This is a genomic window from Methylobacterium sp. A54F (genome assembly GCF_053346035.1).
This window is the reverse complement of record NZ_JBKFBF010000019.1, coordinates 1-54,612: the sequence shown is the minus strand read 5'-3', so window position 1 is coordinate 54,612 and position 54,612 is coordinate 1. Positions and strand designations below refer to the sequence as shown.

Below are 54,612 nucleotides of genomic sequence, written 5' to 3'. Positions count from 1 at the left end.
TGGCGAGGGCGGCGGCGCTGTCCATCGCGGCACCATAGTCCAGCACGACGGCCTTTCACAGGGACGCTACCCCGCGAGCTCCCGCCCCAGCGCCTCCACGCGCCGCAGGTCGTCGACGAAGGCGCCGTAGGCCTCGGCCTTCGCCTCGTCGGGCAGGCGCAGCAGGTAGGAGGGGTGGACCGTGATGAAGCCCTGGAAGCGGTTGTCGAGGCGCTCGAAGCGGAAGGGCCCGCGGGCGCGGGTGATCGGCACGGCCTTGCCGGTGAGCGCCAGGACGGCGGTCGCGCCCAGCGCCACCACGAGCTTCGGCGCCACGAAATCCAGCTCGCGGTCGAGCCACCAGCGGTAGTGGCTCACTTCGCCGGCCGTCGGCTTCTGGTGGATGCGGCGCTTGCCGCGCTCCTCGAACTTGAAATGCTTGACGGCGTTCGTGAGGTAGCTCGCGCTCCGGTCGATGCCGGCCTCCGCCATGGCCCGCGACAGGAGCTGGCCGGCGGGCCCGACGAAGGGGCGGCCCTGTCGGTCCTCCTGGTCGCCGGGCTGCTCGCCGACGAAGACGATCGCGGCGCCGAGGGGTCCCTCGCCGACGACCGCCTGGGTAGCGCCGGGCACCAGCGGCTCGGAGCGGCGGATGATGGCGTTCAGCGCGTCGAGGCTGTCGGGCGCCTGATCCGCCATGGCGGCGACGGCGCGGGCGGGGTTGCGCTTCACGGGCATGGCGGGCTCGCTCTCGATCATCTCGGTGGTCCGGCCCGCGGCCGCCCGCACGAGGGCGGGGATCGCGGCGGTCTCCGGCATGTTGCGCCAGTACTTCTTGGGCATCTCGGCGCGCATGGCGCGCAGGTTCGTGCGGGCCGGGTTGAACGTGCTCTCGTAGTAGTCGCGCCAGCCCGCCTCGAAGCCGTCCCCGGGGGGCAGGTCCGTGCGCTGCCCCGGCGGCCCGAACCGGAGCGCCGTCCGGTCCCAGTGGGCGGACCCGTCCGGCGTCAGGATGGACCAGTGCAGGGCGCGGAAGCGGTCGACGAAGAAGGGCGCGGCCGACGCCAGGATGTGGTGGTCCGGCTCGAACCACGCGACGAAACGCTCGGTTCCGGCCTCCAGGGTCCGGCGGAAGCGCAGGAAGGCGTGCATCTTGTGCAGGTCGCGGCCGATCGCCTTCCGCATCCGGCCGAGGCGATGCACCAGCGGGTCGCTCGCCACCTCCATCAGCGCGCGCTCGCCCGCGAGCACCCGCCAGACCAGAGCGTAGAGCAGCGCGTAGCGCTCGGGGTCGCGGTGGGGCACCACCATGGGGACGAGGTCGGCCACCGCCCGCGGGAGCCGCAAGGGGGCGCCGTCCGCGGGCGCATCCGCCGCGCCGAACAGGCCCGGTGCCTCGCCGATCGACCAGGCGACCGCCTCGGGCGGCACCGCGTGCGCGATGAGGCGGCGCGCGGCGGCACGGAAGCCGTCGAGGTCGGCGCCGGGGCGGAGGGCGACGGTGTGGAGCGCCACCCTCAGAACAGGCTCAGCTGACGCGCCGGCTCGGCGAGGCGGGCGCGCAGGTCCAGGCGGTCGGTCAGCTGCGCCGGGCTGTAATCGGCCGCGATCAGGAAGGGCCGGGCGCGCTTCAGGGCCGAGGTTAGGCGCGCCACGTCGTCGAGGCGCAGGCTCGCGTGGCGGCGCGCCTTGACGATCCGGTCGACGGCGCGGGCACCGAGGCCCGGCACCCGCAGCAGCATCTCCCGGTCGGCGCGGTTCACGTCGACGGGGAAGCGATGGCGGTTCTTGAGGGCCCAGGCGAGCTTCGGGTCGACGTCGAGGGCGAGCATGCCGTCCTCGGCCGCCTCCGCGACCTCGTCGGGCGAGAACGCGTAGTACCGGAGCAGCCAGTCGGCCTGGTAGAGGCGGTGCTCCCGCTGCAGGGGCGGCGCCTGCGGCGGCAGGATCGCGGAGCCGTGGGGGATCGGGCTGTAGGCCGAGTAGTAGACCCGCTTAAGGCCGAAATGGTCGTAGAGGTGCGCGCTCTTCGCGATCAGCGCCGCGTCCGTGGTCGCGTCCGCCCCGACGATCACCTGAGTGGACTGGCCGGCCGGCGAAAACCGGCGCCGCTCGGCCTTCGCCTCGATGATCCGCTCGCCGATCTGGCTCATGGCGCCCTGGATGGCGGCGCCGTCCTTCTCGGGGGCGAGACGCTCCAGGCTCGCCTCGGTGGGCAATTCGAGGTTGATCGACAGCCGGTCGGCGTAGAGGCCGGCCTCCTCGATCAGCCAGGGGCTCGCCTCCGGGATCGACTTGAGGTGGATGTAGCCGCGGAAGCCGTGGTCGCGCCGCAGCGACTTCGCCACGCGCATCATCAGCTCCATGGTGTGGTCGGGCGACTTGATGATGCCCGAGGAGAGGAACAGGCCCTCGATGTAGTTCCGCTTGTAGAATTCCACCGTGAGGGTCACGACCTCCTCGACGGAGAACTTGGCGCGCCGCACGTTCGAGGAGCGCCGGTTGATGCAGTAGGCGCAGTCGAACAGGCAGTAGTTCGTCAGCAGGATCTTCAGGAGCGAGATGCAGCGCCCGTCCGGCGTGTAGGCGTGGCAGATTCCCGCCCCCGTGGTCGAGCCGAGCCCGTCCTTGCCGGCCGCGCGCTTTGGGGCGCCCGATGATGCGCAGGACGCATCGTACTTGGCGGCATCGGCAAGGATGCGCAGCTTCTTGGCCAGCGTCTCGTCCATGAACGGACGATGGGCTTCGTTCGCGGTTCGTTCAAGGCGCGACGGTGCCGCGCCCGGCCACTCCCGGTGCGCTTTCCCGTGTCGCGGCGCCGCACCCCGGGGGGATGCGCGCCGCGGTCCGGGTCAGGCCGGGTTCAGCGTGGCGTTGAGGGTGATCTCGGCGTTCAGCACCTTCGAGATCGGGCAGCCGGTCTCGGCCGCGTGCGCGAGCTCATCGAACTTGGCCTGGTCGATCCCGGGAATCGTGGCCGTGAGCGTCAGGGCCGACTTCGTCACCTTGAAGCCCGCGCCGTCCTTCTCCAGCGTCACCACCGACTCGGTGCGCATCTCGGTGGCGGCGAGGCCGGCCTCCTGAAGCTGGAAGGCGAGCGCCATGGTGAAGCAGCCGGCGTGGGCGGCCGCGATCAGCTCCTCCGGATTCGTGCCGGGCTTGTCCTCGAAGCGGGTGTTGAAGCCGTAGGGCTGGTCCGAGAGGACGCCCGAGCCCGTCGTGATGCGGCCCTTGCCCTCCTTGCCGTTGCCCTGCCACACGGCATGCGCCTTGCGGTTGATCATCGATTCCATCCTCGCTCCGCGTGCGACGGGCCGGGCGGGATGCCCGGTCGCCGCGACGCCCTGCGCAGGTGGAGCGGGGGCCCGCGAAGTCCAGCGAGGCGACGAACGGGTCAGGTCTCGCTGTCGACGACGCGCCTGGCGAGGTCGTAGGGAAAGCCAGCGCGCGCCATCGCGGCGAGGTCGCGGTCGCGGTTTGCCGCCCTGCGGTCGGGGTGGCGATGCGGACCGAGCCGGCGCCGGCGCGCATAGGCTTCCGCCGCCTGCGCCTCCACGCCCGCCGCCTCCTCCGGATCGGCGGCGTCCCGCTCGGCCGCCATCGCCGCCGCCACCACGTCGCGCGGCACGCCCTTCGCCGCGAGCTTCGCGGTGACGCCGCGGGCGGAGGTGCCGCGGCGGCGCAGCGTCGCGAGCCGGGCCGCAGCGAAGCGGGCATCGTCCACGAGGCCGGCGGTGATGGCCCGCTGCACCACGGTCTCGATCATCGGCGCGAACGCCGTCGCGTCCTCCCCGCGGGCGCGGGCGCGCTTCTCGACGCGGCGGCGCAGCGTCCGGCGCAGCATCTCCTGCGAGGCGCTGTAGCGCTCGAGATAGTGAAGGGCCGCCCGCTCCAGGTAGGCCGCGGTGATGGGCGGCGTGGGTCTTGCCGGCGTAAGTCTTGCGTCACGCTCGGCGCGGTCGGTCTGCCTGGTCTCGGCCATCTCTCGTCCAACCTCGGGACACGCAACGTTTCGCCGCCTTACCGGTTCTTCACGATCTGAACAGGTTTGTCGTCCATGAGTCGTCCATGGAACGCACGCAACGTGGAGGGCTCGGGCATGGCCTGCCGGCAATCCTCTTGAGACGCGAGTGGCTTCTGGTGCTGCTGGCGCTCGGCCTCGCGGCCGTGGCCGGCGCCGTCGTCTACCTGTCGCGGCCGACGATCCTGACGGTGGCGGTCGGCCCGCGGGACGGGGCCGAAGCGACGCTGATGGAGGCCTACGCGCATGCGCTCTCGCGCGGGCGGGAGGACGTCCGCCTCAAGATCGCGCCCTTCGACGACGTCCGCGACAGCGCCGCGGCGCTCCAGGCCGGCAAGGCCGACCTCGCGGTGGTGCGGCCGGACGTGCTCCTGCCCGAGAACGGGCTGACCCTCGCCATCCTGCACGACGAGGCCCTGGTCATCGCCGCCCCGGAGGCGAGCGGCATCGACGATTTCCCGGATCTCGCGCGCAAGCGCATCGGCCTCGTGGTGCGGCACGCCGCGGACCTGCCCTTCCTGACGAACCTCCTCGCCTTCTACGATTTCGCGGCGGCGGGACCCGACGAGGCCGAGCCCGCGGCCGGCCACGTGGCCATCATCCCCCTCAAGCCCGCGGAGGTCGCGGCCGCCATCGCCGAGAAGCGGGTCGACGCGGCCGCCGTGATCGCCAATCCCTCCTCCAAGCTCGCGATCGCCACGGTGCGGGCGGTGGAGCTCGGGGCGCCGGACCACAAGATCGGCCTCGTGGCCGTGCCGGACGGCGACGCGATCCTCCAGCGGATGCCCGAGCTGCAGGCGGTGACGATCGCCGCCGGCACGTTCGGGGGCCGGCCGAAGCGGCCGGAGGAGGAGGTCAAGACGGTGGGCGTCTCCTACCGCCTGATGGCCCGGGGCGCGGTGAGCCGCGTGGCGGTGGCCTCGGCGACCCAACACCTGTTCGAGTGGCGCTCGAAGCTCGCGGCCTCCGCGCCGATCGCCAAGCTGATGAAGGCCCCGGACTTCGACACCACCGTCGCGGCGACCTCGGCGCGGCTGCCGAACCACCCCGGCGCGGTGGACTATTTCGAGCGGGAGCAGCAGACCTTCCTCGATCGCTACGAGGATTACATCTACCTGTTCGCCTTCTTCGGCGGCACCATCGGCTCCGGCATCGCCTGGCTCGGTCAGCGCCTCGCCCGCAAGCGCCGCGAGCGCATCGACATCGTGCTCGACCGCCTGCTTGAGATGCTGCGGGAGGTGCGCAGCGCGACCCACAAGGCGGAGCTCGACGCGCTGGCGCTGGAGACCGACGGCCTCGTGGCCGACGTGGTCAGCCATGCCCGCGAACGCACCATCGACACCCGCACCGTCAGCGCCCTGATCCTCGCGGTCGACGCCGTGCACGCGGCGATCTGCGACGGGCGCCGCCAGCTCGGGGCCGAGCCCGAGACCGAGACGCGGGCCGGCGCGCGGGTGCGCACCGCGCGCCTCCTCGCCCTCACGCCGCCGGCCGCCGAGTAGACAACCGTCCGCCGAGGCCGGACGATCATCGACGGACCCGGTGTTCGTGCGTGCATCCGATGCTGCGCAGCGCCTAGAGTTGCGGCCCTGCGGCATCCGTCCGCCGCGTCCATGTGATCAGCATGCATCGCGAGGGAATGGGCGAGCCGGAACGGGCCGCGATACAGGGCGCGGCGCGGGCAAGCGTCGCACGAGGATGTTCGCCCGCGCGACTTGTTGGCACCCGGCCGATCCAATACTGCCATCCCCCGGAGAACGGGGGCACATGACGGACTGGCTCCAGAACGACGGCGAGATGGCCACGCGCATCCGCGCGCATGACTGGGCCGCGACGCCGCTCGGTCCGATGGCGGCGTGGCCCGACGTCCTGCGCACGACCGTCGCGCTCATGCTCGGCTCGCGGTTCCCGAAGGCCATCGTTTGGGGGCCGGAGCTCATCACGCTCCACAACGACGCCTTCCTGCCGATCCTCGGCGGCAAGCCCCCTGCTCTGGGCCGGCCGTTCGACGCGGTCTGGCACGAGGCCTGGGACGACATCCGACCCATCGTGGAGGCGGCGTTCGCGGGCACGCCCACCTTCATCGAGGACTTCCCGCTCGTGATCACGCGCGGCGACGACCCCGAGCAGGTGTACTTCACCTTCTGCTACAGCCCGATCCGGGATCCGCAGGGCCGCGTCGTCGGCATGCTCGACACCGTGACGGAGACCACCGCGACGGTGGTGGCGAACCGGCGCCTCGCCTTCCTGGACGGTCTGGGGCGGGCCGTGGCGCCCGCCAGCGACGCGGACGGCGTGATGGCGACGACCACGCGGATGCTCGCCCAGCACCTCCAGCTCTCGAACTGCGCCTACGCCGACATGGACGCTGACGCGGACGGCTTCACGATCCGCGGGGACTGGGCGGCGGACGGTTCACCGAGCATCGTCGGACATTACAGCCTCGCGGATTTCGGCCGGCTCGCCGTGCGCAACCTGAGCGCGGGCGAGCCGCTGATCATCAACGACAACCTGGCGGAGCTCGCCCCCGAGGAGGCCGCGACCTTCCAGGCGATCGGCATCGCGGCGACGATCTGCATGCCGCTCGTCAAAGACGGGCGCCTCACGGCCCTGATGGCGATCCACGACCGGGTGCCGCGCCTCTGGTCCGGCTACGACCTCGCCCTGCTGCGCGAGGTCACGGAGCGATCCTGGGCGCATATCGAGCGGGTGCGGGCGGATGCGGCCGTGCGCGAGGCGGTGGACGCGCTGGAGGCCCTGAACGCGAACCTGGAGGTGCGGGTCGAGGAGCGGACCGCCCGGCTCTTCGAGGCAGAGGAGGCGCTGCGGCAATCGCAGAAGATGGAGGCGGTGGGCCAGCTGACGGGCGGCGTCGCGCACGACTTCAACAACCTGCTCACCATCATCCGCTCGTCGGTGGACTTCCTGCGCCGGCCCGACCTCCCCGAGGAGCGTCGCCGTCGCTACATGGACGCGGTCTCGGACACCGTGGACCGCGCCGCCAAGCTGACCAGCCAGCTCCTCGCCTTCGCGCGGCGCCAGGCCCTCAAGCCCGAGACCTTCGACGTGGCGGAGCGCCTGTCGGCCCTCGCCGACATGCTCGATACGGTGACGGGCGCCCGCATCCGCGTGGTGCGGGACCTGCCGGCGCAAACCTGCTTCGTGCACGCCGATCTCAGCCAGTTCGAGACGGCGCTCGTGAACATGGCGGTGAACGCGCGGGACGCGATGGACGGCGAGGGCACGCTGAGCGTCGGCCTCGTCTGCGGCGTGCCGATGCCGGTCATCCGCGGCCACGCCGGCGCGCCGGGCCCCTTCGCGGCCGTATCCCTCACCGACACCGGCGCGGGCATACGCCCCGAGCACCTCGCCCGGATCTTCGAGCCGTTCTTCACCACGAAGGAGGTCGGCAAGGGCACCGGCCTCGGCCTGTCCCAGGTGTTCGGCTTCACCAAGCAGTCCGGCGGCGACGTCGAGGTCACGAGCGCGCCGGGGCACGGCACCACCTTCACCCTCTACCTGCCCGCGGTCGAGGCGGAGCCGGGCACCGGGCGCGGCCCGGACGAGGCTGCGGCGGTACCGAGCGACGGCGGCGGACGCCACGTCCTCGTGGTGGAGGACAACCTGGAGGTCGGGCGCTTCGCCACGCAGATCCTGCAGGACCTCGGCTACGAGACGACCTGGGCGACGAATGCCGAGGACGCGCTGGAGCGGCTCGACACCGGGGCTTCCGGCTTCGACGCCGTGTTCTCGGACGTGGTGATGCCCGGCATGGGCGGCGTCGCCCTGGCGCGCGAGCTGCAGCAGCGCCGGCCCGGCCTGCCGGTGGTGCTGACCTCCGGCTACAGCCACGTGCTGGCCCGCGAGGGCGGCCACGGCTTCGAGCTGCTGCAGAAGCCCTACTCGGCCGCGCAGCTCGGCAGCGTCCTGCGAAGGGTCATGCGGCGCGAGGCGGCGGAGATCCGCCCGAACTGAGGCCCGCGCCCAAAACCGGGGTAGGTGAGCCCGGTCACCGGCTCATCAGGCAGCAGATCGGCGCGTTCCGCAGCATCGCGCGGGTGAGCCGGTCGAAGGGCCTGCCGGGCAACCAGGCAGGGCCCGTCGCGCCGAGCACCACGAGGTCGGCCCGCCGCCCGGCGATGAGGTCGAGGAGCGCGTCGGGGTCGCCGGCCGGTCCCCGCAGGAGGTCGGTGGTGGCGGCGGCCCCGTGGCCCGCGAGGTAGGCGGCGACCTCCTCGGCCGCGCCGGCATCGCGTTCCCGGTCCCGGGCGGCGACGAAGACGCGGTCGGCCCGCTGGAGCAGCGGCATCGCCCCCGTGACAGCCCGGCGGGCCTGGGGCCCGTCCCCGAAGGCCACCACGACGCGCGCGGCGGCCAGGCGCTCGAAGCCCGGGGGCGCCAGCAGGACGGGCCGCCCGGCCCCGCACAGCACGCGGCCCGGCTCCACCGCGAGGTCGGCCGCGAGATCCCCCGCCCGCCCGAGCACGACGAGGTCGGCGGACCGGGCTTGGTCCACCAGGAAGACGGCCGCGTTCGCCGCCCGCGCGCGCCAGGCCGTGCGGGCGACCTGCCCGGCATTGCCCTCGAAGAGCAGCCGGGCCCGCTCGATGTCGTGCAGGCGAAGCGCCGTGCCGGCCGTCGCGGCCCCGCGCGGGCGGGCCGGGCCCCGGGTCGCGGCGATGCCGGTCAGCCCGGCGCCGAGGCGGTGCGCGAGGTCGGCCGCGAGGCGCACGCGGGCGGCGGCCGCGGGCCCGAGGTCCACCGACACCATCATCCTGGCGTAGCTCAAGACCGCCTCCCGCCGGCCCGGCTGATCGGATGCGGGTCAGGCCGGCAGGCCGGCCCGGCGGATCGGCACGGCGTCGAGGGCCCCGGTCAGGAAGGCGCGGGCGCGGCTGACGCGGCTCTTCACCGTGCCGACCTGGCAGCCGAGCCGCTGGGCGGCCTCCTCGTAAGTGCAGCCCTCCGCCCCGACGAGGAGCAGGGCCTGCCGCTGCGAGACCGGCAGGGTCCCGATCAGGTCCATCACCGAGCGCAGGCCCGCGACGTGCTCCTGATCCGCCTCGCGGCAGAGCCGCGCCGCCTGGGCTCCATCGACGTCCTCGACCTCCCGGCGGGACTTGCGCAGCTCCGTGTAGAACTGGTTGCGCAGGATCGTGAACAGCCACGCCGTGAAGTTGCTGCCGGCCGCGAACCGCATCCGGTTCGCCCAGGCCTTGGCCATGGTCTCCTGCACGAGGTCGTCCGCCCGCGTCACGTTGCCGGAGAGCGAGAGCGCGAAGGTGCGCAGCGCCGGCAGCGCCGCGACGAGATCGCTGCGGAAGGCGGCCGCCACGTCGACGCCGCTCTCCGCGAGCGCCTGCTCGAAACGCAGGAGGAGGTCGGCCAGGTGCCGCGGAAGCGGCACGTCCCGGGCGGCCTCGAAGTAGTCGCGCAGCGCCGGCGACAGCTGGGATGGCAGCGCTCTTGCCACTTCCTCCCGCACGGACTCGGGACGATCTGCCGGGTTGGCCTGCATCAACGCCTCGGTCATCCTGATGGGGCCCTCCGGCTCACGGTCTAGCTCTTTGGAATACCTCTAATTTCGATATCAATCGAAAAATGAACCGATGCTAAACGAATTCGATGCCCTCACGATGCTCATCGCCTTGGCACAGGAAAGCCGGCTCCACATCGTGCGCACGCTCCTGCACGAAAGCCCGGAAGGCATGGCGGCCGGCCGCATCGCGGAGGTCTCGGCCTGCGCGGCCTCGACCGTCTCGTTCCACCTTCAGCACCTGGAGAAGGCCGGCCTGATCCGTTCGCTGCGGCAGGGCCAGTCGATCATCTACTTCGCGGTCCCGAATTCGGTCGCGGCGCTGTCCGTTTTCCTGAACGAGGCGGGCAGCGGCGGTGCCCCCCTGCCGCGGGCCGTGCCCGGGCCGAAGCGCGCCCGGGCAGCGGGCAGAGCCTACCGCGAGCCGGCCGGGCGCACCGGCGAGGGCTGAGGCGATCGGCCTGGACGGCACTCAACTTCTGCGGGAACGGTCCGGTGAACCTCTACGTTTCGATGGCTCTCGAAACATGGAGGATTTCATGAACGGTCCCATCCCCGCCCGCCTCGCCCTCGCGGCGGCCTGCGCCATGGTGATCGCGGGTTCGGCCCTCGTCGCCCCGACCGTCGCGTCGGCGGAGGAGACCACGGTCATCCGCCGCGACGGGCCGGGCCCCGTCGTCGGCGAGACCACCGGCACCGTCGAGCGAAAGACCGTGACGCGCTCCTCCGACGGCATGGGCTGCGGCTCCAAGACCGTCCACAAGGAGAACGATGCCGGCGAGTCGAAGACCGTCCACAAGGAAGGCTGCGACTGAGCCGAGCGACGCGGCCGCGACCCGGATCGGAGCGCGCTCCGATCCGGGCCGGCAGGCGTCCCTAGCGCCCCATCGCGAGGCGCAGGGGCGGGAGCGTCAGGGGCGAGGGGCCGGCCGCGGCCGGAGCGGCGTTGCGGGCGCCCGTCGGGTGGCCGTAGAGCCCGCGATGCTCCGGGTTGGGCGCCAGGGCCTCGGTGAGGCCGATCACGGTCTCGGCGGCCCCGAGGAGCATGGCGCCCTCCGGGGCGAGGCTCGCGGCGAGCCGGCCGAGCACGTCGGCCTTGGTCTGGGCGTCGAAGTAGATCAGCACGTTGCGGCAGTAGATGATGTCGAACTGCCCTAGCATCTCGAAGCCGTTCAGCAGGTTCAGCTGCCGGAAATCCACCATGCTGCGGATCGTCGGCGCGAGGTGCCACTGCTCGCCAACCTGGCTGAAGTACTTCAGCAGCATCTGCACCGGCAGGCCGCGCTGCACCTCGAAGTGGCTGTAGAGCCCGAGGCGCGCCTTCTCGATCACCTCGGTCGAGAGGTCGGTCGCCACGATGTCGACGCTCCAGCCGACGAGGCGCGGGGCTGCCTCCTGCAGGAGGATCGCCAGCGAGTAGGGCTCCTGACCCGTGGACGAGGCCGCGCACCAGATGCGCAGCTTGCGCTGGGCCGCCTTGCGCACGAGCGCCTGCGGCAGCAGCACGTCCCGGAACAGGTCGAAGGGCACCCGGTCGCGGAAGAAGAACGTCTCGTTCGTGGTCATGGCCTCGACCACGGCCCGCTCCATGGCGCCGTCGCGCGAGAGCTTCAGGGCACCGCAGAGGTCGCGCAGGCTCGCGAGGCCGAAGCGGCGGCAGACCGGCGCGAGGCGGCTCTCGACGAGGTAGCGCTTCTCGGGCGTGAGCGCGAGGCCGGAGCGTTGCTTGAGGTAGGCGCGCAGAAAATCGAAATCGAGGTCGGTCATGCGCCCTGTCCCGCGATCATCGTGCGCAGTGCCGGGCCGATCTCGGCGAGCGGCAGGACCGCCTGGGCGAGGCCGGCCTTGGCCACGCTCCCAGGCATGCCCCAGACGGTGCTGGTGGCCTCGTCCTGCGCGAGGACCGCGCCGCCGGCCTCCACTAGGGCGCGGGCGCCGTGGGTGCCGTCCGAGCCCATGCCGGTGAGGATCACCGAGAGGGTGGCGGCGCCGAACACGGTGGCCGCGTCCTTCCACAGGACGTCCACCGCCGGCCGGCAGAAATTCACCGCCGGCCCGTCGTCGAGGCGGATCACGGGGTCGCGGCCGCCGCTCGCCGCGAGGCCCATGTGGCGCCCGCCGGGCGCCACGTAGATCCGGCCGGGCAGCAGCGGCTCGTCGGCTTTCCCCTCCGCAGCGGCGAGGCCGGTGCGGCCCGAGAGGTGCTCGGCGAACACCGCCGTGAAGACCGGCGGCATGTGCTGCACGATGAGCGTCGGGAGACGCTTGAGGGTGGCCTGCCCGATCTTCTCGAGCACCTCGCCCACCGCGCGGGGGCCGCCGGTCGAGGAACCGATCAGGAGCACCCGGGGCGCCATCGCTGTCCGGGCCTTCGGCCGCAGAGTCACGGGCGCGGCCGGGCGTGCCGCCGGCGGGGCGAACGACGGCGCTGCCGGGGCCGGCCCCGGGGATGTCGGACTCGGCGGCCGGCGCCGGGCGCGGGCGGAGCCGAACAGCCGCACCCGCTCCACGAGGTCCGCCCGGAAGGCATCCGAGGTCGTGACGCCGCGGTTGCTCTCGGGCTTGGCGAGGTAGTCGACGGCGCCGAGCGCCAGGCACTTCAGCGAGATGTCGGCGTTGCGGGTCGTCAGCGTCGACATCATCACGACCTGGATGCCGGGGCTAGCGGCGAGGATCCGCGGAAGCGCCTCGGTGCCGTCGAGCTCGGGCATGTCGATGTCGAGGAGCACCACGTCCGGGTCGTGCCGGGCGAGCATCTCCAGGGCGATGCGCCCGTTCGCGGCCGTGCCGACCACGTTGAAGCCGGCCTCCCCGATCCACCGGGCCACCAGCCCGCGGACGACGGCGGAATCGTCCGCGATGAGGACGCGGATCTGCGCCGCCGCGGAGGGGAGCGTCCGGGGGTTGGCCGTAAGGGGTGCCGTGGCAGCCAGCATCGTTTACGCCTCGATCACGCGTCGTTTCGGGGACCGGCTGGGTCCATCAGGCGGCGTCGGCGGCGAGGCCGACCTGGGCGAGCTTCGCTGTCAGGATGTCGCGGTCGAAGGGCTTCATGATGTACTCGTCGGCCCCGGCCCGGAGCGCCCGGGCGATCGCGCCGACATCGTTCTCAGTCGTGCAGAACAGCACCTTGGGGTGGTGCCCGCCCTCCGATTGGCGGAGTTCCCGCAGGAAGGCGTAGCCGTCGAGGTTCGGCATGTTCCAGTCGAGCAGGATGACGTCCGGCATCTCGGACGCGCATTTCCGGAGGGCGAGGACGCCGTCCTCGGCCTCGCCGACGGTCAGGCCGAGGGCTTCGACGATTCGGCGCGCCACCTTGCGGATCACCGCGGAATCGTCGACCACCAGACAGGTCTTCATCGCACGCACTCTCGGGAGGTCAGGCCGCGGCGGCGCCGAGGCGCCCGGCCCCGAAGGCCAGCAGCGCGTCGACGTCGAGGATGATCAGGAGGCGCCCGTCCAGGCGGTGGACGCCCAGCGCCAGGGCCCGCCAGGCCCCGTCGAGGTTGATCGGGACCGGCTCGTGGGTCTCGGCGCCGAGCTTCAGCACCTCGCCGACCCCGTCGACCACGAGCGCGAAGGTCTCGCCCCCCTGCTCCAGGCCGATGGCCATCTTGGTCGCGTCCCGGTTCTCGGCGGGCGCGAGCCCCAGGCGGCGGCGCAGGCACAGGGCGGTGACCACCCGGCCGCGCAGGTTGAGCAGGCCGACGATCTCCGGAGGCGCGAGGGGCACCGGCGTGATTCCCGAGGGAATGAACACGTCGTGCACCCGGTTGATGGCGAGACCGAACATGGTCTCGCCGACGAAGACGGTGACGAACTCTTCCGTCGCGCCGGCTTCCGCGGCGTTGGTGTTGGCGGCCTGCATCATCGCTGGTCTCCGAAAATCCTGGCTCAGGCGGCGTGCGCGAGGGTGACGGTTTCGACCTCGGCGAGCGCCGCGATCAGGCCGCTGCGGTCGAACTTCGCCACGAGGTCCGTCATGGCGAGCGCGCGGGCGCGCTCGATGGCGTCCGGCGCCACGGAGGCCGAGAGGCCGATCACCGGGATCGCCGCGAGGCGGCGGTCGGCTCCGCGCATCGCGGCCACGAGGTCGAAGCCGCTGCGGCCGGGCATCTCGAGGTCCGTCACCACGACGTCGATGCGGGCGCTCCCCTGGAGGGCCGCAAGGGCCTGCTCGGCGCTCGCGGCAGCGACCACGTTGTAGCCGGCGGCCTTGAGGACCGGGGTCAGCATGTCGCGGAAGAAGGCCGAGTCGTCGACGAGGAGCAGCGTGGCGCTGCGCTTCTCCGCCTTGCGGGGGCCCCGCGCCCAGTCGTCGTAGGCGAGCGGCAGGAAGTGGGCGATGTTGATGATGTCGGTCGCCCGGCCCCGCAGCACCGCCGAGCCGATGAGGTCGGAGCGCTCGGCGGTGATCTCGATGTCGAGCTTGTCCTCGACGATGTCGACGATCTCGTCGACCACGAGGCCCATCGCGCGCTCGCCGTCGGAGAAGACCACGAGGGCCTGCGTGCCGGAGGCGCGGATGCTGATCGCCTCGTCGGCGGGGACGAGCGGCATCAGGCGGCCGCGGTACTGGATGAGCGGACGCCCGCCGAGCCACTCGACCTTGGCGGCGTCGATCTCTTCGAGCCGGGTGACGAGGGAGAGGGGGACCGCCTTGTAGGTGTTGTTGCCGCCCTTGAAGACGAGGAGCGTCGCCTTCGCGTCGCCGGCCTCGGCCTCCTCGGCCTCGGCCTCGCTCGGCATCCCAGCGCCCTGGGAAGTCTGGCTGACCTGGCGAGCGACGCCGTTCGGGTCGACGATGAGCACCACCGCGCCGTCGCCCAGGATGGTGTTGCCGGCAAACAGCGGGATGTGGCGGAGCTTGGAGGACATCGGCTTCACGACGATCTCCTCCGTGTGGAAGACCTCGTCGACGAGGATGCCGAAGCGCTGGCGGCCGACCTGGGCCACCACCACGAAGCCGCTCTGGACCTCGCTGCCCTCCGCCTGGCCGAGGAGGCCGGAGAGGGTCACCACCGGCAGGAGCCGCTCGCGCAGGCGCAGCACCGGCGAGCCGTTGATGCGCTCGATCTTCTGGGCGGAGGCCGCATCGACCCGCACCAGCTCCAGCACCGCGACCTGCGGCACCGCGAAGCGATGCTCGCCCGACCGGACGATCAGGGCCGCCACGATCGCGAGGGTGAGCGGGATCTTGATCGTGAAGGTGGTGCCCTTGCCGAGCTGGGTGTTGATGTCGACGACGCCGCCGATGGTCTCGATGTTCGTCTTGACGACGTCCATGCCGACGCCGCGGCCCGAAACCGAGGTCACCGCCTTGGCGGTGGAGAAGCCGGCGTGGAAGATGAACTTCGCGACCTGCGCGTCCGTCATCTTCTCGATGTCGGCCTGGCTGCCGAGGCCGCGCTCGGCCGCCTTCCGGCGGATCGCGGCGAGGTCGAGGCCCTTGCCGTCGTCGGCGATCTCGATCGTGATCGTGCCGCCCTCGTGATAGGCGGCGAGCCGGATGGTGCCGCGGGCGGGCTTGCCGGCGGCGACGCGCTCGGCGGTCGATTCCAGGCCGTGGTCCGCGGAGTTGCGGACCATGTGGGTCAGCGGATCCTTAATCACGTCGAGGACCTGCCGGTCGAGCTCGGTCTCGGCCCCGAGCATCACCAGCTCGATCTGCTTTCCGAGTTCGGCCGAGAGGTCGCGCACCACGCGGGGCAGCTTCTGCCAGGCATTGCCGATCGGCTGCATGCGCGTCTTCATGACGCCCTCCTGCAGCTCGGCGGTGACGTGGGAGAGCCGCTGCAGCGGCACCTTGTAGCTGGTGTCCTCGTGGCGCCGGGCGATCTCGAGGAGCTGGTTGCGGGTCAGCACCAGCTCGGACACCATCGTCATCAGGTGCTCGAGGGTGTCGACGTTCACGCGGATCGTCTGCACCTTGGCGATGCCGGCCTCGCCCTCGGCGGGGGCCTCGGGAGCCCGCGCGGGCGGCGCCTCGGCGACCGGCGCGGGCGGCGCGACGGGGGCCGGCGGCGGGGCGGCCTGGATCGGGGCGGGCACGGGGAGCGCGGGCTCCGGCTCCTCGTCGGGGCCAGGCGCGGCCAGGAAGGCGGCCTCCAGATCGTCGAGGGAAACCTCGCCGGGCTTCAGCTCCCGCATCACCGGCTCCGGCAGCGCGATCTCGGGCAGCATGGGCGGGGGTGCGGGCATCGCCGGGGCGGGAGCGGCCTCGGGGGGCGCCTCAGCCATGCGCTCCAGGGCGCCGATCAGGTCGTCGTCGGCGCCGGCCGGCTCGGTGCCGGTGGTCTCGAGGTCGGCCAGGATGGCCTTGAGGCGGTCGAGGGTCGCGAGGATCAGGGTGACGGAGGCCGAGGTCGCCGGCAGGCCGTCGCGGAACTTGCCCATCAGGGTCTCGGCGGCGTGCGCCAGGGCTTCGAGGCGCGGCAGGCCGAGGAAGCCGCAGGTGCCCTTGATAGTGTGCACCAGGCGGAAGATGTTGCGCAGGATCGTTTCGTTGTTCGGGTCCTGCTCGAACCGGACGAGCTCGGTATCGACGGTATCGAGATGCTCACTGCTCTCGGTCAGGAATTCACGCAGCAAGTCGTCCATCGGCGGTCTCGATTCACGTCTGCATTGGGGTCCGATCTGTCAGGATTGTGAGGGGGATGGGTTAGGGAAGCGTTGCGGGCGCCGAGGGGCCCGCAGGCTTTCATTCGCCGACGTTGAACATTTTCGACCAACGAGCGCGGGCTTTTGGAGCAGCGCGGCCGGCGAGCCGGCGCGGGAGACCGCCGGCCAAGCGGTCGGCCCCGATTGCGGCGCCGAACCGGTGATCAAAAATTGGTCTTCGGACTCGTCGGAACCTAGGCGAGGGCCGTGTCGGGCGCCTCGCTGTCGCTCGGGCGCGTGCCCTCGACCGGGTCGGCCTGCGCGGGCGCCTCGGGCTCGGCCTTCGCGGCGGTCGGCTCGGCGAGCACCGTCACGGTGGCGTCGTCGATCGTGAGGCGCACGTCCATGGCGGCCGCGCGGGCGACGAGCCCGGCGTAGAAGGCCAGGATCCCGTGGGCGTCCACGGTGCCGCTCTCCGAGGCGCCGGCGAGGAGATCCTCCACGTGGGGCGGGATGCGCGCGTGGGACCCCGTCGCGGTGAGGAGCAGCTGCGGCGCCTCGCCGGTGCCCGTCACCTTCACGTCGATGCTGCCGCCGCGCGGGATCGCCATCTGGGCGATCATCACGAGGTTGAGGAGGAGCTTGACCTTGTTCTTCGGGAACAGGGCCTGCGGGGCGCTCCAGGTGAGCTGCGTCTTGTCGTCCGCGAACATCCCGCGCGAGACCTTCTCGGCGTCGGCGAGGTCGATCGACGCCCCCGCGGAGCCCGCGGCCCCGAAGGCGATGCGGGCGAACTGCAGGCGCGCGGAGGCCTGGCGGGCGCTCTTGCGGATCAGGTCGAGGGCGAATTCGCGCATCGACGGGTCGCTGTCGTCCTCCAGAACCTCCAGGCCGTTCACGATCGCCCCGACCGGGCTGATGACGTCGTGGCAGACGCGGGAGCACAGGAGGGCCGAGAGATCGAGGGCGTCGAGGTTCACGGTGGTCATGGCGCGCTCCGCGCAAGGTTCATCGGAGTCGGGACGGCGGTTCGAGCCGCGGCGCGGCGGCTCAAACCTGTTCGTCGTCGGGCACGGATAGACGCCACGTCAGTCTTTGAAAAGCGTTACGACCGCCACGTGTGCCGGCTCGACAAGCCCGGACGCCTCGGGCAAGACCGCTCGATGACGACCCTTTCGGACCCCGAGCGCGGCCGCGTCGCGGCGGCCCTCGCCGAGATCGCCTGCGCGGCCGGCGAGGTGCTGCGCGCCCATCACGGCGGTTCCTGCCCCCACGTCTTCAAGGATGACGGCTCACCCTCCAGCATCGCCGACCTGGAGGCCGAGCGGCTGATCCTCGCGGCCCTCGGCGAGCGCTTCCCGGAGATCCCCGTGATCGCCGAGGAGACCTGCCACGACGTGCCGCCGGGGCCGCTCTTCTTCCTCGTCGATCCCCTCGACGGCACCCGCGAGTTCCTGGCCGGCACGCCCGAGTACACGGTCAACATCGCGCTCGTCGCCGGCACGCGTCCGGTCGCCGCGGCGCTCGCCGCCCCCGCCCTCGGCCGCGTCTGGATCGCCGGTACCGAGACCCGCGAGGCGGCGATCCGGGAGGGCCGCCCTGAGGGCGGGCGGCCGGTGCGCGCCCGGACGGCGCCCTCGGATGGCCTCACCGCCCTCGTCAGCCGGCGTCACGGGGACCCGGAGACGGAGGCCTGCCTGTCGGGCCTCCCCATCGCCGCCCGTCGCGGGGCCGGCTCGGCCCTCAAGTTCGGGCTGATCGCCTCGGGGGAAGCCGACATCTACCTGCGGTTCGGGCCCACCATGGAGTGGGACACCGCCGCGGGCGATCACGTGGTCGCCATGGCGGGCGGTTGCGTCCTCACCGCCGCGGGCCCCATGACCTACGCCCATCAGGCCCGGGCCTACCGGAACGGCCCCTTCGCGGCGCTCGGCGACCCCGCCGCGGCGCAGGGAATCCAGATCCCTGCCGTCGCGATCGACCGGCGCCGGGCGGCCGCCTCCGTCAGTCCGACGGATGCGCCGCGCTGAGGCGAACGAGGCCCGGCCAGCGGGCCTCGGTCTCTGCCGCGAGAGCCGGCCTAGCCCGGCGCTCCGCCTCGCCGAACGGGTAAAGCCGGCCACCGATGATCGTGACCGCCGGGCCGCGGCGATGCGGGGATGGGCCGCGGCGGCCGCGAGACATCGGGCGCCGAGGCCGAAGTTACGCCGTGTTAACCACATCCTGAAACCATCCCGGTCCGGCGGAAAGCTCCGTCGTCGCTCCGGTGCGGCGCTGCCGGTTCGATGCCGGGGATCCTGCGGCGGTCCGGCCGCGATGGCGAGGCGGAACGGGCCGGGGGCGCCGGTTGTGCCGCCTGTCCACCGGCACCCGAGCGGGCTGCGGGGCGAACCCGCGGCCGCACCGCCGAGGCGAGGAGGAAGCCATGACGACCGTTTTGACCCGACGCCGCGCCCTCTCGGCGCTCCTGGCCGGCGCGAGCCTCGCGGCGCTCGCGGGGCCCGCCGCCCTGGCGCGCCCGGCGGACGACCCCGGCAGCCCGGAGAGCTTCCGCGCCTCGGAGGTGGTCGATTCGGGCCACCGCTTCTTCGGCACGGTCTCGCGCGGCCTCGCGCTCACCGTGCAGGAGGCGACCCGCCGCTGGGGGGAGCCGAACGGCTACATCCTCGGCCAGGAGGCCTCCGGCGCCATCGTGGGCGGCCTGCGCTACGGCGAGGGCACCCTGTACACCCGCAACGCCGGCCAGCGCCGGGTCTACTGGCAGGGCCCGACCCTCGGCTTCGACGTCGGCGGCGACGGCGCCCGCACCATGATGCTGGTCTACAACCTGACCTCGGTCCGCGACCTCTACCGCCGCTTCGGCGGCGTGGACGGCTCGGCCTACCTCGTCGGCGGCTTCGGCATGACGGCCGCCACCGCCGACGGCATCGTGGTCGTGCCGATCCGCAGCGGCGTCGGCGCCCGCCTCGGGATCAATGTCGGCTACCTGAAGTTCACGTCGCAGCCGACCTGGAACCCGTTCTGAGGCGCAGGGTCGCGCTTCGTCCGAAAGCAGGCCGGCGCACGGCGCAGCATTGCCTCGGCGGGCCGGCCGCCTTGCGAAACTTGCCCGGCCTGCGCGAAGATGGGCTATGGAGCGTGCCCCCGGCCCTGCGCCGGCGGACGGACGTGCGGACGAGCGTGAACGCGTGATCGAAACCCTGATGGTCTTCGGGCTGGGCTTCCTCGCCGCGAGCCTCTGCGCCCTGCTGCTGCTGCCGGCCCTGAACGCGCGGGCGAAGCGCCTCGCGCAGCGGCGCGCCGCGGCGCTGATGCCGCTGTCGGCCGGGGAGATCGCCGCCGAGAAGGACTTCCTGCGCGCCCAGTTTGCCGTCCAACAGCGCCGCCTGGAGCGGAAGGTCGAGGCGGCGCGGGCGAAGCGCCACGCCGACATGGCCGAGGTCGGTGCCCGCACCCTGGAGATCGCCGCCCTCGCCCGGGACGTCGAGGCGCGGGACAGGACTCTCTCCGAGCGCGACGGCGAGATCGTGCGGGCCAACGCCACCCGCGTCCGTCTGGAGGGCGAGCTCGACACCGCGCGCGACGAGGGTGCGGCCGGCCTCGCGACCCTGCACGCCCTGGAGGATGCCCACGCGGACCTCCTCGACGCGCTCCTCGCGGCGCGCGCGAGCGCGTCGGCCGGAGAGAAGGCCGCCACCGCCCCCGCGGATCTCGTCGCCGAGCGCGACGCCCTGCGGGCCAGCCTCTCGGTGGCCGAGGACGCCCTGGCCCAGGCCCTCTCCAAGGGCACCGAGGCCTATCAGCGCGAGAACGCGGAGCTGCGCCGCCGCATCGTCGAGGTTGCCGATGCGGTGACCGGGCGCGAGCGGCTCCCCGCGGTCGCCGCCTTTCCGGCCGCCGCGCGCAGCTGAGCGCCGGGTCGATCCGGCCTTCGCCGGCCCGCCGCGCCCCGTTCATCGACGCGTCGGGACGGAGGGCCTAAATATCCCGGGCGCTGCCGAATCGCCGGTTGCATGCCTTGTTTCGACCACGCAAACGCATCATGCGGGCGCATCCCCCACCAACGAGACGGAACGAGACTCCATGGCCCTGAAGCTGACGTCCCTTGCCCTCGCGCTCGGGGTCGCCGCGTCCCTCGCCGTCCCGACCGCGGGGTCCGCCGAGCCGAAGCGCGGCAACGAGACCCTGAAGAAGTACTGCACGGGCGATTACCTGACCTATTGCGGCAACCTCGATCCCGACGATCCGGCGACCGACGCCTGCTTCAAGAAGAACTGGCCGAAGCTGTCCGAGAATTGCCGCCGGGCGATCGACGCCTATCAGGCCACGCAGAGCAACCGGAAGGGCTGAAGGCCCGCCGTCAAGCTCGGGGAGACCTGTTGCGCGGGGGCGCTCGCATCCGACCGCGCCAACCGCTAAGGTACGGCGTGCCCGTGGGTCTCCCGCGCGGCGCCCTCGATCCCCAGCGTTCCCGGACCCGTCGTCGATGCCGCCCAGCCGTGCCCTGAAGCTCCTCGCCGCGGTGGCGCTCGTCGCGCTGGCGACCTCGGCCTGCGGCCGCCGGGGCTCGCTCGAGCCGCCGGACGGCTCCGCGCGCGCCGGCCGGGCCGGGCCGCCGGCACCGGCCAGCGGCCGCTCCGTGCCGAACAGCGTCGGTCTCGGCGGCGGCGCCACGGCCCCGAACGCGGCGGCCGTGCAGGACGGCGACGAGCTGCCCGCCTCGGCGGTGCCGCCCGCCGGCACCGAGGCGCCGATCCAGACGAGCCGCGGCGCCAAGCGCGGATACGTCGTCCCGAAAGACCCGTTCTTCCTGGATCCGATCCTCTAGGATCCTATGATGTCGTCGGCCCTGCCGGAGAGCCGGTCGCCGCTTCTCCCGGACCGACTCTAGGCGTTCCCGCGACGATGCATCACTTCCAGTACCGCGACGGCCGCCTCCACGCGGAGGACGTCGACCTCACGCACCTCGCCGACACGGTCGGCACGCCGTTCTACTGCTACGCCTCGGCCACGCTGGAGCGGCACTACCGGGTGTTCGCGGAGGCCTTCGCGGGCGACGATGCCCTCGTCTGCTTCGCCATGAAGGCGAACTCGAACCAGGCGGTGCTCCGCACCCTCGCCCGCCAGGGCGCCGGCATGGACATCGTCTCCGAGGGCGAGCTGCGCCGCGCCCTCGCGGCGGGCGTCGACCCGGGCCGCATCGTGTTCTCGGGCGTCGGCAAGACGCCGGAGGAGATGCGCGCCGCGCTGGAGGCCGAAATCCTCTGCTTCAACGTCGAGAGCGAGCCGGAGCTCGCGACGCTCTCCGCTGTCGCCGACGGCATGGGCCGCCGGGCGCCGGTCTCGATCCGCGTCAACCCGGACGTAGACGCGGGCACGCACGCCAAGATCTCCACCGGCAAGTACGAGAACAAGTTCGGGATCCCGATCAGCCGCGCGCCCGCGGTCTACGCCGAGGCGGCCCGGATGCCGGGCCTCGCGGTGACGGGCGTCGACATGCACATCGGCAGCCAGATCACCGACCTCGCGCCCTTCGAGAGCGCCGCGCGCCTGCTCGCGGACCTCGCCCGCGACCTGATGGCGGCGGGCCACGCGCTCCACCACATCGATTTCGGAGGCGGCCTCGGCATCCCCTACCGGGACGACAACGCGCCCCCGCCCGACCCCGCAGCCCTCGCCGCGACCCTGCGCCCCCACTTCGCGCCCCTCGGCCTGCGCCCCGTCTTCGAGATCGGCCGGATGATCGCCGGCAACGCCGGCATCCTCGTGACCCGCGTGATCTACGTGAAGCACAGCGAGGGCCGCACCTTCGTGATCGTCGACGGCGCGATGAACGACCTGATCCGCCCCACCCTCTACGAGGCCTACCACGCGATCCGGCCCGTCGCCGAGCCGGCCCCCGACGCGCCCCGCGCCGTCGCCGACGTGGTCGGCCCCGTCTGCGAGAGCGGCGACTACCTCGCGCTGAACAGGGAGATGCCGGATGTCAGGGCCGGCGATCTCCTCGCCGTGATGACGGCGGGCGCCTACGGGGCCGTGCAGGCCGGGACCTACAACAGCCGCCGCCTCGTGCCGGAGGTGCTCGTGCGCGGCGCGGACGCGGCCGTCGTGCGCCCGCGCCAGACCTACGAGGAGCTGATCGGCCTCGACCGGGTGCCGGACTGGCTGGCCTGACGCTCACGCGTCGGCGGCGAGCGCGCGCAGGTCGCCGATCAGCGCGTCGATCCGTTCCTCCCGCGCATCCCAGCCGAACATGAAGCGGGCGCCGCCTCCGATGAAGGTGTAGAAGCGCCAGCCCCGCGCCCGCAGGGCCTCCATCAGGGCCGGCGCCATGCGCAGGAAGACGGCGTTGGCCTCCACGGGGAACATCGGCGCGACGCCCGGCAGACCCGCCACCGCCTCCGCGAAGCGCCGCGCGCAGGCGTTGCCGTGGGCGCCGTAGCGCAGCCAGGCGCCGCCCTCCAGCATGCCGACCCAGGGCGCTGCCAGGAAGCGCATCTTCGAGGCGAGCTGGCCCGCCTGCTTGCAGCGGTAGTCGAAATCCTCCGCGAGGTGGGCATCGAAGAACAGCACCGCCTCGCCCGCGTGCATGCCGTTCTTGGTGCCCCCGAAGCAGAGCACGTCGATGCCCGCGCGCCAGGTCATGTCGGCGGGGCTGCAGCCGAGGCTGGCGCAGGCGTTGGCGAAGCGGGCCCCGTCCATGTGCAAGCTCAGGCCGAGCGCGCGGCACCCCGCCGAGATCGCCCGCAGTTCGGCGACCGTGTAGACCTGCCCGGTCTCGGTCGGCTGCGTCAGGGTGACGACCCGCGGCTTCGGGTAGTGGATGTCGGTGCGGCTCGTGGCGAGCGCCCGGATCGCCTCCGGCGTCAGCTTGCCGTCGAAGGTCCGGGCGGTGAGGAGCTTCGAGCCGTTCGAAAAGAACTCCGGCGCGCCGCACTCGTCCGTCTCCACGTGGGCCGAATCGGCGCAGATCACGCTGTGGTAGGACTGGCAGAGGGCCGCGAGGGCCAGCGAGTTCGCCGCCGTGCCGTTGAACGCGAAGAACACCTCGCAGGGCGTCTCGAACAGCGCCCGGAAGCCGTCCGCGGCGCGCGTCGTCCAGGCATCCTCGCCGTAGGCCGGCGCGTGGCCGCGATTGGCTGCCTCCATGGACGTCCACGCCTCCGGACAGATCCCGGAATAGTTGTCGCTGGCGAATTGCTGGACGTCGTCGGACATGGGCGCAGGTCTCACGGCCGCGGATGCGACGGCACCCGGTTCGGCTGCGGGGGAACGGGGCGGGACCCGATCGGGTTCGGGAGCTAAGCGCGCCGCGTGCCCTCAGACGGGCTCGGCGTTGGTGTCGTCCATGCGCAGCGTCCAGGCCATGTGGCCCTCGGCATCCACCAGCCAGGCGAGGTTCGTGCGATCCGCCAGGAGCTGCTGGGAGCGGGAGAGCGCGACCGCGATGGCGTCCCGGAGGCTGGGCGCGTGGATCGCCTCGTCGCAGACCGGGGTGCGGACGACGCCGTTCGGCTCCCGCCAGGCAACCCGCAGTTGATAAGGCGGCATACCATCCTCCCCGGCGGGACGTTTACGCATAACGGTTGCGGAGGCAAGGGCATCGAATGCCGAGGGCGCCGCGTCGGCGCGGCGCCTGGGCGGATTTGACCCGCTGGCCGCCCTCCCCCACCATGGTAGGCTGACCGTGCGGGCAGGCGCCGGGGACGATCGCGAGCGTGACAGGACAGGATCCGAGACCCAGTCAGAGCCCGGTGCGGGCGCGCCTCGATGCGCTCGTCGGCCAGGCCCAGGCCGCCGGCCTGTGGGAGCGGGCCTGGCCCATCCTGTGGCGGGGCCTCGGCGTCGGGCTCGCCTTCCTGGCGGCCTCCTGGCTCGGCCTCTGGCTCGACCTGCCGCCCGCCGCCCGCATGGGCGGGATCGCGGCCTTCGCGCTGATCCTGGGCCTCGCCCTCCTGCCGGTCCTGCGGCTGCGCCGGCCGGACCGGCGCGCGGCCCTCGCCCGCATCGACCGGGAGGCGCAGGCGCGCGAGGGCGGGCTCGCCCACAACCCGGCCGCTGCCGTGGAGGACACCCTGGCGATCGGCGCCGCCGACCCGGCCACCCGCGCGCTCTGGGAGCTCCACCAGCGGCGCGCCGCAGCCGCGGTGGCGCGGCTGCGGGTCGGCCTGCCGCGCCCGATGATGCCGCGCCACGACCCCTACGCGCTCCGCGCCGGGCTGATCGTGGCGGCGGTCGCAAGCCTGTTCGTGGCGGGGCCCGAGTGGCGCGTGCGCCTCGGCGCCGCGTTCGACTGGCACGAGCCGCCGCCCGCCGCCCCGAGCTTCCGGGTCGACGGCTGGATCGACCCGCCCCTCTACACGCGGCTGCCGCCCCTCATCGTGACCATGACCGGCGGCGAGCAGCGCCTGCGCGCGCCCGTGAACGCGACCCTGATCGTGCGGGTCGCCGGCGAGGGCGAGGCCGCGCTGACCCCCAATCCCGGCCTGAGGCCGCTCCCCGGCAAGGAGGCGCGGCCCGACCTGCGGGAGGACCGGTTCCAGATCGTCGGGCCGCTGGCCGAACTCAGCATCGCCACGGGCGGCCAGACGCAGCGCCTGATCGTCGAGGCGATCCCCGACAACCCACCGGAGGTGCGCAGCGTCGGCGGGCCGGAGGTGAACGGCCGCGGCACCTTCAACCTGACCTACCGCGCCAAGGACGATTACGGCATCGCCTCGGCGGAGGGCCTGGTCGAGCCCCTGAAGCCCGCCCGCGCGCTGGTGCCGCCGCCGCGCATCGCCCTGGCGCTGCCGGGCGACGCCTCGGGGGAGACCGACACGAAGACCCTGGTCGACCTCACCGACAATCCCTGGTCGGGGGCGCGGGTGCGCTTCTCGATCGTCGTGAAGGACGAGGCCGGGCAGGAGGGCCGCACGGCGCCGGTGGAGATGACGCTGCCGGCCCGGCCGTTCCGGGATCCGCTGGCGCGCGCGCTGGCCGAGGAGCGCCGCCGCCTCGTGACCGGCCCCGACGAGGGCCGGCGCCACGCGCAGGGCGCCCTCGACGCGCTCCTCGTCGCGCCCGACCTGTTCACCCCGAACCCGAGCGTCTTCCTCGGCCTCAAGACCGCGGCCCGGCGCCTGCGCAAGGCCGACAGCGACGAGGGCCTCACGGAGGTCGCCGACCTCCTCTGGGAGATGGCCCTCAAGATCGAGGACGGCGACCTCTCGGACGCCGAGAAGCAGCTCCGCCAGGCGCAGGACCGGCTCAAGGAGGCGATCGACCGCAACGCGCCGGACGACGAGATCAAGCGCCTCACCGAGGACCTCAAGCAGGCGCTGGACAAGTTCATGAAGGAGTTCGCCCAGCGCCAGGGCCGGGAGCCCGGCAAGCAGGGCGAGCGCCAGCAGCAGGGCAACCAGCAGTCGAAGACCGTCACCCCGGAAGACCTCGACAAGATGCTGCGCGACATGGCCGAGGCGATGAAGCGCGGCGACACCGCCGAGGCGCAGCGCCTGATGGAGCAGCTGCGCAACATCCTCGAGAACCTCCAGAGCGCCGAGCAGGGCGGCAAGTCCGACCCGACCGCCAAGGCGATGCGCGAGCAGATGCGCGAACTCGACCAGATGAGCCGCGACCAGCAGGAGCTGCGCGACGAGACCTTCAAGGACGGCCAGCAGAAGCGCGGCGGCGAGAGCCAGGGCCAGCGTCCGCAGCAGCGCGGCCAGGGCCAGAAGGGCCAGCAGGGACAGGGCCAGCCCCAGCAGGGCCAGGGCGAGCAGCAGCAGGGCCAGCGCGGGCAAGGCCAGAAGGGCCAGCAGGGACAGGGTCAGCAGGGCGAGGGCGGCGTGGGCGAGCGCCAGCAGGCGCTGCGGCAGCGCCTGGAGGATCTCCAGCGCCGCATGAAGGAGAACGGCGCGAAGGGCGAGGAAGGTCTCTCGGACGCCGAGGACGCCATGCGGGAGGCCGAGAACGCCCTGCGCCAGGGCAAGGAGGGCGAGGCGGTCGACGCCCAGGGCCGCGCCCTCGACGGGCTGAAGCGCGGCGCGGAGGGCATGCAGCAGCAGATGCAGGAGATGGCTGAGGGCGAGGGCCAGGGCGAGCAGGAGGGCGGCCAGAACCCGAGCCAGCAGGGCCAGGCCGGCGCCCGCGACGACGACCCGCTCGGACGCCCGACCCGCGGCCGCGACATGTCGGACGGCCGGGTCCGCGTGCCGGGCGCCGACGAATCCGCCGTGCAGCGCGCCCGCCGCATCATGGAGGAGCTCCGGCGCAAGCTCGGCGACCCGACCCGCTCGCGCGAGGAGCTCGACTACTTCGAACGCCTGCTGCGACGGAACTGACCGGCCGGGGCCCCTGCCCCCGGCCAAGGTCCGCGCCTATGTTGCGGGCACCCGCCACCAACCGATCGCCGATTGATGTCCTCCAACACCCTCGTTCTCCTGGCCTGCCTCGCGGTGGCCGTGGTGCTCCTCTTCGGCCTCGCCAACATGATGCGGGGCGGGAGCGCCAACCTCTCGCAGCGCCTGATGCGCCTGCGGGTGCTGCTGCAGTTCGTGGCCATCGTGATCATCATGGGTGTCGTGTGGTGGCGCTCCGCCTGAGCCGGGCCGGCGGCCGAAGGTGTGGCGGTCGCGCCGCACAGGCCGGAGATCGCGCGGCTGCGGGATGATTTTCGACGCTCAGCGCCCGGCACAACCTGCCGCTGCCGGCAGCCCCCATGGTAGTGACGGACGGTTCAACCGGATCACCGTTTGCCCATGGCCATCAACATCCTCCGCCTCGCCCTCGGCGCGACGCTCCTGACCGGCGTGCTTCCCGCAGCGGCGGCGGATCTCGGCGTGCCCGCCCGCGCCCCCGTCTACGCGGCGCCGGTGCAGCCCATGAGCATCGTCTCCGAGGTGCGGATCGGCGGCGCGGTGCAGGATCCCGGCAGCGCCGAGGGCAAGGCCCGGGGCTTCGCCACCGAGAACGTCAACGGCGAGATCCTGTTCGCCAAGCCGGTGGTGAGCCTCGACCCGTTCTGGCAGGCCTTCGTGCCCCGCCCCACGGTCGGCGGCAGCTACAACACCGGCGGCCGCACGAGCTACGCCTATATCGGCGGCACCTGGACGGTGGACCTCTTCCCCGAGACGCTCGGGCGCCGCGTCTTCCTCGAAGGCTTCTTCGGCGGCGCGGCCCACAACGGCTACACGGGTCCGAAGTCCGGCACGCCCTACGGCTTCAACACGCTGGGCTGCAGCCCGCTCTTCCGCGAGGCGGCCGCCCTGGGCTTCCGTCTCACCGAGCATTGGAGCATCATGGCGACGGTCGAGCACATGTCGAACGCGGGCCTCTGCGCCGACAACCGCGGCCTGACCAACTTCGGGGGCAAGCTCGGCTACACGTTCTGAGCTGTCGGGACAGGGAACGCCGGTGGTCACGCTCAACCGCATCTACACGCGCACCGGCGACAAGGGCACCACGGCGCTCGCGAACGGCGAGCGCCGCTCGAAGGCGGACCTGAGGGTCGAGACCTACGGCACCGTCGACGAGACCAACGCCTGCGTCGGCCTCGCCCGGCTCCACGCCGATGCGCGCCTCGACGGCATGCTGTCGGCGATCCAGAACGACCTGTTCGACCTCGGCGCCGACCTCGCCACGCCGCCGAGCCCGGAGCCGCTGCCCTACGAGCCCCTGCGCGTCGTCGCCTCGCAGGTGAAGCGCCTCGAGGCGGACATCGACGCCCTCAACGCGGACCTCGCGCCGCTGAAGTCCTTCGTCCTGCCGGGCGGCTCGCCGGCCTCCGCGGCGCTCCACCTCGCCCGCACCGTCTGCCGTCGGGCCGAGCGCCTCGCCGTTGAGCTCGCCGGGCTCCCGGGCGAGACCGTCTCGCCGGAGGCGATCCAGTACCTCAACCGCCTGTCGGACTTCCTGTTCGTGGCGAGCCGCACCGCCAACGGGAACGGCGCGAGCGACGTCCTCTGGGTGCCGGGCAAGAACCGGTAGACGAGCCGGCAGCCGAACGATCCGCGAGAACCATCCGCAAGCACCGGTTGTGCCCGCGCCCGGGCCGTGAGCCGCTCAACCGGGCGGGGCGGCCGGCCGCGTTGACAAGGCGGAAATGTGGCCGTTACGGTCCGCGCCCTGTGCGGGGGGCTCCGGTCGAGAGACCGATGCACTCGGCTGCCGAAGAACAATCCCCGCGGAGGAATGAGACCGCCATGAAGGTTCTGGTGCCCGTCAAGCGGGTGGTCGACTACAATGTGAAGATCCGCGTGAAGGCCGACGGCTCCGGCGTGGAGCTCTCCAACGTCAAGATGTCGATGAACCCCTTCGACGAGATCGCCGTCGAGGAGGCGATCCGGCTCAAGGAGAAGGGCAAGGTCACCGAGATCGTGGCCGTCTCGATCGGCCCGCAGCAGGCCCAGGAGACGCTGCGCACGGCGCTGGCCATGGGCGCGGACCGCGCCATCCTGATCAAGACCGACGTGAACTGCGAGCCGCTGGCGGTGGCCAAGCTCCTCAAGGCCGTGGTCGAGAAGGAGACGCCCGAGCTCGTCATCCTCGGCAAGCAGGCGATCGACGACGACTCGAACCAGACCGGCCAGATGCTGGGCGCCCTGCTGGGCTGGCCCCAGGGCACCTTCGCGTTCAAGGTCGAGTTCGGCGAGGGCAGCATCGACGTGACGCGGGAGGTCGACGGCGGCCTCCAGACGGTGGGCCTCAAGCTCCCGGCGATCGTCACCACGGACCTGCGCCTCAACGAGCCGCGCTATGCGAGCCTGCCCAACATCATGAAGGCCAAGAAGAAGCCGCTGGAGGAGCTGGCGCCCGACGCCCTCGGGGTCGACGTCACGCCGAAGCTGACGGTTCTCAAGACGGTCGAGCCCCCGGGCCGTCAGGCCGGCGTCAAGGTCGGCTCCGCCGCCGACCTCGTGCAGAAGCTCAAGGTCGAAGCCGGCGTCATCTGACGCCGCCCCGCCCGCCCGAACCATCCCGGGCCCGCCGGCAGCCTCCAGGCGCCGCGGGTCCCCGACCCGAGGAACCCCACCACGATGACGACTCTGCTCTATGTCGAGCACGACAACGGCGCGGTGAAGGACGCGTCGCTGAAGGCGCTCACCGCTGCCCGGGACATGGGCGGCCCGGTCCACCTGCTCGTGCTCGGCTCGGGCTCCAAGGCGGCGGCCGACGCCGCCGCGAAGCTCGCCGGCGTCGAGAAGGTGCTGAACGCCGAGGACGCGGCCTACGACCACGCCCTGGCCGAGCCGACGGCGGCGCTGATCGCGGCGATCGCGGAGCCCTACGACACCATCGTGGCCGCGGCCTCGACCACGGGCAAGAACGTGCTGCCGCGGGTGGCCGCCCTCCTCGACGTCGCGCAGGTCTCCGACATCATCAAGGTGGTCTCGCCCGACACGTTCGAGCGGCCGATCTACGCCGGCAACGCGATCCAGACCGTGCAGGCGCCGGGCCCCAAGAAGGTCATCACGGTGCGCACGGCAGCCTTCAAGGCGGCCGAGGAGGGCGGCAGCGCCGCGGTCGAGGCCGTCCCGGCGGCCGCGCCCGAGGCCGGCGGCGCCTCGTTCAAGGGCGAGGAGATCGCCAAGTCCGACCGGCCGGAGCTGGCCTCGGCCCGCATCATCGTCTCGGGCGGCCGCTCCCTCGGCTCGGCCGACAAGTTCAAGGAGCTGATCGAGCCGCTGGCCGACAGCCTCGGCGCTGCCGTCGGCGCATCGCGCGCGGCCGTGGATGCGGGCTACGCGCCGAACGACTGGCAGGTCGGTCAGACCGGCAAGGTGGTTGCCCCCGACCTCTACGTGGCGGTCGGCATCTCGGGCGCCATCCAGCACCTCGCCGGCATGAAGGACTCGAAGGTCATCGTCGCGATCAACAAGGACGAGGACGCGCCGATTTTCCAGGTGGCCGATTACGGGCTCGTCGGCGACCTGTTCCAGGTCGTGCCGGAACTGTCCTCCGAGATCGGTAAGGTCAAGGGCCAGTAATCGGGCTAGTTCCGAGCCGCGGGACCCGTCTTCCGGCGGGTCCCGTGACAGACGCCGCCCGGTTCGGCGCGGACGGGTTCCGCCCCCGGGCCGGATCGGTCTAAAAGGTCGTTGCGCCGCCGCGAGAGGGCTTGTCCGCCCGTTGCCCGGCGAGAATCCACTGTGGCAGTCGGTTCGGCTGCGTGCCAGCGAGGGTGCGGACGGACACATGGGCATCGAAATCAAGCGGGTCGGCATCATCGGCGCGGGCCAGATGGGCAGCGGTATCGCCCATGTCTGCGCCATGGCCGGCCTCGATGTCCTCCTGAACGACCGGGAGGCCAACCGGATCGAGACGGGTCTGGCCAACATCTCCGGCGCTCTCGGCCGTCAGCTTACCAAGGGAACCATCGACGAGGGTCAGAAGCGCGCCGCCCTGGACCGGATCCAGGCCGCGCCGGCCTTCGCCGACCTCTACCCCTGCGATCTCGTCATCGAGGCCGCCACGGAGGACGAGGCGACGAAGCGCCAGATCTTCTCGACGCTCTGCAGCTCGCTCAAGCCCGAGGCGCTGGTCGCGACCAACACCTCCTCGATCTCGATCACGCGGCTCGCTGCCGCGACCGACCGGCCCGAGCGCTTCATCGGCATCCACTTCATGAACCCGGTTCCGGTGATGCAGCTCGTGGAGCTGATCCGCGGCATCGCCACCGAGGACCCGACCTACGAGTCGGCCAAGGCGTTCATCGCCAAGCTCGGCAAGACCTCGACGATGTCCGAGGATTTCCCGGCCTTCATCGTCAACCGCATCCTGCTGCCGATGATCAACGAGGCGATCTACACGCTCTACGAGGGCGTCGGCTCGGTGGAATCCATCGACACGGCCATGCGGCTCGGCGCGAACCACCCGATGGGCCCGCTGCAGCTTGCCGACTTCATCGGCCTCGATACCTGCCTGTCGGTGATGCAGGTCCTCTACGAGGGGCTCGCCGACTCGAAGTACCGGCCCTGCCCGCTGCTCGTGAAGTACGTCGAGGCCGGCTGGCTCGGCCGCAAGTCGAAGCGCGGCTTCTACGATTACCGCGGCGAGACGCCGGTGCCGACCCGCTGAGGCGGGCCGGCGCGCGAAAGTTTCTGCGGACCGCCGGGGCGGGCCGGAATGGGCAGGCTTACTTGTTGCCGTTGGCGCTCGGCTGGGCCGGCTGCGGGTAGGCCGGATTCTCGGTCGGCACCTTGCTCGTGTTCGACGAGGACGGCGCATTGGACTGGCCCGTGACCGAGCCGGTGATCTCCTTGCGGGAGGCGTCCTGGCTCTGGCTGGCATAGTCCTTCGGCGAGCTGGCACCCTGCCAGGTCATCAGGCCGACCGTCGCGATGGCGAGCAGGACGAGGCTCGCCAGCAGCACCCACAGGACCGGCTTGCCGCGCTCGCCCTGGCGTGCGCCCTGCTCCGGAACTTTCTCAACCATCGGAAACCTCTCGCGTTTTTGGCCCAGCGACCTGAGCGGTGCCGCGCATGCGACACGAATTCGTGACGGCCGGAAACGCGAGGTTGCGGGCGGTTGTTCCTGTTGCCCGCGGGAGAAGCCGGGCTCAGCGGCCGGTGAGGAGCAGGATCTTGCCGAGGTGCGCGCTCGATTCCATCAGGGCGTGAGCCTTGCCGGCCTCTTCGAGCGGGAAGGTCGCGTGGATCACCGGGCGGACCGTGCCGGCGTCGAGGTCCGGCCAGACGTCCCGGCGCAGGCCGTCCGCGATCGCGGCCTTGTCGCGGTTCGGCCGGGCCCGCAGCGTCGCGCCGGTCACCGTCAGGCGCTTGAGCATGATCGGCGTCAGGGTCAGCGCGTCCGCCTTGTAGCCGCCCATGAAGGCGATGATCACGAGGCGCCCCTCGACGGCGAGGGAATTGACGTTCTTCTGCAGGTACTTCGCGCCGATCATGTCGAGGATGACATCGACGCCCTTGCCCTCGGTGATCCGCTTGACCTCCTCGGCGAAGTCCGCCTCGCGGTAGTTGATGGCGTGGTCGGCGCCGAGCTCCTCGCAGAACCGGCACTTCTCGGCGGAGCCCGCGGTCGTGATGACCCGGGCACCCAGGCGCTTGGCGACCTGGATCGCCGTCGAGCCGATGCCGCTCGACCCGCCATGGACCAGGAAGGTCTCGCCCGCCTGCAGGCGGCCCCGCTGGACCACGTTGGAATAGACCGTGAAGAAGGTCTCGGGCAGGCCGCCCGCATCCGCGAGCGAGAGGGCCGCGGGCTTCGGCAGGCACTGCGCGGCCTCGGCCACCGCGAACTCGGCGTAGCCGCCGCTGATCACCAGGGCGCAGACCTCGTCGCCCGGCGCGAGCCCGGTGACGCCCTCGCCGAGCGCGACGACGCGGCCGGCGACTTCGAGGCCCGGCACCTCGGTGGCGCCCTTCGGCGGCGGGTAGTTGCCCTGCCGCTGCATCACGTCCGGCCGGTTGATGCCCGCGGAGACCACCTCGATCAGGACCTGGCCGGGCCCCGGCACCGGGAGCGGCACCGTCTCGACGCCGATCACCTCCGGGCCGCCGGCGCCCTCGAAGCGGATCTGGCGCATGGTCTCGGGCAGGGTCGAAGCGGACATGGGGTTCCTCCGTATCGGCCCCTAGTTGCGGTCCGCCGCAGGCTTGGCAAGGGGGCCAGCCAGGGCGGCGCTCGCCGCGCGGGCGTCAGCGGGTGCCGTACATCCGGTCGCCCGCGTCGCCGAGGCCCGGCACGATGTAGCCGTGGTCGTTGAGGTGCCGGTCGATCGCGGCGGTCCAGATCGGCACCTCCGGGTGGGCCTCCTGCAGCCGGGCGATGCCCTCGGGGGCGGCGAGCAGGCAGACGAAGCGCAGGTCCTGCGCGCCGCGCTCCTTGAGGCGCTGCAGGGCGGCGACCGCCGAGTTCGCCGTCGCGAGCATCGGGTCGAGCACGAGGACGGTCCGGTCCGCGAGGTCGGAGGGCGCCTTGAAGTAGTACTCCACCGCCTCGAGCGTCTCCGGGTCGCGGTAGAGGCCCACATGCGCGACGCGGGCGGAGGGGACGAGGGAGAGCATCCCGTCGAGGAAGCCGACGCCGGCCCGCAGGATCGGGGCGAGCACGAGCTTCTTGCCCTGGATCTGCCGGCCCTCCATGGGCTCGATCGGCGTCTCGATGGTGACGGGTTCGAGCGGCAGGTCGCGGGTCACCTCGTAGGCGAGCAGCATGCCGATCTCGTTGAGGAGGCGCCGGAAGCCCTGCGTGGAGCGCGCCTTGTCGCGCAAGAGGGTGAGCTTGTGCTGCACCAGGGGGTGATCGACCACCGTCACCTTCGCCGCGCCCGCCTGCATCGCCCTCGCCTCCCGACCTCCGGTTGCCCGCCCCTGGTTGCAGGCCCCGGTGAGCGCCTACGAAAGGCCGAAGGTGCGGCCCGACGCAAGGAGGGCTCCCCGCTTTTCACGGGGAGCCCTCCGCGGTGCCGTCGGAAGGTCTGGCCGGGGATCAGGCGGTGTGGGTGCCGCCGTTGCCCTCGGAGCGGCGCTTGGCCATGAAGGCGTCGAACTGCTCGCGGTCCTTGGCCCGCTTCAGCTCCTCGACGAACTCCGCGAAGGCGCGGCTCTCCTCCTGGAGCGCGCGGCGCTGCGCCTCCAGCCGGTCGAGCTCGGCCCGGCGATAGGCGTCGAAGGCCGCGTTGCCGGTGCCGCCGTTGGCGGTCTCGAAGGCGCGGGCGAAGCGCGAGGCCGGCCGGGCGCCGCCGTTCCACGAGGACACGCCCCGCTGGGCGAGGTCGCGCATCTCGGAGAGAGCCGGGTAGCCCGCGAGCTTCCAGGCGATGTAGGCGACCGCGATGGGCCACCAGTAGACGAAGCTGACCACGATGGCGCCGATCTCCAGGGATCGGCGGGGGAAGGGACCGCTGCGGCAGGCCCTGCCCGCGGACCAGGGAGAGGAGGACGAAATGCTCACGGTTCACGGCTCCATGTAAATGTGAACCCCATTCACATGCGGGCACACCCGGCGGGTTTCAAGGGCAGCGAAGCTCGCAGGCCGCGATTTGGCGAGGCCCCGCCTCAGGCGCCCCGCTGGCCGGCGCCGTGCACGAGGGCCAGCACGCCGGCCCGCAGGAGCTCGTACTTGTCCGGCACGCTGGGGCCGCGCGGCAGCTGCTCGGCGGCCGACAGGGTGGCGAGGCCGTGGGACAGGGCCCAGACTTCGAGCGCGATGAAGCGCGGGTCGATGCCGCCGAACCCGTCCGGGAAAGTCGACTGCAGGGCCTCGACCAGCAGGTCGAACGGGCTCGGCCGCGGCGCGCCCTCGACCGCGAGGCCGGCCCGGCGGACCTCGAAGATCGCCGCGTAGTAGCCGGGCTCCTCCTCGGCGAAGGCCAGGTAGGCCTCGCCCATGCGGGTGAAGCGCTCCAGCGCCGTGCCCCGCGAGGTCAGGGCCCGGGCGAGGCGGTCGGCAAGGTCGGCGAAGCCGCGGCCGGCCACTTCCTCCAGCAGCGCCTCGCGCCCGCGGAAGTGGCGGTAGAGGGCCGCGGGGGTGACGCCCACGAGGCGGGCGGCGTCGACCAGCGTGAAGCCGCCGATGCCGCGCTCGGCGATGAAGCGGCGCGCGGCCTCGATCAGGGCTTCCTTGAGGTTGCCGTGATGGTAGCTGCGGCGGTCGCCGGGCCCTTCCCGCCAGGGTCGCAAGGGGGTCTCCTCGTCAGGATGTCGCCCGTTTCCTAAGCTTGAACGCCCGACCTGTCACACGCTTCCTGCGCGGAGGAGCGAACTTCCCATGGCCTTCCTCAGCCTCAAGACCTGGCGGGCGCGCTCCGCGGAGCAGGCGGCCCAGTCGGCGCGCCTCAAGGCTGAGGTCGGCGCCACCCTCGGCCTCGGGCCCGCCGATGCCGTCAACGTGAACGAGATCGCCTGCCCGGATCCGGGCTGCCCGGACCTGGAGACCGTCGTGCTGGTAATGCGCGCGGGGGAGCCGACCCGCGCCTTCCGGATCCGCAAGACCGTCGACGGGGTGGACGGCGAGGACCTTGCGGCGCTGGCCGCCGACGAGGCCGCGCGCCGCAGCGCCGGCACGCGCTGAACCGCCGGGCCTCCGGCGCGCTTGATGCGGAGGGGCGCCGCGGTGGTTGGCGTGCGGGAGCCGGACGGCGCGGGCTTGCGCTGCCTGCCCCAACCGGTCCAGCCTGCGCCCGAAATTTTCCGCCGACACCTCCGCCGACATCCTCCCCCCGGAGACCCGAAACCGATGAAGCGCCTCCTCGCCGCCCTGCCGGCCGCCCTGCTCCTCCTGCCCCTGCCCGCCCTCGCCCATCCGGGCCACGGGGACGCGGCCGGGTTCCTGCACGGCTTCCAGCACCCCCTCGGCGGGCTCGACCACGTGCTCGCGATGGTGGCGGTCGGCCTCCTCGCGGCGATCCGGGGCGGCCGCGCCCTGTGGCTGCTGCCCGCGGCCTTCCTCACGATGATGACGGGGGGCGCCCTCCTCGGGATGGCCGGCATCGCCCTGCCCCACGCGGAGGCCGGCATCGCCCTCTCCATCGTGGCGTTCGGGATCGCGGCCGCGATGGGCCTCTCCCTGCCGCTCGTCGGCGCGACCCTGCTGGTGGCCGCCTTCGCGGTGTTCCACGGCTACGCCCACGGCGCCGAAATGCCCGAGGCGGCCTCCGGCCTCGCCTACGGCGCCGGCTTCCTGGCAGCGACCGCGCTCCTGCACGCGGCCGGGATCGGGCTCGGCCTCGCGGCGGGCGGCCTCACCCGCGGCCGGGGGGCGGCCCTCTCCGGCGGCGCCATCGCGGCGGCGGGCGTGGCGATCCTCGCGGGCGCCCTCTGACGGGGCGTCGCCCGGGCGCGGTCCCGGGCGCCGGGATCGTCCGGCCCCGCGACGCGTTGGCCGGGCATGTCCCCGCATCGCCGTCCGGTCCATCGACGCACGCTCCTCCGCGGCACGCTCGCCGTCCTCGCCGGGGCCGCCCTGCCCCGGCCGGCGGCCGCCGCTCCCGTGGTGCGGATCGACGATCCGCGCATGCGGGAGGTCGTCGATCCGGCCGCGCGCCTGGAGACGCTCTACCGCGAGGGGCGCTGGTGCGAGGGCCTGTGCTGGGCGCCGGCCCTCGGCGGCCTCGTCTTCAGCGACGTGAAGGCCAACCACATCCGGGTCCTCACCGAGGCCCGTGAGACCCGCAGCCTGCGCGACCCGTCGAACAACGCCAACGGCAACACGCTCGATGCCGCGGGGCGCCTCGTCACCTGCGAGCATCGCGGCCGCCGGGTCGTGCGCCGGGAGGCGGACGGGCGCCTCACGGTGCTGGCGGAGGCCTTCGAGGGCAGGCCTCTGAATGCGCCGAACGACGCCGTGCTCGGTCCGGACGGGGCGATCTGGTTCACCGATCCGGTCTTCGGCATCCGCCTGCCCGACGAGGGGGTGATGGCCGAGCCCGCGCAGGCCGCGCGGCGCGTCTACCGCGTGGCGGCGCCCGGCCGGGTCGAGGCCATGACGGACGCGGCCGGCCAGCCGAACGGCCTCGCCTTCGCGCCGGACGGCCGGACTTTCTACCTCGCCGATGCCGGTGCGGCCATGAACCCGGAGGGGGCCCGCACCATCCTGGCCCTCCCGTTCGCGGACGGGCGGCTCGGCCCGGCCCGGACCTTCGCGCGCCTCGATGCCGGTATCGCGGACGGACTCGCCGTGGACGCGGCCGGACGCCTCTACGCGGCCTGCGCGGACGGGGTGCGGATCTACGCGCCCGACGGAACGCCCCTCGGGCGGATCGCGACGCCGCGCACGGCGGCGAACCTCACCATCGGCGGGCCGGACGGGCACCGCCTCTACGTCTCCGCCGGCCCCGCGATCCACGCGATCCCCCTGCGGGTCGGCGCCGCACCGCGCTTCGGCTGAACCCGCCGAAGCTTGCGCGACCAAGACCATCTCCCAAGCAACACCGCCCGCAAGGATTGCCATGCCCCTGGTGCGACGCTCCCTCCTTGCCGGCCTCGCCGCGACGACCCTCGGGCGTCCGGCAGCCGCAGAGACCAAGCCGGCGCGGCAGGCCGCCACCGCCCGAGAGGCCGGCGCGATGGAGCTGGCGCTCCTCGCGGACGCGCCCTCGACGCCGACGGGCCTCGCGATCTCGCGGTCCGGCCGGGTCTTCGTGATGATGCCGCGCTTCACCGCCGAGGTGCCCGTCACCGTCGCGGAGGTGATGCCGGACGGCTCGACCCGGCCCTACCCGAGCGCGGAGGCGAACCGGCCGGACACGAAGCGTCCGCAGGAGCGGCTGTTCCACGTGCCCAACGGCGTGTTCGACCGCGAGGACGCCCTCTGGCTCCTCGATGCCGGCCTGCCCGAGGGCAAGGGTCCACCGGTGAAGGGCGGCGCCAAGCTCCTGCAGATCGACCTCGCCAGCGACGCGATCCGCCTGGTGATCCCCCTCGAATCCGGGGTGACGCCGGCCTCCTCGCTGAACGACCTGCGGGTCGGCACCCGGAACGGGCGGCCGGTGGCCTACATCACGGACCAGGGCCAGGAAGAGGAGGGCGCGATCCTCGCGGTCGAGCTCGATTCGGGCCGCGTCGTGCGCCGCCTCGACGGGCACGCGAGCACCGCCTCGCAGAAGGGCGTGGTCAAGTTCGTGGAGCACCGCCCCGTCATGCAGGACAAGGGCGAGGGGCCGCCGAAGCCGGTGACGGGGGGCGCCAACGGCATCGCGCTGAGCCCGGACGGGCGCCGCCTCTACTACGCGCCGCTGATCGGCCGGCGCCTCTACGCGGTGGACACGGGCGCGCTCCTCGATCCCGACGCGACGGAGGCCGAGGTCGCGGCCTCCGTGGAAGATCTCGGCGAGAAAGGCCTGACGGGGGGCCTGATCACCGACGCGCGGGATCGCGTCTACCTCGCCCTGCAGGAGCAGAACGCGGTCGGCCGCCGCGACCCGGACGGCACCATCACGGTAATCGCCTCGGACCCCCGCCTGATCTGGGCGGACACCTTCTGGATCACGCCGGACCGCTGGCTCTACGTCTCGGCCGCGCAGGTGAATCGCCGCCCCGAGTACAACGGCGGCCGGGACCTGCAGGAGCCGCCCTACGCGATCCTGCGGGTGCGCATCGACGCCGACCCGGTGCCTTGACCGCCTACCAAGCCCGGCCCGCAGCGAGGGGCGGCAAGCCGAGGTGGCGGGCGAGCGTCGCGCCGATATCGGCGAAGCTGTCGCGCCGGCCGAGGTCGCGGGCCGGGATGCCGGGCCCGAAGGCGAGGATCGGCACCTGCTCGCGGGTGTGCTCGGTGCCGGCCCAGGTCGGGTCGTTGCCGTGGTCGGCGGTGATCACGCAGAGATCGCCCGGCCGGAGTGCGGCGCGCAGCTCCGGCACGCGGGCGTCGAAGGCCTCAAGCTCGGCGGCGTAGCCCGGCACGTCGCGGCGGTGGCCGTGCTCGGTGTCGAAATCCACGAGGTTCAGGAAGACGAGGCCACCGTCCGGCAGGTCGCCGAGAGCGGCGAGCGCGGCATCGAGGCAGGCCCTGTTGCCCGGCGGCTTCACCTCGCGCCCCGTGGCGCGGTGGGCGAAGATGTCGCCGATCTTGCCGACGCTCACCACCGGCCGGCCCGCTGCGGCGCAGAGGTCGAGCAGGGTCTCGCCCGGCGGGGCCGTCGCGTAATCCTTGCGGTTCGCCGTGCGGCGGAAGCCGGCCTCGGGCGAGCCCACGAAGGGCCGCGCGATGACGCGGCCGACCCGGTAGGCGTCGCAGAGCTCCCGGGCGAGGCCGCAGAGCGCGTAGAGCCGGTCGAGCCCGAAGGCCTCCTCGTGCGCGGCGATCTGGAACACGCTGTCGGCGGAGGTGTAGCAGATCGGCCGGCCCGTCCGCAGGTGCTCGGCTCCGAGGGCGTCGATGATGGCGGTGCCCGAGGCGTGGCAGTCGCCGAGGATGCCGGGGAGCCGGGCCCCCGCCACGAGGTCCCGCACCAGCGCCTCCGGGAAGGCCGGGCGCGCGTCGGGAAAGTGGCCCCAGGGCTCGGTGACGGGCACCCCGGCGATCTCCCAGTGGCCGGACGGGGTGTCCTTGCCGGCGGCGGTCTCGACGGCGTGGCCGTGAGCGGCCTCCGCCGCGCCGGTCGGGGCAAGGCCCGGCGGCACGCGCCCCGTCGCCCCCGCGGCGGCGAGCCCGAGGCCGAGCCGCGCGAGGTTCGGCAGGCGCAAGGGCCCGGCGCGCAGTCCTGCGCGGTCGCCGCGGCCCGCCGCGCAGGCCTCGGCGATGTGGCCCACCGTGTCGGCGCCCGCATCGCCGTAGCGCCCGGCATCCGGCGCGCCGCCGATGCCGACGGAGTCGAGCACGATCAGGAAGGCGCGGGGCATGCGTTCAGGCCGGCTCGGTGTCGGCGAGCGTCTCGCTCTCCAGCGCGAACGCGGCGGAGAACAGGGTGCGGGTGTAGGCGGTGCGCGGGCGCGCGAAGATCCCCTCCGCCGGCCCCTCCTCGACCACCTGCCCGTGCTGCATCACCAGCACGTAGTTGGCGAGCGCCCGCACCACCTTGAGGTCGTGGCTGATGAACAGGTAGGCGAGCCGGCGCTCCCGCTGCAGGTCGCGCAGCAGGGTGACGATCTGGGCCTGCACGGAGCGGTCGAGAGCGGAGGTCGGCTCGTCGAGCACGACGAAGCGGGGCTTGAGCACCATGGCGCGGGCGATGGCGATGCGCTGGCGCTGGCCCCCGGAGAACTCGTGCGGGTAGCGGTCCATGGCGGCGGGGTCGAGGCCCACATCGGTGAGCGCCTGCGCGACCACGGCCCGGCGCTCGGCCTTCGAGCCCGCGTTGCCCTGCACGACCAGCCCCTCCGCCACGATGTCGGCCACCGACATGCGCGGCGAGAGGGAGCCGTAGGGGTCCTGGAAGACCACCTGCATGTCCCGACGCAGGGGCCGCATGGCGGCCGCGCCGTAGTCCGCGATGCCCTGCCCGAGGAAAACGATCGGCCCCTCCGAGCCCGTCAGGCGCAGGAGCGCGAGGCCGAGCGTGGTCTTGCCGGAGCCCGACTCGCCGACGACGCCCACCGTCTCGCCCTCGCGCACCCGGATCGTCACCCCGTCGACCGCCTTGACGTGCCCGGTGGTGCGCCGGAAAAGGCCTTCCTTGAGGGGAAACCAGACCTTGAGGGGCCCGGCCTCGAGGAGCGGCGCGGCATCGGCCGGGACCGGGTTCGCGCGCCCCTTCGGCTCCGAGGCGATCAGGCGCTGCGTGTACTCGTGGCGCGGCCGCGCGAACACCTCGGCTACGGGCCCGGTCTCGACGATGCGCCCGCGCAGCATCACGCAGACGCGGTTGGCGATGCGCTGCACGATGCCGAGGTCGTGGGTGATGAACAGCATCGCCATGCCGAGGCGCTTCTGCAGATCGGCGAGCAGCGCCAGGATCTGGGCCTGAACGGTCACGTCGAGGGCGGTGGTGGGCTCGTCGGCGACGAGGAGGTCCGGCTCGCAGGCGAGCGCCATGGCGATCATCACGCGCTGGCGCTGCCCGCCGGACAACTCGTGCGGATAGGCGCCCATGCGCCGCTCGGCGTCCCGCAGGCCGACGAGTTCGAGGAGTTCGAGGATCCGGGCGCGGGCCTTTCGGCCCGACAGGCCGCGATGGAGCGAGAGCACCTCGCCGATCTGCCGCTCGATCGAATGGAGCGGGTTCAGGGAGGTCATCGGCTCCTGGAAGACCATGGTGATGTCGGCGCCGCGCACCGCCCGCATCCCGCTCTCGGGGAGCGCCAGGAGGTCGCGCCCCCGGAAGACGATGCGGCCGCCCGGATGATGGGCGGCGCCGTCGAGGAGGCGCAGGATCGACAGGGCGGTCACCGACTTGCCGGAGCCGGATTCGCCGACGAGGGCGAGCGTCTCGCCCGGCGCGATGGTGAAGGAGACGCGGTCCACGGCGAGCGTTTCGCCGCCCCCGCCCCGGAAGGCGACGGAGAGATCCTCGACGGACAGGAGCGGCTCGGGCATCGGCACCGTGGGTTCAGGGCACGCCGACCGCCGGCGCGGCCCGGGCCGTTATAGCGCGGCGGACCCCGCAGGGCGACCGGCCCAGCCGACACGTGCGGACGGGATCGACCCGCGGCCGAACGCCGGTGAGGTCGGAACCGCAGCGGTCCTTCCCAGCCGCTCTAGGTCGCCACCAGCAGGACGCCCGCGATCGCCAGAAGCATTCCGAGGGCGCGTCTCGCCGTCATCGGCTCTCCGAGCACCAGCACGCCGAGGACGGCTCCCCCGACGATGAACATGCCGTAGACGGGCACCACGATGCTCGCCGGCCCAAGCGAGAGCCCCTTGAACAGGGATCCGACAGCGACCGTCAGAGCCATGCCGGCAGCGTAGGCGTACAGCGCGCCGGGCTTCAGGAAGTCCGCCCCCGTCTTCCCGGCGAAGGCTCCGCCGAGCCACGCATTCAGGACAGCGGCGACCGCCACCATCGTGGTGGCGATGGCCAGGACCGCGAACGCGTTCAGGTCACCCGTACGGGTCGCGAGCTTCACCAGCAGGGTCACGGTCGAGTAGCCGACCATGCCGAGGGCTGCCCAGGCTACGTAGTGCATCCGTCAGACCACCACCCCTGCGCGGCGGAAATCCGCGATCTTCTCAGGGGAGAACCCCTGCCGCCATTCGGCCTCGCGCCCGGGCTCCGGCAAGGTGCGCCCGAACTCGATCATCTGCTCGGCGCCGATCTCCTGCACGTAGACCCAGATGTCCTCGCCACCGACACCCGCGACATCGCGCACGCGGTCCCTGATGTCGTCCATCAGCCCGCGCTTCTGTTCCGCGGTGCGACCGGCGCGGATCAGGCCGTGCACGTAGACGTGGGGTACGGGGTTCGGCCGGCCGCCGATGAAGTGCGCCGCCTGGGGTGAAGCATCGAAGAAGACCTGCGCGAGGTAGCCCGGTGCTCCGGTGTTGCCGCTATGAGCCTCGGTGATCGCGCTGGCGATCCGCTGCCTTCGGTCGTCATCCAGGATCAGGTTCGCGGTTCTGACGGTGTATGTCGGCATGGACCGATCCCCCATCACTGGCGGAGCAGAGGGGCGCCTCCGCGAAGAACCGCCCTCACATTCTCAGCGCGAAGCACCTGTGGCGTTCACGCCGGGACGATTCCGGGCCCTCGGGATCTGCCCCGCGCGTGACCTTGGCACGCACATCGCCGGGAGATATCAGCATATGCCGATAATGCTGTAAAGCTTGTCGGTGATCGGGAGCGCTGGGATGACGACCGTGGGGGCGAATGAACCGTGCCACTGCACCCTGTTGCGGAAGGCGGCCCGGCGGGTCTCGGCAATCTACGACCGGGAGCTGGCGGGGAGCGGCCTTCGCATCACGCAGTACGCCCTGCTCGCCGAGATCGGGAGGTCTGCCCCGATCTCGATCACGGACCTCGCCGCCGTCATGGTGATGGAGCGCAACGGTCTCGGCCACAACTTGCGCCTGCTGGAGCGTCAGGGCTTCGTCCTCCTTGCCGCCGGGCGGGACCGGCGAAGCCGCGCAGTCTCGCTCACGGAGTTCGGCCGGCAGCAGCTCGCCGAGATCCGCCCGCACTGGCAACGGGCGCAACGGCTGGTCGAGGCGACGGGCCTGATGGACGCAATTCGACAACCGCTCACATCTCTGGTGCAGCACGACGTACCTGCCGCATAGGGCATCCGCGCGTCTGCTGCCGTGATAATCGCTCTCGAAGGGGCCCGGCGCACATCCAGCCCGAGCAGGCATCGCCTACGCCCGACCACCCATCGCCGAAAAAAATGCGCGACATCTCTAGACGACCGGTCTAATCCGTTCTATCTCACCGTCATGGCACGCGTCAGCGCACAGTCCGACACCCGCCAGGGGATCCTCGATACCGCCTACGGCCTCGTCGGCGCGAAGGGGTTCTCCGGGGTCGGGCTCAACGAGATCCTGACCTCGGCCGGCGTGCCGAAGGGGTCGTTCTACCACTACTTCGGCTCCAAGGAGGCTTTCGGTGAGGCCCTCCTGGCGGACTACTTCGAAAGCTATCTCGCCGACCTCGACACGACGCTTGCCGAGCCGGGGCTGAGCCATGCCGAGCGCCTGATGACCTACTGGCGCAAATGGCAGGCCACGCAGGGCAGCATCGACTATCAGCGAAAGTGCCTCGCGGTGAAGCTTGCGGCGGAAGTCTCGGACCTGTCCGAGGCGATGCGCCTCGCCCTCAAGGGCGGCACAGCCGCGATCATCGAACGGCTGTCGCAATCCATCGCGGCGGGCGTGGCGGAGGGCTCCCTCACGATCGTGAGCGAACCGCATACCGCCGCCGAGGACCTGTATCACGTCTGGCTCGGTGCGAGCCTGATGGCCAAGATCGTCCGAACCGACGTTCCGTTCGAGGCTGCGATGGGCACGACCCGGCGCATCCTCGGCCTCGCGTCTCACTGATCCACCGCGTACCGGCCCTGCCGAGACCTAGTCCTCGTCACGCCAAATTTTTAGACGACCGGTCTACTCATCGAACGAATTATGCAGCTTCCCCGGGCCGGCGGGGAACGGAATCCTGACGGAGAGAACCCATGCCCCACCATACGACGACATCCCTTGCCGCGACCCTCGTTGCTGCCGGGCTGATGGCGATCCTGACCGCGCCGGACGCGACGGCCCAGGAGCGGATCACCCTGGAGACGATCGGCGCGGTCCGCATGGCCCGGTTCGAGGAGGTCCGCCCCACGACCGTCGAGCTGCGCCCCCCGCAAGCGGTGCCGGCGCGCGACCCGGCCGCGGACCGCACCGCGACGGCGCGATAGCGCCGGCCTTCCCTGGGCCGGCGCCGGGTCAAGGCCCCGGCGAACGGCCCGAACCTCGAGACTTTCCCCTCGCTTAAGCGAAAGACCCGGTGAACGACGATGAAGATCCTGATGGTGCTGACCTCGCACGACCGCCTCGGCGACACCGGCCGCAAGACCGGCTTCTGGCTGGAGGAACTCGCCGCGCCCTACTACGTGTTCAAGGATGCCGGAGCGGAGGTGGTCCTGGTGTCGCCCGAGGGCGGGCGCCCGCCGCTCGATCCGAAGAGCGCCGAGCCGAGCTTCCAGACCGACACGACGCGCCGCTTCGAAGCCGACGCGGCGGCCATGGCGCTGCTGGCCGAGACGGGCCGGCTCGATGCCGTCGACCACGCCGGCTTCGACGCCGTCTTCTATCCCGGCGGGCACGGGCCCCTGTGGGACCTTGCCGAGGATCCGGCCTCGATCAGGCTGATCGAGACGACGCTCGCCGCCGGCAAGCCCGTCGCCCTGGTCTGTCACGCCCCCGGCGTCCTGCGCCATGCCAGGGCGGCCGACGGGAAGCCCCTCGTCGAGGGTCGGAACGTCACCGGCTTCACGAACACCGAGGAGGAGGCCGTCGGCCTCACCGAGGTGGTTCCGTTCCTGGTGGAGGACGAGCTCAAGCGGAACGGCGGCCTCTACGCCAAGGGCGCCGACTGGGGGCCCTTCGTCGTGACGGACGGCCTGCTCGTCACCGGCCAGAACCCGGCCTCCTCGGGTCCCGCCGCCGAGCGTCTCGTCGCGCTACTCGCGAACCGCTGAGGACGCGGGCGCCCCCGGCGGCGCCCGCACCCACCCGACCGACCCCTTGCAGCCCGTCAGCGCCGTGCGAGGATCGTCCGCACGCGGGGACCACACGGTGCCAATCCGACCGATCCACGACCTTCGTGCGCGGGCGGCTGACGTGGTCGATCCAAGCGTCGTTCTGCCGATACTCGGCGCGCGAGCGATCCGAGCATCGTGGCAGATCGCCTCCGCGAGACCTTCGCGGACGTGCGGATGAACCCGTGAGCGTCCGCGTCCCACGATGCGACGCACGAAAGAGAAGCAGGCGCCGAACCTTCAAAACATCCCGTTCGGGTTCGCCGATGTCTCGGGCAGGACCTGAAGCACGTCCCAGTGCTCCACGATCAGGCCCCTCTCGTCGAGCCGGAAGATGTCGATGGCCGCGTAGTCGTGGTCGCCCGGCCAGGACTGGAGGCAGTGCAGCACGACCATGTCGCCCTCCGCGATGGCCCGCTTCACCTCGACCCGCTTGCCCGGCCACGCGCGGGCCATGCGTTCGAAATAGGCGATGAACCCGTCCTTGCCGGTGGCGACGTGGGGGTTGTGCTGGATGTAGTCTGCGCCGGCGTAGCGCGCGATGGCCTCGCGCGGGCGGCACTCGTTGAACATCAGCTCGTAGAACGCGATCACGTTCGCCTTGTTCTGCGCAAGATCCGACATGCCGTCTCCGTCATCGGGAGCAAGGGGCACCGCTCCCTTCTCGTGCAATCCACGAGATCGCTGATGGCGGATGCGAGAATGCCCCTCGTCGGCGAACAGGGACCATGTGAGGACCGAGCAGGCAAGGGGCCGCCTTCCACCCCAACCGGTTGTCGCCGCGGTCAGTCCGATCGAGCCTTCGCCCCGAAATCGGAACCCGCTCACCTGGGCCCGACGCGGGAGATCCTTCGACCCGTGCAGGTTGTGGAGCCAGCCGGAAGCGCGTTCCGAGAGCGGCCTTCGCCAGCCGTCTGGCAGATATCAGGGCTGGACTCTGTCGGTCATAGCCTTCCAGACCAGCGCCAGCCGACAACCGAAGACACGTAGCATCTCGGTTGGGCGTTGCAGATGCGGATCTCCCGGGCCGTCGGGCGCCTCATGGGCCGGCCTGCGATGGTCGGCCGGGGGTCCACACGGCAGGAAGCCCCGCAGCCTCTCGGCGACGGGGCTCCCTGGTCTCAACCCGCACTGGCTCAGGCGAAGAAGCCGGCGTTGACCGCGCTCGCCTGTACGCCGCGGAGGTCGACCGTGCCGCCGCCGGAAAGCGTCAGCCGGGCCGAGCCGTCCGTGTCCGTGTCGACGCGATAGGTCTGGCCCTGCAGGTCGATGCGGTCACCATCCGCCTGGCTGAAGCCGAGGATCAGGTCGCGGCCGGAATTGGCACCGAACACGTAGCGGTCCGCGCCGAGGTCGCCCGAGAGCACATCGTCCCCGAGATCCCCGTAGAGGACGTCGTTGCCCTGGCCGCCGTAGAGCGTGTCGTTGCCCTGTCCGCCGTAGAGCGTGTCCGTGCCCATGCCGCCGAGCAGGAGATCGGCGCCTAGATTGCCGAACAGGAGGTCGTCGCCGCGATCACCCGAGAGCCAGTCGTCACCCTGGCCGCCGAACAGGCTGTCCTGACCCATCCCGCCCCACAGGCTGTCGTTGCCCTGATTACCGAACACCGCGTCGTTGCCCATGTTGCCGAACACGACGTCGTTGCCCTCCAGCGCCAGGTAGCGATCGTCGCCACCGAGCAGGCTGATCGTGTCGTCTCCGGGCGTGCCGATGAGGTCGTCGTTTCCTTCCGAGCCCTGCCCGCCGCTGCCGCCCGCCGGATTGCCCGGCCCGGCACCGCCGCCATCGTCGGAGGGCGGCTCGCTCTGGCCGTTGACGACGAACGACAACGTCGTCTCCGTGCCGTCGCTCGAGAACACCAGGAAGCTTTCCGTCCGCGACTCACCGGTGTTGAGGTATTGAACCGCGCTGTTGGCGACGGAATACGTGTAATCGAGCGAGGCTCCATTGCCGGACAGGGCGAGGGTGCCCAGCGTGTTTCCGACCGGCGTGACGGTCGAACGGAAGGTCGATTCGCCGGCATCGACGTCGTCGACCGAAATGGTGCCGGTGGCGGCAAGGCGCCCGTCCGGCAGCACGCCCGTATCTTCGGTCACCGCAGTCGCGCCCGTCGTCGTGAACGTCGCGGCGTCGTTCGCACCGGCGATCGTGACGGCGAGGGTCGTGCTGGAGGTGGCACCCGCCCCGTCGGCCATGGTGTAGCTGAACGTGTCGGTCAGGGTGTTACCGGCGGAGGCAAGGGCCTGAACGGCGGCGCTGCTGTTGTCCACCTGATAGCTGTAGCTGCCATTGCCGTTCAGCGTGAGCGATCCGTACGCGCCGGCGACCATGCTGCCGAGGGATCCGGGCGTGCCGTTGAAGCCGACGGCGGTGACGGTCTTGGTGTCGCCCGTATCGGCATCCGTATCGTTGGCGAGCACGTTGCCGGCGGCATCCGATCCCGGCGTCGCATTGCCGATCCCGCCAGCCTCTGTGGCGGCCGCGGTGTCGGCGACAGCGGTCGGCGCGTCGTTGATGGAATTGATGGTCAGCGTCACGGAGGCGGTCGTCGGCTGCGCCACGACTCCGTCGGTCAGGGACAGCGTGAGCGCCGTCTGCGTCGCCTGACCGGGCGGAGCACGATTGGCGATCGGCGTGTAGACGACGTTGCGAAGGGCAGCCTCGACTGCCGCCCGCGAGCCGGAGACCGTGTAGGCGTTCGCGGTGAGGGTTCCGGTGCCGCTCGAATTGGACAGGCTGCCGACCGCAGGATCGAAGCCGACCCTCGCACTCAGGGTCTGCCCCACGTCCGGATCGATGATCTGGAGGTCGGCGAAGCGGCTGCCGACAGCATCATCATCGAGCGTGGCATCGCCCACGCCGGCAATCGACGGCGCGTCGTTGACGGCGGCGACGGTCACGTTCCGCGTCGCGACGGCACTGCTGTTGATCCCGTCGCTGGCCGTGAACTGGATCGTGCGCGTCGCCGTGCTCGGGGCGTCGGAATCGGCCGTGAAGGTCACGGAGCGCAGGGCAGCCTGGAACTGGGCGAGGGTGGCCGAGTTGTCCGCCGACGTGAGGGTCAGGGTCGCACCCGAGGCGTTGCCCTGGATGTTTCCGTAGAGGGCCGAGTTCGCCGAGAAGGCGAGCCGATCCTGGCCGGCCACGTAGCCTGTGGTGATCGACACGGCCGCGGACGCAAGCGTGCTGCTATCCGCGTCGGCGAGCGTCAGGGATGGATCGATGGGCGTCGGCGTTTGCTCGGTGGCCGCGGCAGTGCCGGTCGACGTCGTGACCACCGGCGCGTAGCTGACCGGCTGCGGAGGCGCATCGCGGTAGGTGATGATGTTCTCGGAAACGACGAGATTGCTGGCGTTGTAGTTGCCGGTGAAGTTGACCGTCCTCGTCCCGCCGCCCTGCAGATTGAAGGTGACCTTGTTCGCCGAGATGGTCGACGATACGACGTCGGTTCCACTGTAGCTTATGAAGTCGTCTGCGCCGAAAGACCTGACGGTTCCGTCGAATTGGGTGGAAAACTGAAGCGCCCCGCCGCCGCGACTAAAATCTATGACTTGCGACGAACCTGAACCGTTCCACTGATACGTACCATAATTGTTGAGGTAGACGGTCCCTGCCGCGGAATCGATGAACTGACCCGCGAACAGGCCGCCGGCATTGATGGTCAAGCTTCCGGAGCCGGAATTGATCGAGTAGAAATCCCCGGCCAGCCGCGTCGTCCCGATCATCAGAATGCCGGTGACGTTCAGCGTAGCGCTCGCAGCGTCGAGCAGCAGTCCGGACGTCTCGTCATACATCGACGCCGTGACGGTGCTGCCCGCGCCGATGACGGCCGTATTGCCGGCCCCAGGCTTACTGCCGGTGGACCAGTTGGTGCTGTCCCAGTCGCCTGCCCCGCCGAGCCATCTCACGTTGACGGTCGCCATCGCGCCCTCCCTGCATCGTTCCGGTGGCTGGGCTTCTGCGAGCCCGACTTAAGTCCGCGCGGCTGTGGCGCGGCAGATGCTGCATGGATTACGGAGCGGCCGGCAGGAGCGCCAGCGTTTCATTAACGTATCGTTAAAATGATCCGTCTGCTCCATGAGACTAAACTGGATCGCATCGCAAACAAGGCTGAAATTTGGCGTATACTGTCGAATGTCGCACACGGTCGTATGGGCAGAATACTTAACCGCATCGCGGAACTTTCGCACCGACGAATGCTCAAGCTTTGCTTCAATCCCAAGGCCGCCGCGATCATCCTGGGCTTCGTCGACGAAATCAGTTCGCCAGCGACGCGCCGTGTCCGGGGCGCCTCGCTCGGGTCGGAGACGGGCCGGCTCGCTTCCGTGAAGGCCGGCGGAACCGTACCGTGCGCTTCGATGCCTCGCCACGCGGAGGCGGACGGTCGCGAAACCATCCCGACCCGCCATTCCCGCAGTTGGGCCGAGCCCGCTTTCGCCCTAGAACCGGAGCGGTGTCCCGGCTTCTCCCCTCCCTCGCCCTCGCCCCGCTCCTGCTGGCGCCCGGCCCGGCCCTCGCCGTCCCCTCGGAGGGGGCCACCGAGACCGTCGAGCAGGCGCTGTGCCGCCTGATCGAGGGGTCGGCGCGGGCGCGCGGCCTGCCGATCCCGTTCCTGACGCGGCTGATCTGGCGCGAGAGCAGCTTTCGGGTCGGCGTGGTGAGCCCCGCGGGCGCGCAAGGGGTCGCGCAGTTCATGCCCGGCACGGCCCGCGAGCGCGGCCTGCTCGACCCGTTCGACCCCGAGCAGGCGATCCCGCACGCGGCCCACCTCCTCGCCGACCTGAAGCGCCAGTTCGGCAACCTCGGCCTCGCGGCGGCGGCCTACAACGGCGGCGCGACCCGGGTCTCGAACTGGCTCGCGGGCAGCGGCGGCCTGCCGGCCGAGACCCGCGCCTACGTCATCGCCATCACGGGCGCGCCCGCCGAGGACTGGCGCGGCGGTGCGTCGAGCGTCGAGATGGGCCCGCCGCAGGGCGGCAGCCAGGACGCACCCAAGGAGCCCGCCAAGGAGACGCCGAAGGCGGAGGCGGAGCGGAAGGAGCCGCCCGAGCAGGGCTGCCTGCAGGTCACCGCGGCCCTGCGCATCCCCTCCCGCGGGGACCGCTTCGCCCTCGGGCCGAACGAGGGGCCGGCGGCGCCCTGGGGCATCCAGCTCGCCGGCAACTTCTCGAAGGCGCTCGCGCTGCAGAGCTTCTCGCGGTCGCGGGCGCGCTACGCCGGCGTGATCGGCGAGGTGCGGCCGATGATCATCGGCACGCGCCTGCGCAACCGCGGCACCCGGGCCTTCTACCGCATCCGCATCCCGGCCGAGAGCCGGCAGGCCGCCGACGCGCTGTGCGGGCGGATCCGCGGCGTCGGCGGCGCCTGCATCGTGCTCCGGACCTGACGGGCCCGCAAAACGGCCACGCCCGGCCATGAATCCGCCCCGACCCTCGTGCGATCAGGCGGGGACAGGGCCAGCAGAGAGCCGAATGACACGTCTCCTCACGTCGATTGCCAGTCTCCTCTGCCTCGGGCTCGCCGCCCTCGGCGTCGCCTCCTGCTCGCCGCTCGCCCTGTTCGACGCCCTCGGGCCGCGCGACCCCGGGGGCCGCCAGGCGCTGAAGAACGAGCCCTTCGGCTCGCACAAGCGCCAGCGCCTCGACGTCTACGTGCCCAGTGCCGGCAGCGAGAACGCGCCGGTCCTGGTGTTCTTCTACGGCGGCTCCTGGCAGGGCGGCGACAAGGGCGACTACGCCTTCGTGGGCCAGGCGCTCGCCGCCCAGGGCTTCGTCACCGTCCTGCCGGACTACCGCCTCTACCCCGAGGTGCGCTTCCCGGCCTTCCTGGAGGACGGCGCCGCCGCCATCGCCTGGGTGCGCGACAACATCGCGGCCTACGGGGGCGACCCGCGCCGCATCGTGCTCGCCGGCCATTCGGCGGGCGCCTACAACGCCGTGATGCTCGGCCTCGACCCGCGCTACCTGCGGGCGGCCGGCGTCGACCCGCGGGTGGTGCGCGCGGTGGCCGGCCTGTCGGGGCCCTACGACTTCCTGCCCTTCGACCAGGACACCTCGATCCGCGTCTTCGGACAGGCGCCGGAGCCCGCGCTCACCCAGCCCGTCCACTTCGCCGGGGCCCACTCGCCGCCCGCCTTCCTGGCGAGCGGGGACGCCGACACCGTCGTGCGCCCGCGCAACACCCAGAGCCTCGCGGCCAAACTCCGCGCCGCCCACGTCCCCGTGCAGGAGCGGATCTATCCCGGGCTCGACCACGCCGACACGCTCCTCGCCCTCTCGGTGACCTTCCGGGCGAAGGCGCCGGAACTCGCCGAGATGGCGGCCTTCCTCAAGGCCCAGGCCGCCCCGCGCACGCAGGTGACGGTCGGGCGGCGCTGAGGGACCGGCCCCGGCTCAGATTCCGAACCGGGTGACCGCCCGGCGCATCGAGGCGCGATAAGCCTCGCGCTCCGCGACCTGCGCGGCCCGGCAGCGGGCGAACGCCGCGCTGCCCGGGCGCAGGCCTTCGGCGCGGCAGGCGGCCTCGTCCCGCGCGGCGAGCGCCGCCTCGTCGAGCGGCCGCCCGCCGAGGCCGGGCTCGGTCCAGGTGTGGCAGCCTGAAACGGACAGGAGGCCGAGGCACACGAGGGTCGGGAGGGCGAGGCGCCGCATCGGCCCTCCTTCGGGCATGGGCCGCCCGCGCGGGCGCGGGCCGAGGAACCGGCGCCCCGTGACGGCCACGGAGCGCCGAGGGGGAAGCGCCCGCGGTCAGTTCAGCGCGAGCGGGTCGGCCTCGTTGAGGAAGGCCGAGACCTCGCGGAAGAACTGCATGCGGTTCTTCTCCATCATCACCGTGTGGGTGCCCTCGCCGAGCTCGATGAAGCGCTTGTAGGGCGTGGCGGTGAGCTGCGTGAAGTACTCCTGCGCCTGGTAGCTCGGCAGGTCGGCGTCCCATTCGGCGTGGATCACCAGGGTCGGGACCCGGATCAGGCCCGGATCGTACAGGGGCTTGCCGGCCTGCCAGTAGGCCACCGAGTCAGCGATGATGCCGTTCGGGGCCCGCAGGACCGGCGGCGACTGCGCGGCGCCGACCGCATCCGTCGCCCAGGTCGCATCGGCCCATTGCTCGAACCAGCCGGCGGGGATCAGGCCGGCGCGCTTGTCCTCCGGCACGCCCTTCAGCCAGCGGTCGCGCGCGCTGTCCCGCGAGACGCTCCGGTAGGCGCCGAGCGGCCCGGTGTTGCCGAGGTTCGGCGGCGCCTTGGCGAGCCATTGCGGCGCGTAGAGCACCAGCCGGTTCACCCGCTCGTTGTTCTGCGAGGTGTAGAGCCCCATGGTCGAGGTGCCCCAGGACCAGCCCATCAGGTTGATCTTGTCGACGCCCCGCCGCTTCAGGATGGTGTCGACCGCCGTGCCGACCGCGCGGGCCGCGTCCGGCGTGCGCATGAAGGGCGCGTTGTCCTGGGCTGGCGCGCTCATCTGCTGCGGCCGGCTGGACAGGCCGTAGCCCGGCAGGTCGACGAGGTAGACGTCGTAGCCCTGGGCGGCGAGGTAATCCATCATCGAGAGCCCGCCGAGCGGCAGGTCGAACGAGGTCGAGGCCGGGTAGGTCGCCCCGTGCACGTAGAGCAGGATCTTCTCCGCCGGGAAGCTGGCGCTTCCGGCCCGGTGCTTGTTGCGAACGTAGAGCTCGATGCCGGCCTCGCCCGTCGGCACCCGGAAGCTCTCGGTCTGCAGGTCGGCGCCGGCACCCGACGCGGCGGCCGCCCGCCCGCCGAGGCCCGGCAGGGCCCCGAGGGCGCCGGCGGCGCCGAGCCCCAGGAGGAGCTGGCGTTTCGTCGATGTTCTCCGCATCGTCTTCTCCCATCCGCCATGAGGGCGGATGGGATCTTGAAGCACCTCGCCGCAGCCGCCGCAACGCGGGTCCGTGACGGGCGCGCGCGGTCGTTCTGCGGCGGCGTTCAGGTGACGACGCTGGGCTCGGCGCGCCCGGTCAGGCCGGCGATGTCGGCGATCGCCCCGGCGGCGGCGATCACCGGCGCCAGCACCGCCTGCACGGGCTCCTCGTGGCGGGCCGGGTCGGCCTCGTAGCGCTCGATGTAGACCCGCAGCGTGGCGCCCGCGGTGCCGGTCCCCGAGAGGCGGTAGACCACGCGGGCGTCCTCGGCGAACAGGACGCGGATGCCCTGGGCTTCGGTCACCGAGCCGTCGACGGGATCGACGTAGCGGAACTCGTCCGCGGCCGAGACCGTGAGCCCCTCGATCTGCTGCCCGGGCAGGCTCGCGAGGCGGGCGCGCAGGCCGTCCATCAGGCGGGCGGCGGCGGCCGCGTCGATCTCCTCGTAATCGTGCCGGGTGTAGTAGTCGCGGCCGTAGGTCCCCCAGTGCGCCCGCACCAGGGCGTCGGCGCGGGTGCCCGTCGCCGCCAGGATGTTGAGCCAGAGCAGCACCGCCCAGAGGCCGTCCTTCTCCCGGACGTGGTTCGAGCCGGTGCCGGCGCTCTCCTCGCCGCACAGGGTGATGAGCCCCGCATCGAGCAGGTTGCCGAAGAACTTCCAGCCCGTCGGCGTCTCGCAGGCGCGGATGCCGAGGCGCGCGGCCACGCGGTCCACCGCGCGGCTCGTCGGCATGGAGCGGGCGACCCCCGCGAGGCCGCCCGCGTAGCCCGGCGCCCGATGGGCGTGGTCCGTGAGCACCGCGAGGCTGTCGCTCGGGGTCACGAACAGGCCCGGCGCCACGATCATGTTGCGGTCCCCGTCCCCGTCCGAGGCCGCCCCGAAATCGGGCGCGTCGGGCCCGAGCATCAGGTCCATCAGCGCGGCGGCGTGCACGGGGTTCGGATCGGGGTGGTGGCCGCCGAAATCCGGCTCCGGCGTGCCGTTGACCACGGTGCCGGCCGGCGCGCCGAGCTCACCCTCCAGGATCGCCGTGGCGTAGGGGCCCGTCACCGCGCTCATCGCGTCGAAGCGCATCCGGAAGCCGCCCGCGAACAGGGCGCGGATCGCCGGAAAGTCCAGGAGCTCGCGCATCAGGGCGGCGTAGTCGGCGACCGGGTCGATCACCGCCACCGTCATGGGGCCGAGGCTGCTGGTGCCGATCGCGTCGAGGGCGACGTCGGGCGCCTCGACGATGCGGTACGCGTTGATGTCCCGGGTGCGGGCGTGGATCCGGTTGGTGACGCCCTCAGGGGCCGGGCCGCCGTTTGCGGTGTTGAACTTGATGCCGAAATCGCCCTCCGGGCCGCCGGGGTTGTGGCTCGCCGAGAGGATGATGCCGCCGATCGCCCCGTGCTTGCGGATGACGCAGGAGGCCGCGGGCGTGGAGAGCAGCCCGCCCCGGCCGACGAGGACGCGCCCGAACCCGTTGGCGGCGGCGATCTTCAGCGTCGTCTGCACCACCTCGCGGTTGAGGTAGCGGCCGTCGCCCCCGAGCACCAGGGTCGCGCCCGACCGGTCCTCGATCGTGTCGAAGATCGCCTGGACGAAGTTCTCGACGTAGCCGGGCTCGCGGAAGACCGGGACCTTCTTGCGCAGGCCCGAGGTGCCCGGCTTCTGGTCCGGGAAGGGGGTGGTCGGCACGGTCCGCACGGTCATTCGGTCAGCTTCCCTCGGGGGGTCCTCATGCGGCTCCGGCCCCGGGCCCGGGAGCGGCCGCCCGCGCGGGGCACGTTAGCGGGGCCCGGACGGGGCGGGAATGGGCGGCGGCCCGCGGGCGGGGTCCGCGCGGGGATTTCCCCCGCGGAGCGTCCCTTCCGAAAAGCCGGACAGCCGCCACGACGGCGCGCGCCCGGTCGCCGTCAGTAGGTGTCGTCCACCGGCGGCGCGGTCGGCTGGAGCGGCAGCGGCTCGTCGGGTGCGGGACGCGACGGCCGCGGGCTGCGGGTCGGAGCGGCCGGCCGCGCCGGTGCGGGCGCCGGCGCCGCGGCCCGGGGCCCGGGC

The 54,612-nt window shown here is 72.1% G+C and carries 56 protein-coding genes (1 of these 56 only partly in view); 27 read left to right on the top strand and 29 right to left on the bottom strand.

Features of this window, described 5'->3' with window-relative positions:
* The 5 genes from ACLBXP_RS23340 to ACLBXP_RS23320 form a co-directional block, all read right to left on the bottom strand.
* Positions 1–46 carry the 5' end (the start) of a nucleotidyltransferase family protein gene (locus tag ACLBXP_RS23340; RefSeq protein WP_447670224.1) on the bottom strand. 272 nt of this gene lie to the left of the window's left edge, so 46 of the gene's 318 nt are visible here — the first part of the coding sequence; its start codon is at positions 44–46; its stop codon lies beyond the left edge, outside the window.
* A gap of 20 nt (positions 47–66) precedes the next feature.
* Positions 67–1,494: a UdgX family uracil-DNA binding protein gene (locus ACLBXP_RS23335; RefSeq protein WP_447670223.1), complete on the bottom strand. Its 1,428-nt coding sequence runs from the start codon at positions 1,492–1,494 to the stop codon at positions 67–69.
* A 2-nt stretch (positions 1,495–1,496) separates the two neighbouring features.
* Positions 1,497–2,708, bottom strand: coding sequence for a putative DNA modification/repair radical SAM protein (locus ACLBXP_RS23330; RefSeq protein WP_447670222.1), 1,212 nt, complete (start codon positions 2,706–2,708; stop codon positions 1,497–1,499).
* Between the two features lie 123 nt (positions 2,709–2,831).
* Entirely contained in the window at positions 2,832–3,263 is a 432-nt protein-coding gene (locus ACLBXP_RS23325) for an OsmC family protein (protein ID WP_447670221.1), read from the bottom strand.
* Positions 3,264–3,373: 110 nt separating this feature from the next.
* Positions 3,374–3,961, bottom strand: a complete 588-nt coding sequence (locus tag ACLBXP_RS23320; RefSeq protein ID WP_447670220.1) for a regulatory protein RecX — start codon at positions 3,959–3,961, stop codon at positions 3,374–3,376.
* Positions 3,962–4,098: 137 nt separating this feature from the next.
* On the opposite strand from ACLBXP_RS23320, the gene ACLBXP_RS23315 reads away from it, so the two are divergent.
* Positions 4,099–5,502: a TAXI family TRAP transporter solute-binding subunit gene (locus tag ACLBXP_RS23315; RefSeq protein ID WP_447670219.1), complete on the top strand. Its 1,404-nt coding sequence runs from the start codon at positions 4,099–4,101 to the stop codon at positions 5,500–5,502.
* 265 nt (positions 5,503–5,767) lie between these two features.
* Complete coding sequence (locus ACLBXP_RS23310; RefSeq protein WP_447670218.1) at positions 5,768–7,975, top strand: ATP-binding protein; 2,208 nt, start codon at positions 5,768–5,770, stop codon at positions 7,973–7,975.
* A gap of 34 nt (positions 7,976–8,009) precedes the next feature.
* Here ACLBXP_RS23310 and ACLBXP_RS23305 read toward each other — a convergent pair whose 3' ends face one another.
* Positions 8,010–8,789 carry a universal stress protein gene (locus tag ACLBXP_RS23305; RefSeq protein WP_447670217.1) on the bottom strand — a complete coding sequence of 260 codons (780 nt, stop codon included), beginning with the start codon at positions 8,787–8,789 and terminating at the stop codon, positions 8,010–8,012.
* A 36-nt stretch (positions 8,790–8,825) separates the two neighbouring features.
* Positions 8,826–9,533 (bottom strand): sigma-70 family RNA polymerase sigma factor, encoded by a 708-nt coding sequence (locus ACLBXP_RS23300; RefSeq protein ID WP_447670216.1) that lies wholly within the window; start codon positions 9,531–9,533, stop codon positions 8,826–8,828.
* 76 nt (positions 9,534–9,609) lie between these two features.
* Here ACLBXP_RS23300 and ACLBXP_RS23295 point away from each other — a divergent pair, with 76 nt between their 5' ends.
* A complete protein-coding gene (locus ACLBXP_RS23295; protein WP_447670215.1) occupies positions 9,610–9,987 on the top strand; it encodes an ArsR/SmtB family transcription factor in 378 nt (125 codons plus the stop codon).
* 88 nt (positions 9,988–10,075) lie between these two features.
* Positions 10,076–10,351, top strand: coding sequence for a hypothetical protein (locus ACLBXP_RS23290; RefSeq protein WP_447670214.1), 276 nt, complete (start codon positions 10,076–10,078; stop codon positions 10,349–10,351).
* Between the two features lie 61 nt (positions 10,352–10,412).
* Here the strand turns inward: ACLBXP_RS23290 and ACLBXP_RS23285 are convergent, their stop codons facing one another.
* The 6 genes from ACLBXP_RS23285 to chpT all read right to left on the bottom strand — a co-directional run bounded on the left by ACLBXP_RS23285 (position 10,413) and on the right by chpT (position 17,125).
* Positions 10,413–11,303 carry a CheR family methyltransferase gene (locus ACLBXP_RS23285; protein ID WP_447670213.1) on the bottom strand — a complete coding sequence of 297 codons (891 nt, stop codon included), beginning with the start codon at positions 11,301–11,303 and terminating at the stop codon, positions 10,413–10,415.
* Positions 11,300–12,472, bottom strand: coding sequence for a protein-glutamate methylesterase/protein-glutamine glutaminase (locus ACLBXP_RS23280; protein WP_447670212.1), 1,173 nt, complete (start codon positions 12,470–12,472; stop codon positions 11,300–11,302). Before ACLBXP_RS23280 ends, ACLBXP_RS23285 begins: the two co-directional genes overlap by 4 nt.
* A 46-nt stretch (positions 12,473–12,518) precedes the next feature.
* Positions 12,519–12,896: a response regulator gene (locus ACLBXP_RS23275; RefSeq protein WP_447670211.1), complete on the bottom strand. Its 378-nt coding sequence runs from the start codon at positions 12,894–12,896 to the stop codon at positions 12,519–12,521.
* A gap of 19 nt (positions 12,897–12,915) precedes the next feature.
* Entirely contained in the window at positions 12,916–13,404 is a 489-nt protein-coding gene (locus ACLBXP_RS23270; RefSeq protein ID WP_447670247.1) for a chemotaxis protein CheW, read from the bottom strand.
* Positions 13,405–13,430: 26 nt separating this feature from the next.
* Positions 13,431–16,136 (bottom strand): hybrid sensor histidine kinase/response regulator, encoded by a 2,706-nt coding sequence (locus ACLBXP_RS23265; RefSeq protein ID WP_447670210.1) that lies wholly within the window; start codon positions 16,134–16,136, stop codon positions 13,431–13,433.
* Positions 16,137–16,390: 254 nt separating this feature from the next.
* Positions 16,391–17,125, bottom strand: a complete 735-nt coding sequence (gene chpT, locus ACLBXP_RS23260) for a histidine phosphotransferase ChpT (RefSeq protein ID WP_447670209.1) — start codon at positions 17,123–17,125, stop codon at positions 16,391–16,393.
* Between the two features lie 174 nt (positions 17,126–17,299).
* Here chpT and ACLBXP_RS23255 point away from each other — a divergent pair, with 174 nt between their 5' ends.
* The 6 genes from ACLBXP_RS23255 (at position 17,300) to lysA (ending at position 22,310) form a co-directional block, all read left to right on the top strand.
* The gene (locus ACLBXP_RS23255) at positions 17,300–18,166 is read left to right on the top strand and encodes a 3'(2'),5'-bisphosphate nucleotidase CysQ family protein (RefSeq protein ID WP_447670208.1); all 867 of its coding nucleotides are present in this window, start codon (positions 17,300–17,302) and stop codon (positions 18,164–18,166) included.
* Between the two features lie 395 nt (positions 18,167–18,561).
* Entirely contained in the window at positions 18,562–19,161 is a 600-nt protein-coding gene (locus ACLBXP_RS23250; protein ID WP_447670207.1) for a DUF1134 domain-containing protein, read from the top strand.
* A gap of 163 nt (positions 19,162–19,324) precedes the next feature.
* On the top strand, positions 19,325–20,047 hold the full coding sequence (locus tag ACLBXP_RS23245) for a hypothetical protein (protein WP_447670206.1): 723 nt from the start codon (positions 19,325–19,327) through the stop codon (positions 20,045–20,047).
* A 172-nt stretch (positions 20,048–20,219) separates the two neighbouring features.
* A complete protein-coding gene (locus ACLBXP_RS23240; RefSeq protein WP_447670205.1) occupies positions 20,220–20,486 on the top strand; it encodes a 3',5'-cyclic-nucleotide phosphodiesterase in 267 nt (88 codons plus the stop codon).
* Between the two features lie 136 nt (positions 20,487–20,622).
* The gene (gene lptM, locus ACLBXP_RS23235) at positions 20,623–20,964 is read left to right on the top strand and encodes an LPS translocon maturation chaperone LptM (protein WP_447670204.1); all 342 of its coding nucleotides are present in this window, start codon (positions 20,623–20,625) and stop codon (positions 20,962–20,964) included.
* 77 nt (positions 20,965–21,041) lie between these two features.
* Positions 21,042–22,310: a diaminopimelate decarboxylase gene (lysA, locus tag ACLBXP_RS23230; RefSeq protein ID WP_447670203.1), complete on the top strand. Its 1,269-nt coding sequence runs from the start codon at positions 21,042–21,044 to the stop codon at positions 22,308–22,310.
* Positions 22,311–22,313: 3 nt separating this feature from the next.
* Here lysA and ACLBXP_RS23225 read toward each other — a convergent pair whose 3' ends face one another.
* Positions 22,314–23,354, bottom strand: a complete 1,041-nt coding sequence (locus tag ACLBXP_RS23225; RefSeq protein WP_447670202.1) for a threonine aldolase family protein — start codon at positions 23,352–23,354, stop codon at positions 22,314–22,316.
* A gap of 102 nt (positions 23,355–23,456) precedes the next feature.
* Positions 23,457–23,687: a hypothetical protein gene (locus ACLBXP_RS23220; protein WP_447670201.1), complete on the bottom strand. Its 231-nt coding sequence runs from the start codon at positions 23,685–23,687 to the stop codon at positions 23,457–23,459.
* 167 nt (positions 23,688–23,854) lie between these two features.
* Between ACLBXP_RS23220 and ACLBXP_RS23215 the strand changes: the two genes are divergently transcribed.
* From ACLBXP_RS23215 to ACLBXP_RS23185, 7 genes are all read left to right on the top strand, one after another.
* On the top strand, positions 23,855–26,461 hold the full coding sequence (locus ACLBXP_RS23215; RefSeq protein ID WP_447670200.1) for a TIGR02302 family protein: 2,607 nt from the start codon (positions 23,855–23,857) through the stop codon (positions 26,459–26,461).
* Between the two features lie 75 nt (positions 26,462–26,536).
* Complete coding sequence (locus ACLBXP_RS23210) at positions 26,537–26,722, top strand: twin transmembrane helix small protein (RefSeq protein WP_447670199.1); 186 nt, start codon at positions 26,537–26,539, stop codon at positions 26,720–26,722.
* 156 nt (positions 26,723–26,878) lie between these two features.
* Positions 26,879–27,511, top strand: coding sequence for an acyloxyacyl hydrolase (locus tag ACLBXP_RS23205; RefSeq protein ID WP_447670198.1), 633 nt, complete (start codon positions 26,879–26,881; stop codon positions 27,509–27,511).
* 22 nt (positions 27,512–27,533) lie between these two features.
* Positions 27,534–28,106: a cob(I)yrinic acid a,c-diamide adenosyltransferase gene (locus tag ACLBXP_RS23200; RefSeq protein WP_447670197.1), complete on the top strand. Its 573-nt coding sequence runs from the start codon at positions 27,534–27,536 to the stop codon at positions 28,104–28,106.
* Positions 28,107–28,321: 215 nt separating this feature from the next.
* Complete coding sequence (locus ACLBXP_RS23195; protein WP_447670196.1) at positions 28,322–29,071, top strand: electron transfer flavoprotein subunit beta/FixA family protein; 750 nt, start codon at positions 28,322–28,324, stop codon at positions 29,069–29,071.
* 84 nt (positions 29,072–29,155) lie between these two features.
* On the top strand, positions 29,156–30,106 hold the full coding sequence (locus tag ACLBXP_RS23190) for an electron transfer flavoprotein subunit alpha/FixB family protein (RefSeq protein WP_447670195.1): 951 nt from the start codon (positions 29,156–29,158) through the stop codon (positions 30,104–30,106).
* Between the two features lie 208 nt (positions 30,107–30,314).
* Positions 30,315–31,196, top strand: a complete 882-nt coding sequence (locus tag ACLBXP_RS23185; protein WP_447670194.1) for a 3-hydroxybutyryl-CoA dehydrogenase — start codon at positions 30,315–30,317, stop codon at positions 31,194–31,196.
* Between the two features lie 58 nt (positions 31,197–31,254).
* Here the strand turns inward: ACLBXP_RS23185 and ACLBXP_RS23180 are convergent, their stop codons facing one another.
* The 5 genes from ACLBXP_RS23180 to ACLBXP_RS23160 form a co-directional block, all read right to left on the bottom strand.
* Positions 31,255–31,554 carry a hypothetical protein gene (locus tag ACLBXP_RS23180; RefSeq protein ID WP_447670193.1) on the bottom strand — a complete coding sequence of 100 codons (300 nt, stop codon included), beginning with the start codon at positions 31,552–31,554 and terminating at the stop codon, positions 31,255–31,257.
* Positions 31,555–31,678: 124 nt separating this feature from the next.
* Positions 31,679–32,692: an NAD(P)H-quinone oxidoreductase gene (locus ACLBXP_RS23175; RefSeq protein ID WP_447670192.1), complete on the bottom strand. Its 1,014-nt coding sequence runs from the start codon at positions 32,690–32,692 to the stop codon at positions 31,679–31,681.
* An 85-nt stretch (positions 32,693–32,777) separates the two neighbouring features.
* Entirely contained in the window at positions 32,778–33,419 is a 642-nt protein-coding gene (upp, locus tag ACLBXP_RS23170) for a uracil phosphoribosyltransferase (RefSeq protein WP_447670191.1), read from the bottom strand.
* 151 nt (positions 33,420–33,570) lie between these two features.
* Positions 33,571–34,035 carry a DUF2852 domain-containing protein gene (locus ACLBXP_RS23165; RefSeq protein ID WP_447670190.1) on the bottom strand — a complete coding sequence of 155 codons (465 nt, stop codon included), beginning with the start codon at positions 34,033–34,035 and terminating at the stop codon, positions 33,571–33,573.
* A 104-nt stretch (positions 34,036–34,139) separates the two neighbouring features.
* On the bottom strand, positions 34,140–34,763 hold the full coding sequence (locus ACLBXP_RS23160; protein ID WP_447670189.1) for a TetR/AcrR family transcriptional regulator: 624 nt from the start codon (positions 34,761–34,763) through the stop codon (positions 34,140–34,142).
* Between the two features lie 88 nt (positions 34,764–34,851).
* Here ACLBXP_RS23160 and ACLBXP_RS23155 point away from each other — a divergent pair, with 88 nt between their 5' ends.
* The 4 genes from ACLBXP_RS23155 (at position 34,852) to ACLBXP_RS23140 (ending at position 38,200) form a co-directional block, all read left to right on the top strand.
* Positions 34,852–35,154: a hypothetical protein gene (locus ACLBXP_RS23155; protein WP_447670188.1), complete on the top strand. Its 303-nt coding sequence runs from the start codon at positions 34,852–34,854 to the stop codon at positions 35,152–35,154.
* A 165-nt stretch (positions 35,155–35,319) separates the two neighbouring features.
* The gene (locus ACLBXP_RS23150; protein ID WP_447670187.1) at positions 35,320–35,904 is read left to right on the top strand and encodes a HupE/UreJ family protein; all 585 of its coding nucleotides are present in this window, start codon (positions 35,320–35,322) and stop codon (positions 35,902–35,904) included.
* A gap of 66 nt (positions 35,905–35,970) precedes the next feature.
* A complete protein-coding gene (locus ACLBXP_RS23145; RefSeq protein WP_447670186.1) occupies positions 35,971–36,969 on the top strand; it encodes an SMP-30/gluconolactonase/LRE family protein in 999 nt (332 codons plus the stop codon).
* Positions 36,970–37,030: 61 nt separating this feature from the next.
* Positions 37,031–38,200: an SMP-30/gluconolactonase/LRE family protein gene (locus tag ACLBXP_RS23140; protein ID WP_447670185.1), complete on the top strand. Its 1,170-nt coding sequence runs from the start codon at positions 37,031–37,033 to the stop codon at positions 38,198–38,200.
* A gap of 4 nt (positions 38,201–38,204) precedes the next feature.
* Here the strand turns inward: ACLBXP_RS23140 and ACLBXP_RS23135 are convergent, their stop codons facing one another.
* The 4 genes from ACLBXP_RS23135 to ACLBXP_RS23120 all read right to left on the bottom strand — a co-directional run bounded on the left by ACLBXP_RS23135 (position 38,205) and on the right by ACLBXP_RS23120 (position 42,095).
* Complete coding sequence (locus ACLBXP_RS23135; protein WP_447670184.1) at positions 38,205–39,422, bottom strand: phosphopentomutase; 1,218 nt, start codon at positions 39,420–39,422, stop codon at positions 38,205–38,207.
* Between the two features lie 4 nt (positions 39,423–39,426).
* A complete protein-coding gene (locus ACLBXP_RS23130; RefSeq protein ID WP_447670183.1) occupies positions 39,427–41,055 on the bottom strand; it encodes an ABC transporter ATP-binding protein in 1,629 nt (542 codons plus the stop codon).
* A gap of 161 nt (positions 41,056–41,216) precedes the next feature.
* Positions 41,217–41,645: an EamA family transporter gene (locus tag ACLBXP_RS23125; protein ID WP_447670182.1), complete on the bottom strand. Its 429-nt coding sequence runs from the start codon at positions 41,643–41,645 to the stop codon at positions 41,217–41,219.
* Positions 41,646–41,648: 3 nt separating this feature from the next.
* Entirely contained in the window at positions 41,649–42,095 is a 447-nt protein-coding gene (locus ACLBXP_RS23120; protein WP_447670181.1) for a tautomerase family protein, read from the bottom strand.
* Between the two features lie 211 nt (positions 42,096–42,306).
* Between ACLBXP_RS23120 and ACLBXP_RS23115 the strand changes: the two genes are divergently transcribed.
* The 4 genes from ACLBXP_RS23115 (at position 42,307) to ACLBXP_RS23100 (ending at position 44,636) form a co-directional block, all read left to right on the top strand.
* A complete protein-coding gene (locus ACLBXP_RS23115; RefSeq protein WP_447670180.1) occupies positions 42,307–42,735 on the top strand; it encodes a MarR family winged helix-turn-helix transcriptional regulator in 429 nt (142 codons plus the stop codon).
* A 153-nt stretch (positions 42,736–42,888) separates the two neighbouring features.
* A complete protein-coding gene (locus tag ACLBXP_RS23110) occupies positions 42,889–43,491 on the top strand; it encodes a TetR/AcrR family transcriptional regulator (RefSeq protein ID WP_447670179.1) in 603 nt (200 codons plus the stop codon).
* Positions 43,492–43,622: 131 nt separating this feature from the next.
* Positions 43,623–43,853, top strand: coding sequence for a hypothetical protein (locus ACLBXP_RS23105; protein WP_447670178.1), 231 nt, complete (start codon positions 43,623–43,625; stop codon positions 43,851–43,853).
* 99 nt (positions 43,854–43,952) lie between these two features.
* Positions 43,953–44,636 (top strand): type 1 glutamine amidotransferase domain-containing protein, encoded by a 684-nt coding sequence (locus tag ACLBXP_RS23100; RefSeq protein WP_447670177.1) that lies wholly within the window; start codon positions 43,953–43,955, stop codon positions 44,634–44,636.
* 300 nt (positions 44,637–44,936) lie between these two features.
* On the opposite strand, the gene ACLBXP_RS23095 is transcribed toward ACLBXP_RS23100, so the two are convergent.
* Positions 44,937–45,320, bottom strand: a complete 384-nt coding sequence (locus tag ACLBXP_RS23095) for a nuclear transport factor 2 family protein (RefSeq protein WP_447670176.1) — start codon at positions 45,318–45,320, stop codon at positions 44,937–44,939.
* Between the two features lie 512 nt (positions 45,321–45,832).
* Positions 45,833–48,619 (bottom strand): VCBS domain-containing protein, encoded by a 2,787-nt coding sequence (locus ACLBXP_RS23090; RefSeq protein WP_447670175.1) that lies wholly within the window; start codon positions 48,617–48,619, stop codon positions 45,833–45,835.
* A gap of 530 nt (positions 48,620–49,149) precedes the next feature.
* Here ACLBXP_RS23090 and ACLBXP_RS23085 point away from each other — a divergent pair.
* Together ACLBXP_RS23085 and ACLBXP_RS23080 are read left to right on the top strand one after the other, a co-directional pair.
* Complete coding sequence (locus tag ACLBXP_RS23085; RefSeq protein ID WP_447670174.1) at positions 49,150–50,082, top strand: lytic transglycosylase domain-containing protein; 933 nt, start codon at positions 49,150–49,152, stop codon at positions 50,080–50,082.
* A gap of 85 nt (positions 50,083–50,167) precedes the next feature.
* Positions 50,168–51,073, top strand: a complete 906-nt coding sequence (locus ACLBXP_RS23080) for an alpha/beta hydrolase (protein WP_447670173.1) — start codon at positions 50,168–50,170, stop codon at positions 51,071–51,073.
* Between the two features lie 15 nt (positions 51,074–51,088).
* Here the strand turns inward: ACLBXP_RS23080 and ACLBXP_RS23075 are convergent, their stop codons facing one another.
* From ACLBXP_RS23075 to ACLBXP_RS23065, 3 genes are all read right to left on the bottom strand, one after another.
* Positions 51,089–51,346 carry a hypothetical protein gene (locus tag ACLBXP_RS23075; RefSeq protein WP_447670172.1) on the bottom strand — a complete coding sequence of 86 codons (258 nt, stop codon included), beginning with the start codon at positions 51,344–51,346 and terminating at the stop codon, positions 51,089–51,091.
* 96 nt (positions 51,347–51,442) lie between these two features.
* Positions 51,443–52,528, bottom strand: a complete 1,086-nt coding sequence (locus ACLBXP_RS23070) for an alpha/beta hydrolase (RefSeq protein WP_447670171.1) — start codon at positions 52,526–52,528, stop codon at positions 51,443–51,445.
* 107 nt (positions 52,529–52,635) lie between these two features.
* Positions 52,636–54,267, bottom strand: coding sequence for an alpha-D-glucose phosphate-specific phosphoglucomutase (locus ACLBXP_RS23065; RefSeq protein WP_447670170.1), 1,632 nt, complete (start codon positions 54,265–54,267; stop codon positions 52,636–52,638).
* Positions 54,268–54,612 lie beyond the last annotated feature (345 nt).

What these genes read in the sequence shown, in the direction of transcription:
- ACLBXP_RS23250 (WP_447670207.1), top strand. Translation starts at nt 18,562, where the DNA reads ATGACGACCGTTTTGACCCGACGCCGCGCCCTCTCGGCGCTCCTGGCC.
- ACLBXP_RS23155 (WP_447670188.1), top strand. Translation starts at nt 34,852, where the DNA reads ATGGCCTTCCTCAGCCTCAAGACCTGGCGGGCGCGCTCCGCGGAGCAG.
- ACLBXP_RS23185 (WP_447670194.1), top strand. Translation starts at nt 30,315, where the DNA reads ATGGGCATCGAAATCAAGCGGGTCGGCATCATCGGCGCGGGCCAGATG.
- ACLBXP_RS23115 (WP_447670180.1), top strand. Translation starts at nt 42,307, where the DNA reads ATGACGACCGTGGGGGCGAATGAACCGTGCCACTGCACCCTGTTGCGG.
- ACLBXP_RS23075 (WP_447670172.1), bottom strand. Translation starts at nt 51,346, where the DNA reads ATGCGGCGCCTCGCCCTCCCGACCCTCGTGTGCCTCGGCCTCCTGTCC.
- ACLBXP_RS23125 (WP_447670182.1), bottom strand. Translation starts at nt 41,645, where the DNA reads ATGCACTACGTAGCCTGGGCAGCCCTCGGCATGGTCGGCTACTCGACC.
- ACLBXP_RS23070 (WP_447670171.1), bottom strand. Translation starts at nt 52,528, where the DNA reads ATGCGGAGAACATCGACGAAACGCCAGCTCCTCCTGGGGCTCGGCGCC.
- ACLBXP_RS23190 (WP_447670195.1), top strand. Translation starts at nt 29,156, where the DNA reads ATGACGACTCTGCTCTATGTCGAGCACGACAACGGCGCGGTGAAGGAC.
- ACLBXP_RS23065 (WP_447670170.1), bottom strand. Translation starts at nt 54,267, where the DNA reads ATGACCGTGCGGACCGTGCCGACCACCCCCTTCCCGGACCAGAAGCCG.
- ACLBXP_RS23145 (WP_447670186.1), top strand. Translation starts at nt 35,971, where the DNA reads ATGTCCCCGCATCGCCGTCCGGTCCATCGACGCACGCTCCTCCGCGGC.
- ACLBXP_RS23150 (WP_447670187.1), top strand. Translation starts at nt 35,320, where the DNA reads ATGAAGCGCCTCCTCGCCGCCCTGCCGGCCGCCCTGCTCCTCCTGCCC.
- ACLBXP_RS23295 (WP_447670215.1), top strand. Translation starts at nt 9,610, where the DNA reads ATGCTAAACGAATTCGATGCCCTCACGATGCTCATCGCCTTGGCACAG.
- ACLBXP_RS23240 (WP_447670205.1), top strand. Translation starts at nt 20,220, where the DNA reads ATGGCCCTGAAGCTGACGTCCCTTGCCCTCGCGCTCGGGGTCGCCGCG.
- ACLBXP_RS23220 (WP_447670201.1), bottom strand. Translation starts at nt 23,687, where the DNA reads ATGCCGCCTTATCAACTGCGGGTTGCCTGGCGGGAGCCGAACGGCGTC.
- ACLBXP_RS23195 (WP_447670196.1), top strand. Translation starts at nt 28,322, where the DNA reads ATGAAGGTTCTGGTGCCCGTCAAGCGGGTGGTCGACTACAATGTGAAG.
- ACLBXP_RS23300 (WP_447670216.1), bottom strand. Translation starts at nt 9,533, where the DNA reads ATGACCGAGGCGTTGATGCAGGCCAACCCGGCAGATCGTCCCGAGTCC.
- ACLBXP_RS23105 (WP_447670178.1), top strand. Translation starts at nt 43,623, where the DNA reads ATGCCCCACCATACGACGACATCCCTTGCCGCGACCCTCGTTGCTGCC.
- ACLBXP_RS23100 (WP_447670177.1), top strand. Translation starts at nt 43,953, where the DNA reads ATGAAGATCCTGATGGTGCTGACCTCGCACGACCGCCTCGGCGACACC.
- ACLBXP_RS23280 (WP_447670212.1), bottom strand. Translation starts at nt 12,472, where the DNA reads ATGCTGGCTGCCACGGCACCCCTTACGGCCAACCCCCGGACGCTCCCC.
- ACLBXP_RS23310 (WP_447670218.1), top strand. Translation starts at nt 5,768, where the DNA reads ATGACGGACTGGCTCCAGAACGACGGCGAGATGGCCACGCGCATCCGC.
- ACLBXP_RS23330 (WP_447670222.1), bottom strand. Translation starts at nt 2,708, where the DNA reads ATGGACGAGACGCTGGCCAAGAAGCTGCGCATCCTTGCCGATGCCGCC.
- ACLBXP_RS23210 (WP_447670199.1), top strand. Translation starts at nt 26,537, where the DNA reads ATGTCCTCCAACACCCTCGTTCTCCTGGCCTGCCTCGCGGTGGCCGTG.
- ACLBXP_RS23110 (WP_447670179.1), top strand. Translation starts at nt 42,889, where the DNA reads ATGGCACGCGTCAGCGCACAGTCCGACACCCGCCAGGGGATCCTCGAT.
- ACLBXP_RS23205 (WP_447670198.1), top strand. Translation starts at nt 26,879, where the DNA reads ATGGCCATCAACATCCTCCGCCTCGCCCTCGGCGCGACGCTCCTGACC.
- ACLBXP_RS23275 (WP_447670211.1), bottom strand. Translation starts at nt 12,896, where the DNA reads ATGAAGACCTGTCTGGTGGTCGACGATTCCGCGGTGATCCGCAAGGTG.
- ACLBXP_RS23135 (WP_447670184.1), bottom strand. Translation starts at nt 39,422, where the DNA reads ATGCCCCGCGCCTTCCTGATCGTGCTCGACTCCGTCGGCATCGGCGGC.
- ACLBXP_RS23225 (WP_447670202.1), bottom strand. Translation starts at nt 23,354, where the DNA reads ATGTCCGACGACGTCCAGCAATTCGCCAGCGACAACTATTCCGGGATC.
- ACLBXP_RS23130 (WP_447670183.1), bottom strand. Translation starts at nt 41,055, where the DNA reads ATGCCCGAGCCGCTCCTGTCCGTCGAGGATCTCTCCGTCGCCTTCCGG.
- ACLBXP_RS23255 (WP_447670208.1), top strand. Translation starts at nt 17,300, where the DNA reads ATGACGACCCTTTCGGACCCCGAGCGCGGCCGCGTCGCGGCGGCCCTC.
- ACLBXP_RS23270 (WP_447670247.1), bottom strand. Translation starts at nt 13,404, where the DNA reads ATGCAGGCCGCCAACACCAACGCCGCGGAAGCCGGCGCGACGGAAGAG.
- ACLBXP_RS23320 (WP_447670220.1), bottom strand. Translation starts at nt 3,961, where the DNA reads ATGGCCGAGACCAGGCAGACCGACCGCGCCGAGCGTGACGCAAGACTT.
- ACLBXP_RS23080 (WP_447670173.1), top strand. Translation starts at nt 50,168, where the DNA reads ATGACACGTCTCCTCACGTCGATTGCCAGTCTCCTCTGCCTCGGGCTC.
- ACLBXP_RS23265 (WP_447670210.1), bottom strand. Translation starts at nt 16,136, where the DNA reads ATGGACGACTTGCTGCGTGAATTCCTGACCGAGAGCAGTGAGCATCTC.
- ACLBXP_RS23285 (WP_447670213.1), bottom strand. Translation starts at nt 11,303, where the DNA reads ATGACCGACCTCGATTTCGATTTTCTGCGCGCCTACCTCAAGCAACGC.
- lptM (WP_447670204.1), top strand. Translation starts at nt 20,623, where the DNA reads ATGCCGCCCAGCCGTGCCCTGAAGCTCCTCGCCGCGGTGGCGCTCGTC.
- ACLBXP_RS23180 (WP_447670193.1), bottom strand. Translation starts at nt 31,554, where the DNA reads ATGGTTGAGAAAGTTCCGGAGCAGGGCGCACGCCAGGGCGAGCGCGGC.
- ACLBXP_RS23325 (WP_447670221.1), bottom strand. Translation starts at nt 3,263, where the DNA reads ATGATCAACCGCAAGGCGCATGCCGTGTGGCAGGGCAACGGCAAGGAG.
- ACLBXP_RS23090 (WP_447670175.1), bottom strand. Translation starts at nt 48,619, where the DNA reads ATGGCGACCGTCAACGTGAGATGGCTCGGCGGGGCAGGCGACTGGGAC.
- ACLBXP_RS23290 (WP_447670214.1), top strand. Translation starts at nt 10,076, where the DNA reads ATGAACGGTCCCATCCCCGCCCGCCTCGCCCTCGCGGCGGCCTGCGCC.
- ACLBXP_RS23140 (WP_447670185.1), top strand. Translation starts at nt 37,031, where the DNA reads ATGCCCCTGGTGCGACGCTCCCTCCTTGCCGGCCTCGCCGCGACGACC.
- ACLBXP_RS23120 (WP_447670181.1), bottom strand. Translation starts at nt 42,095, where the DNA reads ATGCCGACATACACCGTCAGAACCGCGAACCTGATCCTGGATGACGAC.
- ACLBXP_RS23175 (WP_447670192.1), bottom strand. Translation starts at nt 32,692, where the DNA reads ATGTCCGCTTCGACCCTGCCCGAGACCATGCGCCAGATCCGCTTCGAG.
- chpT (WP_447670209.1), bottom strand. Translation starts at nt 17,125, where the DNA reads ATGACCACCGTGAACCTCGACGCCCTCGATCTCTCGGCCCTCCTGTGC.
- lysA (WP_447670203.1), top strand. Translation starts at nt 21,042, where the DNA reads ATGCATCACTTCCAGTACCGCGACGGCCGCCTCCACGCGGAGGACGTC.
- upp (WP_447670191.1), bottom strand. Translation starts at nt 33,419, where the DNA reads ATGCAGGCGGGCGCGGCGAAGGTGACGGTGGTCGATCACCCCCTGGTG.
- ACLBXP_RS23095 (WP_447670176.1), bottom strand. Translation starts at nt 45,320, where the DNA reads ATGTCGGATCTTGCGCAGAACAAGGCGAACGTGATCGCGTTCTACGAG.